The organism is Novosphingobium gossypii, assembly GCF_050433305.1.
GTDB classification, from domain to species: domain Bacteria; phylum Pseudomonadota; class Alphaproteobacteria; order Sphingomonadales; family Sphingomonadaceae; genus Novosphingobium; species Novosphingobium gossypii.
Map to the genome: position 1 here is coordinate 115,344 of NZ_JBNPXM010000002.1, position 56,200 is coordinate 171,543.

Genomic DNA, 56,200 nt, shown 5'->3' on the forward strand with positions numbered 1-56,200 from the left:
GAGCACGCCCCAGTCGTTCGAGCTGCTGCGCGACAACGGCTTGAAGGTGCGTCGTCCCGTCACCCAGCTTGCCGTGCCCGACCACGCGGTGCCGACATCGGAACGCGGCGGGCAGATCCGGGGTGAACTGGCGCGCAGGCAGGTGGCGCTGCTGGAAGCCAATTGCGCGGCTTTCGGGATCGAGTATCTGGCGCTCGAGGGCGATCGGCAGGGCATCGTCCACGTCATCTCGCCCGAGCAGGGCTTCACGATGCCGGGCATCTCGCTGGTATGCGGAGACAGCCATACCGCGACGCACGGTGCATTCGGTGCACTTGCTTTCGGCATCGGGGCCAGCGAGTGCGGCACGGTCATGGCCACGCAGACGCTGTGGCAGGCGCGCAACCGGAACCTGCGCGTTCACTATTCCGGGCAGTTGCAGTCCCATGTCACCACCAAGGACATGATCCTGGCCCTGATCGGCACGATCGGCGCGGGCGGCGGCATCGGCCACGCGATCGAGTTCACCGGGGAGGCGGTGCGCTCCGCATCGATGGAAGCGCGCATGACGCTGTGCAACATGGGCATAGAGGCCGGATCGCGCGTGGCACTGGTCGCCCCTGATGATACCACCTTCGCCTGGCTGAAAGGTCGCCCCCGTGCGCCGCAGGGCGCGATGTGGGACCGTGCCGTGGCGTATTGGCGCACTCTGCGCTCCGATGACGACGCGGTGTTCGACCGCACGGTGGAGATCGACGCCGCCGCCATCGCGCCGCAGGTCACCTTCGGCACGTCGCCGGATCAGGTCATGGCGGTGGACGGGCTGGTCCCGCAGGCACCTGCGCGGGCGCTCGATTACATGGGGCTCGAAGCCGGGCGTCCGATCGCCGGGCTAGACGTCGATTATGCCTTCATCGGCAGTTGCACCAACAGCCGCATAGAAGACCTGCGCGCCGCCGCGCAGGTGATCCGGGGCCGCCATGTGGCGCAGGGGGTGACCGCGATGGTCGTGCCCGGCTCGACCGCCACCAAGCGGCAGGCTGAGGCCGAGGGGCTGGACCGGGTGTTCGAACAGGCCGGGTTTGCCTGGCACCATGCAGGGTGCTCCCTGTGCGTGGCGATGAACGGCGATTTCGTACCCGAGGGCAAGCGCGCCATCTCCACTTCCAACCGCAATTTCGAAGGCCGTCAGGGCGCCGGAGCCCGCACGCACCTCGCCAGCCCGGCGATGGTGGCGGCCGCAGCGATTGCCGGGCATATCGTCGATGTGCGCAAGGATCTGCAGGGGGAGTACGCCTGATGCCCGGCTTCACGCCTTTCACAGCACCCGCCTTCGTGCTGGATGAGGACGACGTTGATACCGACATCATCTTCCCCGCCCGCTTCCTGCTTCATACCGAGCGCAAGGGGCTGGCGCGTTTCGCCTTTCACGACCGGCCCGCGCTGCTCAACGCCTATGCCAGTGCAGGCAGCCCGCCGATCCTGCTGGCCGGCGCGAACTTCGGCTGCGGGTCCAGCCGCGAACACGCCGTGTGGTCGCTGGACGGCATGGGGCTGACCGCGATCTTCGCGCCTTCGTTCGGCGAGATCTTCCGCGGCAACTGCGCGAACAACGGCATCGTCGCCGGTGCGATTGCGCCCGAAGCGCTGACCGCCTTGCAAGGTCTGGTCGCCGACGGACATGCCCTGTCCGTCGATCTCGCCGCGCAGAGCGTGACGTGCGACGGACAGGATTTCGCCTTCACCGTTCCCGACAGCGACCGCGAGATGCTGCTCGCCGGATGGAACACCACCACCCGTATCCTGGCCCTGCACGGGCAGGACATCGATGCATTCGAAAAGGCCCAGCGCGACAGCGCCCCGTGGCTCTGGACAGAGGAAGACGAAGCATGAGCGCAAATGTTCTGAAGACCAAGCTGGCCGAGGGCAAGTTCTTCACGGTCCCCGGCGTGCACGACATGATCGCCGCCCTGATGGCCGAGCGTGCCGGCTTCGACGTCGTCTACGGCAGCGGCTACTGGACGACCGCCTCGGCCTATGGCCTGCCCGACACCGGCATCGTCAGCTATACCCAGATGCTAGACCGGATGGCGACGATCAAGCGCACCATCGGATCGGCGCTGATCGCCGATGCCGACACTGGTTTCGGCGGGCTGCTGAATGTCCACCACACCGTCAAGGGCTATGAACAGGCGGGCATTTCCGCGATCCAGCTTGAGGACCAGGAGTTCCCCAAGAAGTGCGGCCATACCCCCGGCAAGCGCGTGGTGGCGACGGAGGAGATGGTCGATAAGATCAAGGTCGCGGTCGAGGCGCGCGAGGACATGCTGATCATCGCCCGCACCGACGCCTACCAGAGCTTCGGCCTGGACGAGACGCTGCGCCGCCTCGAAGCCTACGACAAGGCCGGCGCCGACATCCTCTTCCCCGAAGCGGTGACCTCGGACGAGGAGATGCGCAAGGTCTGCGAGACGTTCGGCAAGCCGGTGCTGGTCAACATCGCCAACGGCGGCGTGACCCCGCCGCATAACGCGGATGTGCTGGCCGAACTCGGCTTCGCCTTCGCGATCTATCCGTCGCTGACCAGCCTGGTTTCGGCGCGGGCGATGGAGCTGGCGCTGAACCAGCTGCGCGACAACGGCGTGGGTGAGCCGACCGATCCGGGCCTGTTCGACTTCAGGGAGTTCTGCTCGCTCGTCGGCTTCGAGGAAGTCTGGGCCTTCGACAAGAAGTGGGCGCGGTAATGAACGGAAAGACCCGCGCCGCCGTGCTGGCCCAGTCGGGCGGGCATGCGAAACCCTACGCCGCCAACGCCCCGCTGCGCTTTGCCGAGCTTGACCTCGACGCACCGGGGCAGGGCGAAGTCCGCGTGGCGATCGACGCGGCAGGGCTGTGCCATTCCGACCTGTCGGTGGTGAACGGCGACCGCGTGCGCCCGATGCCGATGGCGCTGGGCCACGAAGGGACCGGCATCGTCGAGGCACTCGGCCCCGGCGTCACCGGGCTGGAAGTGGGCGACCGCGTGGTGCTGGTGTTCCTGCCGTCATGCGGGCGCTGCACCCCCTGCCTCTCGGGCGAGGGATACCTGTGCGAGGCGGGCGCAGCGGCGAACGGCCGTGGCGAGCTGATCGGCGGCGGCTTCCGCCTGCACGAATGCGGCACGGACGTGCACCATCACCTGGGCGTGTCGTGCTTTGCGACGCATGTGGTGGTTGACCAGCGTTCGGCCGTGAAGGTCGACCGTGACATTCCCGCCGAAGTCGCCGCCGTGTTCGGCTGCGCGGTGCTGACGGGCGTTGGCGCCGCGATCAACAGCGCCGCGATCCGGGCTGGCGAGACGGTGGTGGTCTTCGGTCTCGGCGGCGTGGGGCTTGCCGCGTTGATGGGCGCGGTGGCAAGCGGTGCGGCGACGGTGATCGGTGTGGATCTGGCGCCGAACAAGGTCGCGCTGGCGGGTGAACTTGGCGCCATCGGCACCACCCCGGACCAGCTGGACGCGGTGATGGCGCAGCATCTGGGCGGCAAGGCCGATGTCGTGATCGAGACCGTAGGGAATGCCAGGGTGCTGGCCGGCGCCTACACTGCCGCGCGCCGTGGCGGCCGTGTGGTCACCGTGGGCCTGCCCGCGCCCGAGGCGCGGCTCGACCTGCAGGCGCTGTCGCTGGTGGCCGAGGGCAAGACGCTGATCGGCTCCTACATGGGATCCGCCATCCCGGCGCGCGACATTCCCCGCTATGTGGCGATGTGGCGGGCGGGGCGCCTGCCGGTGGATCGCCTGATCAGCTCCACTCACAGGCTGGACGACCTGAACGAGATGCTCGACGCGATGGATCGCGGCGAGGCCATCCGGCAGATCATCCGTTTCTGATTTCGGCCCGGAGGGTGTTCGTGGCACCCTCCGGGCTGACCAACTGGCGATCAAATCCCTGTTGCACCTCAAGAGAAACGCGATTCTGGATCATGCTCCTCTCGGCCAGCAAGGCAGAGGGAATGACAGGGATGACACAGAACAGCCGGGACACCGGCGAATTGACGATAATCCGGCTGAACGTCGAACCGGCGAGCGCTGAGGCGCTTGCGCCGTTCGGCGCGATCATCGGGCGAGAGGCGCCGGTCCAGCCGGTGTCGGTGGACTTCTACAAGGGCGCGGTGAAGATGAGCTATCCGGCGCGCTTCCTGTGCGAGCACCCGGTGGAGATCACCCTTGCACAGATGGATCGCCGCCCCGGCGAAGTGCGCTACATGGAGCGGCATTTCCAGCACACGCAGGCATTCCTGCCGCTGGGGGGCAAGCCCTTCATCGCCGTCATGGCGCCGCCCGGCGAAGGCGATCTGCCCGACCTGTCGCAAGTGCGCGCCTTTCGGTTCGATGGCAGCGCCGGCTTTGCGATGCATCTGGGGACGTGGCACGAATTTCCCTTTGCGGAAGAGGACGGCACCGATCTTGTGGTGATCCTGTCCAGCCAGACCGGCTACGACCTCAAGGGCAAGGACGCGCAGACCGAGGAGGCCCATGGGCCGGACCTCGACAAGAAGGACATCGTGGCCCGCACCGGCCACGTCTTCCGTTTCGACACCGGAGTGAACTGACGATGGCAGAGCGCATCAATCTGGACCGCAAGGCCCATTCCAAGGGCAGCCAGCCGGTCATCTTTGAAAGCGAGACGATCGACGCGCTGGCCGGCATGGTGCTGGCCCTGCTGGGCGAAGTGGTGGTGCTGAAGGACCGGCTCGACGCGAACGAGCGGCTTCTGGCGGCAGCGGGCTTGCATGGCCCGGCCGACATAGACACCTTCGCACCCGACGCACAGACCAAGGCGGAACGCAGCGCCTATCGTCAGGCGATCTACGACCGCGTGCTCGGCTCCGCCCGCGACAAGCTGATGCCCGAAGCGCTGGCGCAGCAGAACGACTACGAAGGCGTGCTCGACGCCGTGACCCGCGACTGAAACGCGAGGAGGATATTATGGAACAGTACCGTCAGGAACACTTCGGCCACGCGGTGATGCCGCAGGCCACGCATGACGAGCAGGCGATGGAGGATCACTTCCTTGCCATGCGCGCCTGGACCAACCGCAACATGGACCCGCTCGACCGGCGGCTGCTGGACGAAGTGGTCGTCCCCGCGATCGAGAAGAAGACCGGCGCGAAGCCCACTTCCAGCACGCAGGTACGCCAGGCACTGGAAGCGCATCCTTTGCACAAGTACTGGCTGACGCTGTCGCTGACCTATCAGGATCGTATCTGGCAGACCCTGGACGGTTCGATCGACCGCCAGTACGACGAACTGGCCGCAAGGGTGAAGGAGCAGGTTGCGCAGCCCGCAGGATCGTTGCGCCTGAATCCCGACCTTGTGATTCCGCGCTATATCTCGGCCTTCGACCATCACCGGATGCCGGGCAGCTACGTGGTCGATACCGCGCAGGACGATTTCCGCGCCGGCGCGCTCTACGACCGGTTCGCATCGACTTACTTGCGCAACCTCAACGGCGGTTGGAAGAACGACGGGCGCGGGCACAGTCTGGCCAGCCATGTGCAGGATTTCTATCCCGGCTTCGCGCCGAAGCGGATTCTGGACCTCGGCTGTTCGGTGGGCCACTCCACGGTGGCCATCGCGCAGGCTTTCCCGGGTGCGGAAGTCTTTGCGCTCGATGTCGGCGCGCCGATGCTGCGGTACGGCCATGCTCGCGCCGAGGCGATGGGCGTGCCGATCCACTTCAGCCAGCAGAACGCCGAAGAGACCGACTTCGCCGACGGCAGCTTCGATCTCGTCTGCTCCTCGGCGGTAATGCACGAAACATCGGCCAAGGGGATGCGCGCCATCTTCAGGGAATGCCACCGCCTGCTGCGTGATGGAGGCGTGATGTGTCACGTCGATGTGCCGCCGCGCCATGAACACCTGTCGCTCTGGGACCAGATGCGCTGCGATTTCGAGAGCCACTACAACAACGAGCCGTTCATGACGTCGCTGGCGCGGATCGATTGGCACAAGGTGGCGGTGGATGCCGGATTCGACGGGGATCAGGTGCTGGTCGGCTACCGCAAGGGCACGTCGTACCTGAAGCCGGACCGGGAGGACTTCTTCACCGAAGGCCACCCGCAAGGCCATTCGATGATCGGCAGCTGGTACGCCTGTTCTGCCGTGAAGTGACAAGGAAGAAGGGGGAGCGTTCGTCACGCTCCCCCCGATTGCTTCAGCCCAGCTTCGTCGGCGCCGCGGGCGGCTGCGGCGGGGTCCAGCCTGCCGGCACCGGCGCCGGCTTCTGTTCGCGCGCGTAGTTCTCAAGGCTCGACAGCGAAGGGCCGTAGTCCTCGGTTGGCGCATGCAGCCACTTTTCGTCCATCGCCCGCGCGGCGGCAACCAGATCCTGCGGCAGTTCGGCAATGCCGCCCGGCAGCGTCTGGAACGTGGTGAAGTACGTGATGTGGCCGGGTGCCTGGCCCATCAGCATCCACGGCAGCCACGGCGTCATCCGGGTCCATGCGCCGATGTGCGGGATGTGTGTCAGGTTGGGGTTCTCCACGTCGGCGCGCTTCACGGTATAGATGAAGTGCTCCGAAACACGGTTCATCACGCCCGAAGATTCGCGCGGCCACTTGTCGGGCTGCAGCGCGTTCGGGTAGATCATGTCGATATCGGTGTTGACGATCAGGGTGCCTTCGGGCCCCTCCATCCAGTCCATCAGGAACGGCTTGGGCGCAGCCGTCGTTTTCTGCAGGCCGCCGTAGCTTGGAAGGTCGGGCACGCGGTCGCTGATGGTGAAGTTGAACGGGTCGTTGGCGATCGGCACGACCTTGACCTTCTCGCCGGTATAGGGATTGTCCCAAGTTTCCAGCAGCTTGCCGGTTTCGACGTCGCGATAGAACACGATTTCGCGCAGCATGCGGCGCCAGCTGCCGTCTTCCAGCCGCTTCAGGCGCGTGAAGCTGAACCCTTCGGCGATGAACAGCGGGCGGATCTTTTCGTTGTCGCGGACGCCGAAGGCCTTCCCGCGGAGCCAGCCACACTTTTCCCTGGTCGGATCGACGTCGCCGTCGATCCGGGCGTAGGTGTCGCGGTTCCAGACGGGATCCTTGAAATCCACTTTGGTGCGGAAATCGAGGCGCGAGGCGGCGCTCTGCTTCGATGCGGCAACGGCGGCTGCGGGAAGCGCCGCCACGCCTGCGGCGATCGCCGCCAGGCCAAGACCTTCGCGGCGGGTTAGCTTGATATTCGACATGGGCTGGTCACTCCAGTTTTCGGCAAGACGCCCGAAGGGCCTTGTGCGGTCATCGGGATGGATGATGTGCCGGTCCGCGTCGATCAGTTCGGCACGAATGATCGCCAGACAGATATGACGGATCGGCGATCACATTTGTTGATCATGCTGGTCTTCACGGCGCGCTAGTTGCATCGCGATTGCGCAAGGGTTCGAAAGCGGATTGGGCAAGGATCGCGCGCAGAGCGGCGCAGGCGCTCGTCTCGAAATTCTCCGCCATGCTGACGAAGCCGAACGGGGCGGCGGTCACTTCCGTGCCCGGCAGCCTGCGCAAGGTTCCGTCCGCCAGTTCACCGGCGACACGCTCGTCCGCGATCAGGCCGATGAAGTCCCCGCTCAGCACCAGCAGGCGGATGACTTCCATCGACGCGGTACGCACGCTCTTGCGGGCGACATCGCGGCCTGCCGATGCCATGATCGAAATGATGTCGTTGCTGCCGGGAAAGGCGCCGACGATTGCGGTGTCGAACTCCACCCAGCGATAGGCCGGGATCGGGTCGCCCGCTGCGATCGCATCGAACACCGGATGCCCTGCTGCAGCGACCACCGAGTAATTGAGGGTGCCGACCGGCTCTGTCACCAGAGTGCCGCCGTGATCGTCATCGGCGGGAAGTGCGCAGCATGCGAAATCGACTTCGCCTTGCTGCAGGCGAGTGAGCAGCTGGGAGCTGTATCCTTCCAGGACGCGCAGTGTCGTGGTGGGATAGCGTTCGGAAAACTCGGCCAGGCAACGGGCGAAGGCATCGGTCAGCAGGATCGAATGGACGCCCAGGTTGATCGTCTGGTTGTGCGCGCTGTCCGCCACTTCGTCCAGGATGCGCTCCTGTTCGCGGAAGATCAGGCGGGCGCGGCGGACAAGGCGGTCGCACAGCGGCGTCGGGCGGATGCCGCGCGGGCCCCGCTCGAACAGGCGGCCGTTCAGCGTCTCTTCCAGCTGGTGCATGCTCCATGTCAGCGCCGGCTGGGAAATGCCCAGATCCCGCGCCGCCTGCCGGAAGCTGCCCGCTTCGTAGATCGCCACCATGCGTTGCAGTTTGACCAGGTCCATGTGCACCATCAGCTTTCGATATGCCACCAGCGGCGCGGCCCGTGTTCGGGACCCCGCCGCTGTCGATGCGCTCAGTTCTGCGGCGCGCCGGTGTCTTCGAAATTGCGCCAGTCGCGCGTCACGAGTCTTTCGTCGATCAGTGTACGCTGGTAGCATTCGCCATCGCGGAACCACTGCCAGGTGCGGGCGCGCTTGGTGAAATCCTCGTTCACCTGGATCATCTCGTAGAGGTAGATCCCCGGCTCGTCGTGACGAGTCCAGTTCAGGCAGGTGGAGCGGTTGAAGTCGTCCGGCTGCATCGCGGCGGCCCAGCCCTTGATCAGGTCGTTGTCCCAGCGGATGCGACCGTCTTCGTACCACGCGGGGAAGTCACGCACATCGACGCGGCCGTCTTCCCAGAAGTAGTGGTTGGTCTGGTGGTATTCCTCGTGACCCGGTTCGCCGGTCAGGCGGCAGAACAGGCGAGAGCGGTGCTGGTCGGTCAGTTCACCGGTATGCGCATCGTAATAGCGATACCAGCCTTCCCACACGCCTTCGTTATTGCACAGCAAAGGCATGGCTTCCCGAATGCCGGGTTGCGAGACCTTGTTCACCATCGACGCCACTCCAAAAGATGTTTGAGGGTTTTACGGGAAGACTTCCTCCCGTTGATCGGCCCATGGGTAATTGCGACGCCCGGCGACGCGAGTCCTTTGGCCGGGATTGATCGCAGTTCGGTCAGATTGATCGCTGCGCTGCCCGTCAGATCACCGCCGTGGCATCGATGACGGCATTGTTGATCAAGACCAGGCAAATCGAGGAGTCCCCACGCCATGACTATCGACAGGCGCAGCTTCACTCTTGGCATGGCGGGTGCCGGTCTCGCGTCCCTGCTGCCGTTGAAGGCCTTGGCTGCGACACCCGCCAGCAAGGCGAAGCCGCTGGATGTTCTGGTGCTGGGCGCGGGCGTTTCCGGCCTTCAGGCGGCGTGGATGCTGGAGGAACAGGGTCTGAAGGTTGCCGTCCTGGAAGGGCGGCAGCGGGTCGGCGGTCGAGTGATGACCCTGCTTGACGAACCGGGCTATCCCGAAATGGGCTTCAATTCGATGGGCGAGGGGTATGGTCGCGGCATCGACGCCGCCCAGCGGGCGGGACTGACGCTGGAGGACGTGGGCAGCCGTTACCGTGCCGGCAAGCCGCCGCTGCTGTGGATGGATGGCAAGCCACTGACCAGAGAGGAATGGGCGCGCCATCCCGGCAACCCGTTCCCGGATTCGCTGAAATCGGTTCTGCCTGGCGAACTGGTCAACCGGCTGATCGCCGAACGCAATCCGCTGAAGGACTGGAACGCGTGGATCGATCCCGCCAGCGCGCCGCTCGATGTGCCGTTGCACGACTTCCTGCGCGCGCAAGGGCTGTCCGATCCGGCCATTCGCCTCGCGAACGATGTGTCGCCTTATTACGGCACGAGTTCATGGGACGTCTCTGCGCTCATGCTGGAGTTCAACGATGGCTTCGTGAAGGCGCAGATCGAAGCAGGCCCCAAATCGTTCGCTGTGAAGGGCGGCAACCTGCACCTGCCGATGGGTATGGCGAAGCTGCTGAAAGGCGACGTCATCTTTGGCAAGGAAATCGTCGCGATCGAGACGACCGACAGCGGCGCGACGGTGTATTGCCGCGATGGTTCCAGCTTCACCGCAGGACGGGTGATCTGCTCGCTGCCGTTCTCCACGCTGCGGCATGTGAAGATCATGCCGGGGCTTGCGGGCGTGCAGGCAGAGGCCGTGTCGCAGATCGCATATCAACCGCTGTCCATCGCGTTCCTGACGGCGACGGCGCCGTTCTGGGAAGAGGACGAGCTGTCCGCTGCAATGTGGACCGATGGTCTGGCGGGAACCGTCATTCCGCAGCATTTCGGTTCCACACCCGAGGAGGTGACCGGCCTGCTGGTGCAGGCGCGCGGCAGCCTTGCCAACTACTGGGACCGGCTGGGACGGGATCGGGCGCTGGCGATGATCGTGTCGCAGATCGAAGCGATGCGGCCCGCCGCCAAGGGCAAGCTGGCCGCGCGCAGCTATTTCAGCTGGTCGCAGGAAACCTTCAACGCGGGCGACTGGGCGTACTTCGGGCCGGGGCAGGTTTCCCGGCTCGTGCCGGACATGGCCAAGCCGGCCGGTCGCCTGCACTTCTGCGGAGAGCATACCGCCACCGGCGCCCGCGGTCTGGAAGGGGCGCTGGAATCGGCAGAGCGCGTGGCGCTGGAAGTTCTGGAGGCGTAACGTCACCCACTGCCGGTCCACGAGCCTGTCGAGGACCGGCAGATGACTTGTCAGTGATCGGCTTGCGCGGGCAGATTCGGTGTCCCCGCCTCGACATAGGCGGCGAGCAACTGCGCGAAGCGTTCGGGCACTTCAAGCGGCGGATAATGGCCGACGTCGGGCATGATCACGCGTGAGATCTGCGTGCTCTTCAGGTAGCGTGCGATCGCATTGGCAGCGGACTCGGGCAGCAGGTGATCGGCGCCGCCCCAGATCAGGAACGTGGGCTGGCGCACCTTGGCCATCTCGACAGACGCCTGCTTGCCATCACCGATCCGCGCGACGAGGGCAACAAGGTTCTTTTCAGGGACGCGGCGATAGAAATCGTAGTATTCGCGCCGCGTCTGCTGCGATATGCGGGTTGCGTCGCCTGCGAAGTAGCTGAGGAACTCGTTCCAGAACGCCTGGTCGCGAAAGCCGGTCTGCTTCGATCGATCAACCGCGTCGGTAAAGGATTTGGGCATCACCAGATGGCTGGTGTCCACCGGGTCCGACGGCGTGTTCGACAGGATCAGCCGCTCCACCAGATCGGGCCGCCGCGCGGCCAGGTACATACCCATGGTGCCGCCGCTGGACACGCCTACGAACGTCACCTTGCTTACGCCGAGGCGGGTCAGCAGCTGGACGGGAATGTCTGTGGGTTGCAGGGCTTTGACAGCCGCGTCCGTCGCCCCGTCCGAAAGGCCGTACCCCGGAATGTCGTAGCGCACGATGCGATAGCGTTTCTTCAGCGCCAGCGCGATGCGGTCCCAGGTGCGCAGGCTGCTTTCGGAACCGTGGACCATGAACAGCACGGGCGCGTTGCGGGGGCCTTCGTCCTTGTAATGGATCTTCAGCCCGCCGATCTCGGCATAGCGGCTTTGCGCGTCGGCATACTTGCGGCGCAGTTCCTCAATCGTGAGGTAGGGGTGGGCCGCGGTCGCCTGCGAGGAAGCCGGGTTCCGGGCGGCGTCCTGGGCCATCGCAACCGGCGAAACGCTTGCCGCAAGGATCGCGGCGGGAATGGCGAGCAGGCGAATGCGTGGCAGGGTCATATCCTCACCTTCGTTATCAGGGTTCCATGGACTTTATCGACCCCCGGCCCAAAGTCCGCCGGATCGCGGCCGTTATCCGACTGGTGGGCGATCCGGACGCAGAAAACCCTGGCGAACGAGTTATCCGCCGGGGCTTCATGCTGCGTGAAGATGGGTCAGGCTATCGCTGCCGCCTTCTCCAGACTGCGGAACATCGCCTGCTGCACGATGTATTCGTGGCGCAGGTCGGCGTCTGCCTCAAGCTTCGCCAGATGCGCCTCTCGGGCGTCCACCTTGTCTTCGACTGCTGCCTTGTTGGCGATGGTCTGGGCCTGCACGAAATCGCGCGTGACCGTGCGGCGCTGGCGATCGTAAAGTGAAAGCTGCGCGTCGGCATCCGCGCCGTCCAGTATGACGCGGCTCAGTTTCTCGACCAGGTTAATCGCGTCATGAATGCCCGAATTCATGCCGAAGCCGCCCAGCGGGTTGTTGAGATGCGCTGAATCGCCTGCCAGCATGATGCGTCCCTGCCGGAAGCTGTTCGCCACCCGCTGGTGAACGCGATAGCAGGTCCGGTGCTCCGTCTGAACGAGCGTGTTGACGCCCAGCAGTTCGGCGAAGACAGCATCCTTGGCGGCATCACTGGTGACCTCGGCTGTCGTCGCGCCCGACTTCTGCGGCACCAGCACGCGCCACAGGCCCGGGACCTTCAGAAGGACGCACCAGAACGGATCGCCGCTGACGTAATTGACCTCCTTCACCCAGGGAAGATGCTCTTCGATGGGGTAGGCGGTCGACAGCGTCAGGAAAGTCTCGTCGTAAGTGAACCCGTCGAAGCCGATGCCCATCCACTTGCGCACGGTTGAGTTGCCGCCGTCCGCGCCGATCAGATAATCGGCGTGGAACAGCTTGATGTCGAAAGGCGTCTCCACCGACACCTGAACCCCGTTGGCGCCCTGCACGCAGTTGGCGACCTGGTGGGAGAACAGCACTTCGGCGTTCGGCATCTCGGCCAGCTTGGCGGCGATCAGCCGGGTCAGCTTCCACTGTTCGCACTGGAGGCGGTAAGGGTACGGCGTGACATCGCCGATCTCGCCCATGTCCAGCGAATAGGAGCGCCCGCTGTTGCGGTTGCTGTACTGGTACAACGGGGCGCGAAGGCCCTGCTCCTCCAGCGTGGCGCGAAGGCCCAGCGTCTCCATCATCTCCAGCGTCGGCGGATGGAAGGTGGAGGCGCGCATGTCTTCAAGGCATGTCGGCGCGCTTTCGAGCACGCGGACGGAAATCCCCTGCAGGGCCAGAGCGTAAGCGGCCACCATGCCCACCGGGCCGCCACCGGCGACCAGTACCTGCGAGCGTGAATTGTCTAGTGGAAGCAGCAAGGCATCCCCCCGATGAGTAAATACATGCCAGGTGAGGTCGCCAGACGCGGCCGCGGCATGCGCGACTGCGAGAAGACCGTCCCCCAGTGAACTGAAAAACGACGTGTCGGACGGTGCATCGTCACCCGGAAACTGCCCCTTGGTTCTTGCGAACACCCGGCTCCGGACGGCGTGCGGTCCGCATTCGGCATAGGCGAGTTTCCCGGCGGGCGATCCGGCGATCGCGCCTGTGTTCGCGCTGCGATCACTCGGCCTTGATCGCGCCTTTCGGATGGGGGCATGTGGCACAAAGCACGACAGGGAACCTTGGCCGCCTTTCGGCCGCAATAAGTGGAATGATGATGTTACTTGCACCCAAGCCCCAGAGTTCCGCCGTTTCCGCGTTGCTTGACGCACCGAAGGCCGCCCGGATGCTGATCGGCGGGCAGTGGGTGGATTCGGCGGATGGCGCCGTCGTCGAGACGCTCGACCCGGCAAGCGGAAAGATCATCGGTACGATTCCGGATGCATCCGCTGCCGATGTCGATGCGGCAGTGGCCGCCGCGCGCGCCGCGCAGGCCGGCTGGGCGGCGACGCCGCCGGCAGAGCGCGCACGCATCCTGTGGAAGATCGCCGACCTCATCGAAGCCAACATCGACGAACTGTCTGAGCTGGAAGCGCTGGATCAGGGCAAGCCGCTTTACGTCGCGCGCTGGGCGGAGATTCCCGGCGCCGTCGGCCAGTTCCGGTTCTTCGCCGGGCAGGCGATGGCGATCGAGGGGCAGACCATCACCCCGTCGATCACCTATCAGCCGAAGGGTAAGGAAATGCGCGCCTGGACCGTGCGCGAAGCGGTAGGCGTGGTCGCGGCGATCGTGCCATGGAATTCGCCCATCGTGCTGACTGCCATGAAGCTCGCACCAGCCTTCGCCGCCGGCTGTGCCGTCGTGCTCAAGCCTGCCGAGGATACTTCACTCTCCGCGATTCGCCTGGGTGAACTGATCCAGGAAGCTGGTCTGCCGGACGGCGTATTCAACGTCATCACCGGACGCGGCGCCGTGTCCGGCGCGGCGCTGGCGGCGCATCCTGACGTCGACAAGGTGGCCTTCACCGGCAGCACGGCGACGGGCCGCGCGATTCTCGATGCGTCGAAGGGGAACCTCAAGCGCGTCAGCCTTGAACTGGGCGGCAAGTCGCCGGTGGTGATCATGGGCGATGCCGACCTCGATCTGGCCATTCCTGGCGCCGCCAACGCGATCTTCTTCAATGCGGGGCAGGTCTGCGTTGCGGGATCGCGGGCTTATGTCCATGCGTCTGTCTACGACCGCGTGGTGGAAGGACTGGCCGCCTATGCGGGCGGGCTACAGCTGGGGCATGGCCTTGATCCGGCGACGCAGATGGGCCCGCTGGTCAACGCCCGGCAGGCGGAGCGCGTCAGCGGCTTCATCGCCGGCGCGCGCGAAGAAGGCGCAGCGATCGTTGCCGGCGGTGAGCGGCTAGGGCCGGCGGGCACGTTCATCAGCCCGACGGTGGTAGCGAACGTCACCCCCGCCATGGAGATCGTGCGCGAGGAAGTCTTTGGCCCGGTACTGGCGCTTCAGAAGTTCGATGACGTTGACGAAGTCGTCGCCATGGCGAATGACAGCGTCTACGGCCTTGCAGCCAGCGTATGGACCGAATCGCTGTCGCACGCGCACCGCCTGTCCTCGCGGATCAAGGCAGGTACGGTCTGGATCAACTGCCACTCCATGTACGATGCCAGCCTCCCGATCGGCGGCGTCAAGCAGTCCGGCTATGGCCGCGACAGCGGGCGAGAGGCGCTGGAGAACTACCTCGAAACCAAGACGATCTGCGCCGTGGTGTAATCCGGCATCGGCTTGGCATTTCTTCGATCCGATCACGCAAAAAGGCCCGGCAGGAGAAATCCCGCCGGGCCTTCAAGTCTGAGGGTGGTCCGGGCACCGTTGCCGGTGCCCGTTCCGGTAAAGATCAGAAGCTGTAGCGCGCGGTCGCCAGCACGGTGCGCGGGTCGGTCATGAAGCGCGGGTTGATGACGGAGAAGCCGAAGCCCGTCTGCCAGTTGATCTGGTTGAACAGGTTCTTGCCCGCCACCTGGAACTGCCACGGCCCGACATCGTATCCAACGTAGGCATTGACGATCTGGGTGGACGTGACCGCGCCGATGGGGGCATTGTCCGCAGTCGAGAAATAGGCGTCGCGGAAGTTCGCATCTGCGCCGAACTTGAACCGGCCCGACCCGAGATCGAAGTTGTAGTCGAAGCCGATGGTCGCCTGATAGTCCGGCAGGAACGGCGGCGTGTTGCCTGCAAGCGAGGCGGATGCCGGGACGTTGCGGTACTTGCCGTCGTTGAGGGCGCCGTTGCCCCAGATCTGGAGGCCGGTGACCGGCTTCCACGCGATCTCCGCTTCCAGACCCTTCACCGTCATGTTGTAGTTTTCGATGATGAAGCCGCCGTCGCCCAGGCTGATCGATTCCTGCCGATCCTTGATCTTGTTGACGAAGCCCGACAGCGCGACGCGCAGGGTGCTGCCAAGGTCCGCCTTGATGCCCACCTCGTAAGCATCGGTCGTCTGCGGGCGGAACGCGGCGGCAAGCTGCGCGGCGGTGGAAGCCAGGCCGTTGTACCCCCCCGACTTGAAGCCGACGCTGTACGATCCGTAAAGCAGCACGTCCTGGCTTGGCTTGAAGTTGATGCCCAGCTTGGGCGTGAACTTCTTGTAGTGATCGCGGCTGATCGCCGGAACGCCCGCGATGTCGGCGTTGAGCGACTTGTCCTCCAGCGTGTACCGTCCGCCTGCGATCAGCGCCAGTTGATCGGTGACGTTGAAGGTCAGCTGGCCATAGCCGGCCCAGGCGTCGGTCCTGGCGTAGAAGTTCGTGGTGGACGGCGCGAAGAACACGGTCGAGGTCATCACCTGCCGCCCGGTTTCATGGAAATAGTACAGCCCGGCAACGTAGTCGATGAGGCCATCGGCCAGCGAACCTGCGGCGTTCGTCTCCTGACTGAACTGCCACTGGCTGGAGTCGCTGTCGCGTATGAACAGGGCGACGGGCGTGGTGCCGGGCGCGCCGATCATCTCGGGATATACACCGCCCGAGAAATCCTGGATCCAGAAGTCGTCCATCTCGGAATAGCCGGTGATGGAAGTGAGCGTACCGCCGGGGTAATCGGCGGTCAGGTGCAGCGATCCGCCCTTCTGCTTGACCCGCGTGTCCGATGGAACCGGCGAAAGCACCGTGCGGTAGGAGCCGGAAAGCGGCACGATCTTGCCCTGACCGTTGGTGACGGTGTTGACCGACCACTGACCGTCGGAATTGAGATCCAGATAGTAGAGGTTCAGCCGGCCGGTGACCGCATCGCCCTTGTAGGCAAGGTCGAACTGGCCGCCGCCGAACCGTTCCTTGCCGACCTTGCGGTCCAGCGTGGCATTGTACTGGCGGCCACCGTCACGGGCGCGGACGATGCCGTTGAAGGATGCGGCCCACTTGCCGTCCTTGCTCAGCGGGACCGAGATGTAGCCCTTCAGGCGGCGCTCGTTCCAGGTGCCGTAGCCGGCCTGGACGTTGCCCGTGAAGTGATCGGCAGGCTGCTTGGTGATGATGTTGATCGCACCGGCCGACGCATTGCGGCCATAAAGCACGCCTTGCGGGCCGCGCAGCACTTCGATCCGCTCGATCTCGGCGAAGTCCATCAGCGCCCCCTGCATACGGGCGTTGTAGATGTCGTTCACGTAGAGCGCGACTTCGGCTTCGGACATGACGTAGCCGCCGTCGGTACCGCCACCGCCGCGGATATAGGCCTTGAGGCCGGCGGAGCCGCCGGTCACACCGTCCAGCTTGAGGTTGGGGACAAGGCGGGCGACGTCGGTTGGCGCCAGAACCTGCCGGGTTTGAATTTCCTCCGAGGTGATCGCCGTGACGCTGATCGGCACGTCCTGCAGGCGCTGGTCGGTGCGCTGGGCGGAGACGATGATGTCGCCAAAGCCGTTGGCCTCGTCGTCTGCGCTGCGCGCCGCGTCCTGTGCGGCCGCCACCGTCGGCAGGCAGGCGATCGCGGTGGCAAGCAGCAGACCCTTGGAAAATACCGTGTTCATGATGTGAAACGACCCTCGTGCATGATTTGCTCTGACCCTGATCCGACTTGCTGCCCGTCGTTTAACGATGCTGTCGCATTTGCCGGATAAGGGGAAGCTGTCGGCGATCAGATCGCCCTGCAATGCTGCGCCGCAAAATGTCCGCAGAACGATAACTTCCCGTCATCGGCCTATAAGCCTTGGACTTCCACAAGGCGGACCACGCCAGCGGCGTAGGGAACCGGGGGGCACTTGCTTTGTCCGAACAGTGGAGATTCCACTTTCGCGGATGCATCATCGCTACCGGGGCTTATAGTCTGGGCTGATACGTCTTCAGGCACAGCGCTTCAGGGATAGCCACATGCTCAACACCTTTCAGCAGCAGCTTCATGCGATGTTGCCCACCCCAACCTCGGAAGAGGCATCGCGTCAGGAATTTGCGAAAAGCCTGAAGCACTTCATCCAGCAGGGCCTGCTGCCGGGCCTCCATCCGATCTACACGGGCCGTGCATCCGCGCGGTTCGAGAAGGAAGCGGGCCGTGCTCCGGTGGATCGCCACGATATTCGCAAGGCGATGGTGCCGGACAACTACTTTCGCCATTACGCGGCCGTGAACCGCATCAGCCAGGAACTGCTGTGGGACAGCGTGATCGATTCGATCGAGCGCGAGGAAGAGAGCCTGAAGGCCGCCGCTGCGGCGAATTCGGCGCGCAACAAGGGTGAACTGCGCATCCCCGAAGGCTTCGAGGTGCCGCGCTATGTCTCCTCGCTCGACATTCACTGCATGCCGGGCGGCTATGCGGGCGGCCCGGAAGATGCGGAGGAGGTGTCTCTCGGCGTCCTCTACGATCGCGGCGTCTACCTCTATTCGATGGGCTACACCGGGCCATTTAACGACGACATGGGCCGCTCGGTGGTGAACTACCTCAAGCGCAACATGCCGGACTTCAAGCCCAAGCGTATCCTCGACCTGGGCTGCACGGTGGGCCATTCCACCCTACCGTACAAGGAACTGTTCCCCGAAGCCGAGATCTGGGGCGTGGATGTCGGCGGACCGATGGTGCGCTATGCCCATGCCCGCGCCGGTGCGATGGGGCTGGACGTCAACTTCGCACAGATGAACGCGGAAAGAACCGAGTTCGAGGATGCGTCCTTCGACCTCGTCGTCAGCCACATCCTGCTGCACGAAACCAGCGGCAAGGCGATGCCCCGCGTGTTCGAGGAATGCTTTCGCGTGCTGAAGCCGGGCGGCCTGATGATCCATGCCGATCTCCCCCCGTTCGACCTGATGGACCCGTTCACGCAGTTCATCCTCGACAACGAGACGTACTACAACAACGAGCCGTTCTGGGGCGCCATGCGCGACATGGACCAGGTGCAACTGGCGACCAGGGCGGGCTTCGATCCGGCCAGCATCCGTTTCGACACCGCGCCGATGGCCGTGATGGAATATGCGGGCGCCGGGTACACCGAAGAATCCGCCGCCGACGTCGCCGAGCGTGAATTCACCGCGGGCGAGTTCGCACCCGGCGGTGGCTGGGAAGTCCTGATCGCCCAAAAGCCGGCTGCCTGACCCCTTAGGAACGAGAGACAGACATGAAGCGCGATTCACGGGGCAAGCGGCCCCAGTTCTATCAGGATCCTGCCCTCGACCAGATGATGGGCATGATCATGGTCCTTGCCGGCGAAGTGTCGGTACTGGCCGACCAGCTCGACTCCACACAGCGCGTGCTGGCCAACCACAATATCGACGCGCGGGCCGAAGTCGACGCGCTGGTCCTCGACGACGCGGCGCTGGAAGCCCGCGAGGCACGCCGCCAGGCGATGCTTGAGCGGATGTTCTACCTCGTGCGCAAGGAGGCGTCCGAGGCGGCGGGCAAGGAAACCACGGAGGGGTATATCGCCACTCTCGGCGCGATCGCGGAAGGGTAAGCGATACGATGAGCGTGAACGCGAGCGCGCTGGCGAACATCGTCGGCGCGGACAACCTTGTCACCGATCCGGCGAAGGTCGCCTACTTCGCCACCGACGTCTACCGCGCGCAGGCCTTGCCGGGCGCAGTGGCCCGGCCGGGCACGGTGGAGGAACTGCAGGCCGTGGTGCGGCAGGCGGCTGCGGCGCAGGTGCCGTTCACGGTGCGGGGCGGCGGGGCGTCCTACACCGATGGCTACAACGCGGCGGATGCATCGCATCTGCTCATCGACCTCAGCCGCCTGAACCGCATTGTCGAGATCGACGCGTTCAACGGTTACGTCACCGTCGAGGCGGGCGTGACGTGGCTGCAGTTGTCGGACGCTCTGGCAGCACAGGGACTGCGCACGCCGTTTCGCGGCCCGTTTTCTGGCATTGCGGCAACGATCGGCGGCTCCATGTCGCAGAACTCGATCAGCCACGGTTCGGGGGCATGGGGCATTTCGGCGGAATCGGCGCTGGCGTTCGACGTGGTTCTGGCGGACGGAAGCCTGCTGCGCACAGGCACCGGCGCGCTGGGCGAGAAGCCGTTCGGTCGTCATGCCGGGCCGGACCTGACCGGACTGTTCACCGGCGACTGCGGGGTGTTCGGCCTGAAGGCGCGGATCACGCTGCCCCTGCTGCGGCACAAGCCTGCGCACCGTGTGCTGTCGTTCGCCTTCGCCGAGTTCGGGCAGATGCACGAGTCGATGCGGCGGATCGCGATGGAGCGGGTCGAAGATTCGCACTTCGCCCTCGACGCCGCGCTGTCGCAGGGCCAGATTGCCAAGCAGGAACGCGCGGGCGGTCAGTTGGCGATGGCCATGTCGATCGTGAAAAGCTCGCCCTCGGTCTTTGCGGGCGTGAAGCAGGTCGTGGCGGCGGGCATTCTGGCGCGTCGGCAGATTTCGGCATCGAACTTCATGACGCACTACATCGTCGAGGGGTTCGACGATGCCGAGTGCCGCGCCAGGCTGCAGCGACTGCGCGACCTGACGGCCGGCCTCGGCCGGGAGATCGTTGCGACGGTGCCTTCGGTGGTGCGCGGCATGCCCTTTGCGCCGCTGTTCAACACGCTGGGGCCCGGTGGAGAGCGCTGGGTGCCGCTGCATGGCGTCATGGCGCACGACCGCGTTCAGGGCTTCCACGATGCGCTCCAGCGCTTCTATGCCGAGCGCGCCGCCGACATGAAGCAGCACGGCGTGTGGGGCGGCGGCATGTACTCCACCGTGGGGTCCAGCGGCTTCCTCTACGAGATCGCGTTGTACTGGCCTGACGAACAGACTGCCTATCATGCGGAATCGGTGCCTGCCGACTATCTGGCCAGCCTGCCGAAGTTTCCGGCGAACCCCGCGGCCCGTGAGTATGTCCACCGTCTCAAGGGCGAGCTGGTCGATCTCTACGACGCGCATGGGGCGCTGCATTTCCAGCTGGGCCGCGCATACCCCTATGCCGCACGTCTGGAGGCTGAGCCCAAGGCACTGGTCGCCGCGATCAAGGCGGCGCTCGACCCGCAGCGCCTGATCGGACCGGGCGTTCTGGGCCTGTGACCCGCAGCACCGTCCGCAAGTCCTACGTGGACCTTGCGGACGGCCAGTTGCATGTACGCGAGGTTGCCGGCAGCGAGCCCGCGATAGTGTTCCTGCATCAAACCGCGTGTTCGGCGCAAAGCTACGATCCGCTGCTGGCGGAACTGGATGTGCCTAACCGGCTGGTTGCAATCGACACGCCGGGGTTCGGGGGCAGCTTCGACCCTTCGGGCTGGCCAAGTCTGGCGAACTATGCAGCGTGGATTCTGGAAGGGATCGACGCGCTGGGCACCCGGCAGTTCCACGTCTTCGGGCACCATACGGGCTCCAGTCTGGCTGTATATCTGGCGGCGCATCATCCGCAGCGCGTCCTGTCGATCATGCTGGCGGGCGCCGAATTGCTGACGCCCGAGGAGCGTCGCCAATTCCGCGAAAGCCATGGCGAGCCGATTGCCCCGCAGCGCGACGGATCGCATCTGCAGGTCAACTGGAACTATGCGGCGGGCTACAACGAAGGCGTTCCGGCAGAGATCATCCATGACGAAGTCGTGTCCATGCTGCGCGCCTGGAAGGCCCGGCCCCAGGCCTACCGCGCCGTAGCGGCGTCCGATACGCCTGCACTTGCCGCCGGGTTGACGGTGCCCGTGCTGCTGTTGACGTCGCCGGACGATTATTTCCACGCTGAACTGGACCGGGCGAAAGCCACCTTTCCCGGTGCCGCTATCGCCACGACCGGCGGGGCCAACTTTCAGCCGACCGCCGACCCCGAGGGCGTGGCGCGGGCCGTGGAGGCGTTTCTGGCGGCGTTACCTCAGGCATAGTCCAGCTCGGGGCGGGTGCGTTCCTGCTGCGCTGGGTCGGTTTCGACAAGGTTGATCAGCACGCCGTCGCAATCGCGGATACACACTTCCAGCTGCGAACGGTGCTCCATCGCGAAGACCTGCGGTTCGGGTGCCCAGGTGGCGCCCAATGCCCGCAGCCGCTCCATCGTTCCGTCCATGTCGGTAACGTAGAAGACCAGCGCCACCTCGCCGATCCGGGCGGGTCCGGTGGCAACGGGGATCGCCTCTTCGGTCGTCCCGTCTGCCAGCTTGAACAGCCCGATCATGCCGTAGTTGGGTCCGGCCCGTTTCACGATGCGGATCTCGAAGGGGCGGGGGTCGTCGAAGCCCAGTATGGCCGTGGCGGAAGGGTGGCTCAGGCAGCCTTCGAAGTACGTCTCGGTCAGGCCGATGGCGCGATAGAAGGCGCTCGCCCGGTCAAGGTCGCGCACGAATATGGTGGCACGCACCAGGGCGGAGGAGGGGTACGCGTTCATCGGCCTGCCTTTGCTCTATGTGGGCCGATAGTTCCCGCAATCGCCCCCGGCGGCGAGGCCGGGCCGTTCAATGGTCGTCAGGTGGAGACTGCGCCGGGTGCCGCCTTGCGGAAGGTCCGGTTCGGGCGCGATGAATGACGCCAAGCCAGCCTTCGATCGCAAGCGCGATTCCGCCGGGAAGGGGTCGCGGGGCCCCCCGGCTCTTGTGGGATACAGCCAATGACGGATTCTCTCGGTTACCGCATGAAGTTCGCGGTGGTCGCGCCTTCGACCAACACCAGCGTCGAGCCGGAATATGCGGACATGCGCCCGCGCGGCGTCACCAACCATTTCTCGCGCATCGCCATTCCCGACACCCGGGTTACCGACGACGATAGCTTCATGGTGATGCTGGAGAACATTCGCAGCGCCACGTTCGACGCGGTAGACGTTTCCATGTCGATGGAGCCGGGCTGCGTCATCATGGGCATGTCGGCGGAAACCTTCTGGGATGGCGCCGAGGGTGCCGAGCGCCTGCACCAGCGCATGCTGGAGCGGACCGGCGGTGTCCCGGTGATCATGGGTTCCACCGCGGTGGATGCCGCCATCAAGGCTTATGAAAAGGCGGACGGCAAGCCGATCCGCAACATCGGCATCCTGACCCCTTACGCCCCGGTGGGCGACGCCAACGTAAAGAAGTTCTTCGAGGACCAAGGCTACGAAGTGGTCCACATCAGGGGTCTGAAAAGCCCGTCGCCGATGCTGATCGCGCATGAAAGCAAGCAGACGTTGAAGCGCACCGCGATCGAGGTGAGCGAAGGAGTGGATGCGATCATTCAGGCCGGCACCAACCTCGCTTTCGCCGAAGTGGCCGCCGTCGCCGAGTTCTGGCTGGAGAAGCCCGTGATCGCGATCAACACGGCGACCTACTGGCACGCGCTCCGTTCGATGGGGTTCCCCGACCAGAAGGAAGGCTTTGGCCGCCTGCTTGCAGAATTCTGAGCACCCCGTTGCTTTTTGTGATGGTGGCCGGCGGGGCATGGGCAGCCTAAAGCCCTGTTCGGGCTGAGAGATTGGAATACGGAGTAGATGATGGAATACGATTACGTCCCGATGCCGCAGCGCAAGCCGCTTCAATGGCCGGACGGCAAGCGCGTGGCGCTGCTGATCACGTTCAATCTCGAAACCTGGGATCTGACAAAGGACACCGACAAGCCCTATTATGCGGGCGGCCCGGCTATCCTGCCCGATATCCTTCCTGGCAACACGCCCGATTTCCCGAACTACACCTGGCGCGAATATGGCCAGCGGGTGGGCATCTGGCGTCTGTTCGACCTGTTCGACGAACTGGGCGTCAAGGCCAGCTGCACGACCAACGCCGTCACGTTCGAGCGCCGCAAGGCGATGACCGACGCCGTGCTGGAGCGGGGCTGGGAACTGCTCACGCACAACTGGGAGCAGGGTGAACTGCTGACCAACTTCGCGCATGAGCCGGAGAAGGAGCGCGACATCATTCTGCGCTCGCTCGAACAGTTCGAGAAGTATACCGGCCGCAAGTCGAAGGGCTGGCTATCCTCGTCGCTGCGCGGCACGATGCAGACCGCGGACATTCTCGCTGCGGAGGGCTGCACGTTCTACTGCGACATCATGAACGACGATCAACCTTATCTGCTGCGGACGCCGAACGGCCCTATCGTGTCCGTTCCCTATTCCAACGAAATCAACGATTTCACCTTCATCACGCGCAAGAACTTCACCACCGACCAGTTCCGCGATGCGCTGATCGAGGAGCTTGACGTGCTCTATGCCGAAGGCGCGAAGACCGGGCGCATCATGAACATCGGCCTGCACCCCCACGTCGCGGGCCGCGCTCACCGCGTGCGTGCCGTGCGCGAGTTCATCGAACACGCCAAGTCGCTCGACGGCGTGTGGTGGGCCACGCGCGAGGAAATCGCGGAGTGGTATCTCCAGAACCACGAAAGCCACATTCCCGGACAGCTGGGCTGATGGACCACGCAAAAGTCCTGATCGCGGGCGGCGGGATCGGCGGACTGACCGCTGCCATCGCTTTGCTACGCAAGGGGTTCGACGTCGAAGTCTTCGAAGGCGCGCGCAACTTCGGCGAAGTGGGGGCGGGGGTCACACTGGCCCCCAACGCCATGGCGGGCTTCCAGTATCTGGGCCTCGGCGCGAAGATCGAAGCGTCCGGCACGGAACCGGTGCGACAGGTCGTGCGGCACTGGCAGGACGGTCGCGTGCTCAAGACGCTGGAGCGCGGCACCGAGATGCGCGACAGGTATGGCGCGCCCTACCTCTACATGCACCGCGCCGATTTGCACGCAATCCTCGTGGAATCCGCGCAGGAACTGGGCGGCAGGCTGCATCTCGCCGCGCGCGTGGCAGAGGCGGGGCACGAGGGGCCGCAGGCATGGCTCCGGTTGGAAGATGGCGCGGTCCATCACGGCGATCTGGTCGTCGGCGCCGATGGTCTGAAAAGCGCCGTGCGTCGCAACTTCGAGGAAATCTCGGCGCATTTCACCGGGCATGTCGCATGGCGCGGCGTGGTGCCAGTGGATGACGAATTGCGCGATCTGGCGCAGAACCCCGGCAACTTCATCGGTGAAGAACGCATGGCGGTATGGTATCCGCTGCGCGGCGGTACCCAGATCAACCTGGTCTTCTTCGCGCGGGAGCAGGGCTGGACGGACGATGGCTGGACCATCCCGGCCACCCGTGACGAACTGCGCACCGTCTTCGACGGCTGGTGCCAGCCGGTGCGCTACATGATCGAGCATCTGGAGGAAGACCGCCTGTTCAAGTGGGCGATCAACGCCCGCTCGGCGCTGTCGACGTGGAACCAGGGCGGTTGCGTCACTCTGCTGGGCGACGCGGCGCATGCCATGACGCCGTTCCTGGGGCAGGGTGCGTCCTGCGCGATTGAGGACGCCGTCGTCCTGTCGCGCGCGATGGAGGCCAGCGCGACCGTGGCCGAGGCGATAGCCCGCTACGAAAAGGCCCGGATTGAGCATGCGACGTTCATTCAGGCGGAATCGAACGCCAACGCGGAACGTCTGCAGAGCAAGGATGCGGACAACTTCGGCAAGAAGGAAATCCGCAACGAGGAAACGCTGGGCCTGTTCGCCTACGATGCCGGCAAGGTGGAAGTATAAGATGACGCTGACCCCCTCCGACCTGCCCGTCGAACTGTCCGCCGCCACCTGGGGCGTGCTGCGCGGTGATTTCCCGTTGCTGATCGACGGGCGATTTGTCCCCGCTGCCAGCGGCGCGGCGCAGACCGCGCATGATCCGGCGACAGGGAAGGGACTTGCCACTTTCGCGATGGGCGATGCCGCCGATATCGACCTTGCCGCGAGGGCTGCGGCAAAGGCGTTCGCGGGTCCGTGGTCCCGCCTGTCGCACTTCGAACGCGCACGGCTGCTGCGCAAGCTGGCCGATCTGCTGGAGGCCAATGCTCAGCTACTGGGCGAACTGGAGGTGCTCGACAACGGCATGCCGATCTGGCTTGCCGGCATGACGGCGCGAAACAACGCCGAATTGTTCCACTATTATGCAGGCTGGGCCGAGCGGATCGAAGGCACCACCACAACCCCGCCGGCCCATGTTCTGGCCGCCGGGGAGGCGCTGACGTACACCCTGCGTGAGCCGGTGGGGGTCGTCGGCCAGATCGTGCCGTGGAACGTGCCCTTGGCGATGGCCTGCCTGAAGCTGGCGCCCGCGCTGGCGGCAGGCTGCACCGTCGTCCTCAAGCCTGCCGAAGAGACCCCGCTGACCGCCGTGGTTCTGGGGCGGCTGATCATGGAGGCAGGTTTTCCGGAAGGCGTCGTCAACATCGTCAACGGCGATGGCGCCACGGCGGGCGCGGCGCTGGTCAAGCATCCGCTTGTCTCGAAGATCTCGTTCACCGGGTCGACCGAAGTGGGCAAGCTGATCGTGCGGGAGTGCGCGGACGACCTCAAGAAGGTCAGCCTCGAACTGGGCGGAAAGTCGCCCGTCATCGTGTTTCCCGATGCCGACATGGAAAAGACCGTGCCGGGCGTGGCGATGGCCACCTTCTTCCTGCAGGGCCAGAACTGCATGGCGGGGACGCGCATCTTCGCCCATGCCGACATCTACGACGAGCTGCTTGAAGGCATGGCGGCGTTCACGTCATCGATGAAGATCGGCCACGGCCTGTCGCCCGACACGATGATCGGCCCGCTGATCTCGGCCACGCAGAAGGCGCGCGTGATGGACTTCGTCGACGAGGCGAAGGCCGGTCCGGCGCGCATCGTCACCGGCGGCAATGCCCTGGATGTGCCGGGCCATTTCGTGGAGCCGACGATCATCGCGGACACAACGCCCGACATGCGCGTCGTCCGCGAGGAAATCTTCGGCCCGGTGATGGCGGTCCAGCGCTTCGAAGGCGACGATCTGGACGCCATTGCTGCCCGTGCGAACGACAGCGACTTCGGGCTTTCGGGCAGCGTCTGGACGCAGAACCTGTCCACCGCGCATCGCATGGTGGCGCGTGTGCGATCAGGCCATATTTCGGTCAACACGCATGGCGCGGTCGGTTCCAACATCCCCTTCGGCGGGTTCAAGCAGTCGGGCTGGGGGCGTGAGTTCGGGCGCGAAGGCATGGATCTCTACCTTGAGACCAAAGCGGTCACGATCGCGCTCTGATGGCGTATCTGCGGCGGCACGCGGGGCGCATCGTCTATCATCACGCCGATGGGCCGCAGGGGGTGGAAGACTTTGGCATCGACGTGCGGGCCGATGGCCGCACGTTCCGCGCCTATTGCGAGATGGCCGAAGGTGCCTTGACCCGCGACGCTTCGTGGAGCCTCGATGCTGACTTGCGCCCGCTGGAAGGGCAAGTCCGTGTGGTCCAGCATGGGCACCTGATCGGCAGTTCGTGGTATCACTTCACGGATCAGGGGGTGCGTTGCGAGTCAGTGTCGGCCAGCCTTGGTCCCACCAGCAAGATCGTGGCTGGGCGGTTTGCATACCTTGGTCTTCATCCGCTGGTAGGTGATGGTGCAATCGCCCTTGCACGTGGAACCGATGTGCCAGGAATGGAGCGCACGATCCCGTCCATCACCTGCTCGTACGACGTGAACGGCGAAACCGAACTTGTGGCTTTGCCGATAGAGATAGGCGTCACGTATCTGGGGAAAGAGGACCTTGCGGTTCCCGCAGGGGTTTTTGCCGCTGACGCATACGAACTGAGCTGGCAGCCCCAGTGGCCATCAGCCCGATTATGGGTGCATGGCCAAGACGCCGTGTTTCTTCGCCTGACATGGGATCTTACAGGGCTCGATTGCCAGCTGGAGCATTATCGCGAGGCTACGGAGAGCACGAGCGCGTGGTTTGCGGGCGGCAGCCATGCTCACCGTTGAGTATGCTGTGGAGCATGCCCGCTCCACCACGCAGAACGGCATTGCAATCGGTTCGATGCCAAGCGGGCCGTCCGCGTAACGCGGACGATTGCATATTCCTCGCAATAGCGTTAGTCGCCCGCGTATGGGGGCCAACTCTGCCGTACTTGCCAGCCTTATCATAGCCGAGCGCGATGCTTTGCTGCGCCGGGTGGAGCGGCTTGTCGACAATCCTGCCGATGCGGAGGAAGTCGTTCAGTCCATGTGGCTGAAGGTGCAGAGCGTGGACGATGCGCGACCGATCCTCTCCAAACGGGCCTATCTGTTCCGGCTGGCGCGCAATCTTGCGCTCGATTTCAGACGGTCGCAGCAGCGGCGTGGTCGGCTGGTTGACGAAGTGCAGAATATCCTCACCGAAAGCGACGACGCGCCAGGTCAGGACCGCATCGTCGATTCAACACAAGTGCTGGAGCGTGTGCGCGCTGCTGCTCTGGCTTTGCCGGAACCGACCCGCACAATCTTCCGGCTCAACCGGTTCGAGGGGGAAAGCCAGCAGGCCATCGCCGTACGGCTGAAGGTCAGCACTACGACGGTCGAGAACCATATGCGGCGTGCTCTTGCTGCGTTGGCAGCGGCACGAGACGGGCGCGACCCGGAATCCTGAACGCGTAAAGGCGGGTATTCATAATTGACAGGTTGGGTGCCATCGCATCCCGCGCGTCTAAATACTAACATGGGCAGAGCGATCAGGATCAACATGGGGATGCAGGGAGGCCATACGGGAGACACGCGCGGCGAACAGGCCCGTGCATGGGTGGTACGGCTTGCATCCGGGGCGATGTCGGACACGGATATGCGTGCTCTCGATCGTTGGACCTCTGCCGACCCGCGCAACCGGGCTGCATTCCTGCAGGAGCGGCAGACGTGGCAGGACCTTGCGGTGCTTGAAAGCGCCTTTGCCGATACCGGACACCCGCCTCGGCCCAAGGGTCGCCGTTGGCCCTATCGCCTGCTTCCCGTGGCGGCTGCAGCGGCGTTCGTGTGGTTCGTTGGCCCGACCGCCTGGATCTGGGCGCGTGCGGACGCAACAAGTGTGGCGGGCCAGATCCGCGAGGTCGCTCTGGCCGATGGCTCCCGCGCGGTACTGGACAGCGATAGCGCGATTGCGATCGACTATGCCCAGGATCGCCGCACGATCCGGTTGCTGAAGGGTCGCGCATGGTTCGCGGTGCGCCATGGCGACCGGCGCCCGTTCCGTGTCGAAGCGGCTGACGGCGTGGTCCGGGATGTCGCCACGGCCTTCGAAGTGGACGATACTGGATCGCAGACACTCGTGAGCGTCACGCAAGGCGCTGTCGAACTCGAAACCGGTGGGCACTTTGTGCTGCATCAGGGCGAGCGGGCGGCTTTCGGTCCAAATGGCGCTGCTCTGCCGATGGGGGCGCTTGCGCTCGACCAGATCGGAAGCTGGCGGCATGGCGAATTGCTGCTGCGCGAGGTGCCGTTGGAAGCTGCCATTCGTGCCGTTGCCCGTTACCGCAAGGCGCCGGTGATTGTCGTGGGCAACCTATCTGCGGAAAAGCCGATCAGCGGCAGCTTCCGTACGGATCGTCCCGACGAAGTGCTAAATACGCTGGCCGCCATGCGCGGGTTGGAACAGGCAAGTCTGCCCGGCGGGATCGTGCTGCTGCGCCCCGGTCGGCGCTGAATTCGCATTCCATCCAGTTTTTTCGTCGCTTGGGTTTGGGTGTTGCCTTCACCCGAGCGTCAACCCCGTGAACCAATATTGCGAACACCTTGCAATATCACCCACCGCCGAGGCGGGCGCGGTAGTTCGGACGACGGGGGTATATATGAATTGGACTTCGACACGCCTTGCCATGAGGCTGCTGGCCAGCGCCGCTCTTCCGCTCGCGGCGGGCCTGCCGCAGGCTGCGTGGGCGCAGGGCGCCAGCGAGCGTACTTACAACATTCCCGCGCAGTCGCTGGAAGGCGCGCTGCTGGCGTGGATGCGGCAATCGGGCATGCAGGTCGGTTATGAACCGGGCGACGTTGCCGGGCGCAAATCCGCAGCGATTTCGGGTCCGCGAGTGTCGGACGAGGCGCTGGCGGGCCTGCTGGCCGGCACCGGCCTCAGCTATCAGTCGACCGGCGCTGGATCAGTGCGCCTGACGCGCGCTCCGCAAGCGGAGGGTGCGACGGCGGGCGGTGGAACCGTGCTCGGCCCGGTGAGGGTGCAGGGCGAGGGTGCGAGTCGGGGCCGCAGTGGAGAAATCGAGACGGCAACCGGCCCCGTCCCCGGCTACCGCGCCACCTTGAGCGCCACCGCGACGCGGACCGACACCGCCATCCGCGACGTTCCGCAATCCATCCAGATCGTTCCGCGCACGGTGATCGAGGATCAGGCCGCCGTCCGCCTGACGGACATCGTCCAGAACGTGTCCAGCGTTCAGTTGAACGGCACGGCGGGCAACCGGGCGGAAACCTACTCCATTCGTGGCTTCGTATCCGGACGCTATGCGATCAACGGCTTTCCGCTGACCAGTGCGATGGAGCGTCCCGAAGGCTTCTTCGACCTTGCCAACGTTGAGCGCGTCGAAGTGCTCAAAGGCCCCGCGTCGGTAATGATGGGGCTAAGCGAGCCGGGCGGCGTGATCAACATCGTCACGCGCGCGCCCAGCAGGCAGTTCCACTTCGACGGTGCGCTGCAAGGTGGCAGCTTCGATTTCTATCGTGGTGAAATGTCCGTGACCGGGCCGCTCAACGAGTCCGGCACCCTGACCGCGCGCGCCACCGGAGCAATCCAGACGAACGGTGGTTTCCGCCGCGAGGCTCGCAAGAGCGAGCGGGTCTATGGCGCGGCAGCGGTACGCTGGCAGCCCGATGCATTGACGCAAGTGGATCTGACGGCGGATTATGCGGACCAGAAAGTGCCCTTCGATCGCGGGTTGATCGCGGATGAAGATGGCAATTACGTCCACGATGCGCGCACATATTACGGCGAGCGCTGGTCGAACACGGCGACGGAAAAGCTGGTGCTGGGCCTTGCCGCGCAGCGGCAGGTCATGCCGTGGCTGATGCTGCGTTTCACCGGGCGCTACACCGATGCGCTGGTGCAGGATCACAACGCGGTCGATCTTCAGGGGCATTCCAACGGCGTGGTCCGTCGGCGCATCACCAACCGTACAGAGGACTCCAACGACCTGTCGATGCGCTTCGATGCGATCGCGGACGCCTATACCGGCCCGCTGGAGCATCGCATCATGGCGGGGGTTGAGCGCACTGATGGCGAAATGTCGTTCTGGTCTGCCCGTGCCAACATCGGCTCGGTGGCGGCGGTCAACCCGGTATACGGGATGACGCCTGTTCCGGTGGCCACGGTGAACAACGTCTACGACTATGACATCGACACCTGGGGCTTCTATCTGCAGGACCAGATTGGGCTGGGCGAACACGTCAAGGCGCTGGCGGGGATGCGGTATGACCGCACGAAGTCCCACCAGTGGGACTATCTGGAAGACGCCGCGATCCGCACCAAGGACGATGCGCTGACCTTCCGCGCCGGTCTGGTCTATCAGCCGACCGCTTCGGTATCGCTGTACACCAGTTATACGCAGAGCTTCCAGCCCCAGCAGGGCCAGCTGGTGGATGGCACACCGCTCGATCCCGAAAAGGGCGAGCAGTTCGAAGCGGGGGTGAAGTTCGATCTGCTGGATCGCCTGTCGGTCACGGCGGCGGCGTTTCAGATCACCAAGCAGAACGTATCGACCGAAGATCTGGACAACCCGGATTTCTCGGTCCTTACCGGCGAGCAGCGCGTGCGCGGTCTGGAAATCGACATTACCGGAGAGATCCTGCCGGGCTGGAACATCATCGCCAACGCCAGTCATCTCGACGCTGAGATCACGCAGGACAATACCTTTGCGGTGGGCAATCGCCTGAACGGGGTTCCCAGCTTCAGCGGTCGGATATGGACAAGCTACAGCGTCTCTTCGGGCGCACTTTCCGGCCTGTCGCTGGGGGGCGGCGTGCGGGTTGTCGGCAAGCGGGAGGTCGATCTGGACAACCGCTTCACGATTGCCGGATACGAGACGTTCGACGCCTCCATACGCTATGCCCTGAACCCGCATTGGGAAGTTTCCGTCAATGCCGAGAACCTGACGGACCGTTTCTTTGTGGAGGCGGTGCAGGGCGACAACAACCTCTATCCTGGAACGCCGCGCCGCATAGTCGGCACCTTGCGCGCGCGGTACTGACACCATGCTGATGTGCACCCGGAGCAGGGAGGGAGGCCGCGAGGTTGCTATTGTACCCGCGGGCTATCGGCCCGAACGGCAGCGGGGGTTCGCCCTGCTTCTGACGGTGCTGATGTTCTGCCTGCCCCTGGTGCTCCTCGCGCTGTTGAGCTGGCGCACGGTGGTGGCTCATGCGCCAGTTGCTCCTCACGTTGCCGCCTTCGACGTGACCGATCCGGCACCGGTAAAGGATGAGCCTGTGCCTGAGGAAGTGGAACCGGAAAGCGAGCCGCAGCCGGTGGCCGTGGCGCAGCCAACGGCTGTCATTCCTCCGCCGGCCGTGATCACCCAGCACGGTCGGGCGCATCCGGTGCCTGACACGCCCGCGCAAGTCGCGCCAGTGCCGGTCGCGGCTCCCCCCGCGCCACCGGTGACAAAGCCGCGCACCAGCGGCGGCCAGCAGGGACCGGACACCTGGCACGCGCGCGTGCTGGCGCGGCTCAATGCCGTGAAGACTTACCCCGGCTCGGCGCGCGCCAGGCGTCAGCAAGGCACTGTCATGGTGCGCTTCACGGTGGATCGCAAGGGGCAGGTGCTTGGCGTGGCGCTGCACAGGACATCCGGCTTCGCCCTACTGGACCGGGAGGCCTTGGCGCTGCCGAAACGGGCATCCCCGCTGCCCGCGCCGCCGGATGACGTGCCAAGCAACAGCATCGAATTGATCGTGCCGGTTGAGTTCTATCTCTAAGGCTGCCCTTCTGCTTCACCCGTGCACTTGACCTGGACGAAGCTGGAATTTCATGCTTGCCCAGTCGGGCCCATGAACGACCATGAACTGCAACAATCACCGGCATCCGTCAGTTTCAGACTGACTGCCACGGCACGCCGCTCCCCGCCTGCCCTATGGGGGCCCTGCCGGTTTAACTCCCCTCCGGGATGCGGGCTATCACCTTGATCTCGAAGTCGAAGCCGGCCAGCCAGTTGACCCCCAGCGCCGTCCAGGCGGGATAGGGCGCGGTATGGAAAATCTCTTCCTTTATCGCCATGATCGTGCCGAACTGGCTTTCGGGATCGGTGTGAAAGCTCGTGACGTCGATGATGTCTTCGAAGCCGCAGCCGGCAGCAACGAGAACGGCTTCCAGATTGGCGAACGCCAGTCGTACCTGAGCTTCGAAATCCGGCTCTGGAGAGCCGTCCAGGTGGCTGCCGACCTGTCCGGAAACGAACAGGAGATTGTCCGATCGTACAGCGGGAGAGTACCCGTGTGCTTGGTAGAGAGCATGCGGAGCGGCAGGAAACACTGCTTTGCGCGAGGCCATGTCATTGTCCTTTCCTGAAAAATAAGTGGATGCGCCCGATCGACCCGGCTGGACATTTCAACCATTGCTGGCCATCTGGCATACGCTGCGTATGTTAAATCATGGATAATGCTCCGTGTCAAATCCATATACGCTACGTATGCGAAAGGATCTGCCTTGCCTGTGAAACGCCGTGCCGAAACGATGGAAGAAAACCGCGCCAAGCTGATCGGCGCAGCGCGCAAGGCGTTCGCGGAGTCGGGTTTCGCCGGTGCATCAATGGACGATCTGACTGCATCGGTCGGCCTTACCCGAGGTGCCCTTTATCATGGCTTTGGCGACAAGAAGGGTCTGCTGGCGGCCGTGGTCGCTCAGGTGGATGGAGAGATGGCTGCGCGCGCGCAGCAGGCTGGTGCCAAATCCGCGAATGACTGGGACGCGCTGCTGGCGGAAGGGGCGGCCTATATAGAGATGGCATTGGACCCGGAGGTCCAGCGGATCGTCCTTCTGGACGGACCCGCTTTCTTGGGCGATCCATCGGGGTGGCCAAGCCAGAATGCCTGCTTAAGCATCACGAAGCAGGCGGTCGGGAAGTTGATCGCCGAAGATGTCATGAAGCCGGTCGACATCGAGGCTGCATCACGGCTCCTGAGCGGTGCGGCGTTCAATGCAGCCCTGTGGGTAGCGGCCAGCGCGCAGCCCCACCTTGCCCTGCCCAAGGCGATCGAGGCCTTTACAATCATGGCAGAAGGTTTCTTGGCACACCCCAACTGACGACCGGCATTGCATCTTGTTCCGGCTGATTTTTCTCAAGAGCAGGTCCGGCATCTCCCGAATTGTCGCCAGACGATCCGTCGTTCAATTCGGTCCTGGCTCCTGCGGCTTTGCCAATGTTTCCATTACCTGCGCGCGGTTTTGCGTGCCCCACTCGCAGAGTGGCAGCAAGGCCTTGACCAGCGTTCGGCCGAACGGGGTCAGCGCATAATCGACCATCGGTGGCACACGCTGGTGATCATGCCGGACTAGGACGTTCATCGCCACCAATTCGCGCAATTGCTGGATTAGCACCTTTTCACTGATGCCGCCGATACGTTGTCTCACTTGTGAGAACCGGGTCGGCCCGTCTTGAACGTGATAAAGGATGAGAGGCTTCCATTTCCCGCTGATGACCTTCAGCGAAACATCCAGTCCGCAGGTGTCGTCCATGAAATCCTTGTACCAATCTAAGCTTACCTTTTGGTAGGTTCTACCCTCCGGGTAATCCTCTGTCTATCTGGGGAATATGGTCGCCGCTCTGACGGACGGTGACGCGGATAAGCGCGTTAGGACGCATTCTCATGACAGACGATATACAGACTATAAAAGACCTTTATGCTGGGGCCGAAGGCAACAGCCTCGACCTTGCCGGCTTTCTCTCGTGCTTCTCGGATGACGGCTACGTGCGCAATGTCCCGGCGCAGATCGACTTTCGAGGGCGGGATATCGCGCTGGTCGCAAGTGGCATGGCGGATGCCTTTCCCGACATTCACCGCGAAATCTTCAGCATCAGCGCGACGCAGGATCTCATCGTCGTGGAGTTGGCTATCCGCGGCACCCATGAGGGTACGTTGATGATGCCGACCGGCCCGGTGCCCGCCACCGGCAAGCGGATCGACGTTCCTTGTTGCGACGTTTTCCGCATGAAGGATGGAAAAGTCGCATCCTTCCATTGCTACAACGCCGCCAACATCATGCAAGAGCAGTTGTCGTGAACAAAACGCGCGGAGCGGCCTGTTTGTCGCCGAGCGGGCAATCCGGTTCGGGTTCAGAATGCCTGTGTGATATCAATCAAAGATAAAGCCTTCTGACCTGCTCGTAACGCTTGAAATTTCGCCTCCACAACCTACCATGATACAATGTCACATATCACTCCGCACTCGCCGCCCAATCCCGCTAACACGCCGAGTTCCCGCTTCTTTGGCAACATCGGTATCGGTGCCGGTATGCGGATCCTTGATGTCGGTTGTGGAAATGGCGACCTTAGCCGACTTGTCGCCAGCCTCACCGGACCGAGCGGCGAAGTCGTTGCCATCGACCGAAGTCAGCAGGCAATAGCGATGGCGCAGCGCATGGACGCAAATCCGCTCGCTGCGCACATCCACTACTGCACCGTAGATTTGGCAAGTGAACTGCCTGACCTGGGCCAATTCGATGCGATCGTTGGCCGCCGCGTGCTGATGTATCTGCCCGATGCAGTCGCAACGTTGGAACGACTTGCCGCACTGGCGCGGCCGGGCGCGACCCTTGCCTTTCAAGAACACGCGCGCACGAGCCTTCCGGCCGGACTTGGAGACATCCCGCTGCATCGACAACTTTATGACTGGACATGGAGAACAGTCGCGGCCGAAGGTGGCGATGTCGCACTGGCCTTCCGTCTTGCCAAGATAATGCAGGCTTTGGGCCTCACGGTAGAGGACGCCCGCAGCGAGGCGATACTGCTGCATTCCAGCGAACCCTCGTTCCTGCCCACGCTGGCCGAAGTGATGTTACCCCGCGCTGTCGAGTGCGGCATCGCTCGCACTGAAGAACTAGATGTGGCGACGTTGGACCAGCGTATCGAGGAAGAGGCGCGCAGCGTCGATGGCGCGATCGTTTGGGATCTCGCGTTTCTGATTTCCGCACGGAAAGAATCAGCAACCGGTTGAAAGAACGGTGCTTTGGATCGCGGCGAATAATGTTCGATGCCCAAGTCGATTCCGGACGACAAAGGCGCAGCACACCGCTCGTCTGTCCGTTTTCCTCCACCTTCCAACGGTCGAATTCAGGCAAAGGCGATTGATAACAGATTTTAGAGTAATCAGCGCCCCGGTGGGACAGCGCTGGTCGCGCTATCCTTTTGAGCTTTCCTGATGGAAAAGCCGGTTTGCCAGCAAAAGAGCCGCGAACTGTGCTGAACTTGGCGTTCCGACCTTACCAGTACCTCCCGCGATGCGAACCGCGCCGCTTTGGCTACTACCGCCCAACCTACGGCATTCATGTCCCCCGCTGCAAACGTCTGGATCCAACGGATAAGCGACATTGATGGTCTAGCCTGGCATCAAACATCCGCCACGACCGACAGGTTGACGCTTTCAAACGATCCATTTATATCCATCTGGTCAGATATAAATGGATCGTTTCGATGGGTCGTAAGAAAAGTATCGATCAGAACCGCATCCTCGATGCGGCCGAAGCTGTCGTCGCGAGGGTCGGGGCTGCGAAACTCACGCTTGACGGCGTTGCTCAGGAGGCATGCATCAGCAAGGGTAGTGTGGTGTACGATTACGGCACCAAGCAGGCCCTGATCGAAGCTATGGTCGAGCGCGCCGTCCTGCGCGACAATGCGTTCAACCAGGCGGCCGCTGATACCTTCGAGGGGAGCGACAATGCGACATTGAAGGGCCGGATTCTAGCCGCCAGTCAGCCATTCCCTGACGAATTTCGCGCGGTGGCCCTCAATATTTGCGCGGCACTTGCGCAGGACCGTTCGCTTCGTTCCGCCATCCAAAAAAACCAGACTGCAGTGATCGGACGCATACGAGACGAAGCGGGCGAGGCGAAAGGCCCCATGTTAGCGTATCTCGCGCTTGAAGGTCTCAAGCTGCTGGAGACCCTCGATTATCACCAATGGTCCGATAGCGAGCGCGAAGCGCTGCTCGACGATATCCGCTGGCTTGCCTCCGTATCTCGGGAGTGACCGTGCCGGGGCAATGTTTCTAATCTAGAAAGCAGAACTTCCATGAATGATTATAGAGCAGTCGGAGGCGATTTTGCTTCTGACGCCGAACTGCTGTCTCCGCTATTCCTGACCGGCGGGAGCGGCTACCTCGGGCGCAATCTGATCCGCCATTTCGTTGCCAAGAGCTTCGAGGTCATTGCTCCAGTTCGTTCGCAAACGGCTGCAGATACCGTCCGTGCGCTTGGGGCGAGACCGATCATCGGCCAACTTGCAAGTCCGGTTGTCGGTGACGCTATGAAAGGGTGTCGCGCGCTCGTCCATGCTGCGGCCCACACCAGCCACGGCCCCGAGACCCCCGAGCATGTCGCCGTCAACGTCGAGGGTACACGCGCCATTTTCACTGCTGCCAGGCAGGCGGGTATCCGCGCCGTGCATGTCAGCACGGATTCGGTGCTTCTCGATGGGCAGGCGCTTGTCGATGTAGACGAGCGCCGCGCTATGCCCGCCCGCTTTCCCGGTGCCTATTCCCGTACCAAGGCGGAAGCGGAGCGGATCGTGCGGATGCTGTGCGGCGAGGGTCTTGAAGTCGCGATCGTACGTCCGCGCTTCGTTTGGGGCCGCGACGACACTACGGCTTTGCCGATCCTGACACACGCGGCCCGATCCGGGCAGATGGCCTGGATCGATGGCGGCGAGTATCTCACATCTGCCACGCATGTCGCCAATGCCTGCCATGGCATCGAACTGGCGCTGTTGAGAGGCCGGACAGGCGAAGCCTACTTCATCACCGATGGCGAGCCGTTGCCTTTCCGTCATTTCGTGTCCCGGCTGCTGGAAACGCAAGGCATCGCTCCTCCGGAAAAGAAAGTGCCCTCCTGGCTTGTTCGCACCGTTGCCTGCGCGGGCGAGGCGGCGGCGCGTCTTTCCGGCGGGAGGATCAAGCCCCCTGTCACGCTTCAGGATTTGGCGACAATGGCTGTGGAAGTGACGCTCGACATCACCAAGGCCCGGCGAGAACTCGGATACGAACCGGTTGTCTCAGTCGAGGAAGGCATGGCCGAACTGAAGCGCCTCGCTTCCTCGGGCGCAGGTCAGCAGAAGTAGGCGTCGGGGGCAGGACCGGGCTGGCCTGCTTCCACCCACTCCAGTTTGCCTTTGAGGAAAGTCAGCGCGGCATCAAGTTCGCGCTGGCGTTCTTCAAGGCGGGCGATCTGTTTCTTCAGGACTTCGCCGGTTCGCTCCGGTGATCCGGAGCCGCGACGGTATTCCTCGGCGAGCGCGCCGATCTCAGCGAGCGAGTATCCGAGCGACTGCTGCAAACGGATCATCCGCGCGGCGGTGACGTCGTCGGCGCTGAATACCTGATAGGGATTGGATCCGCCCTTTCTTGCACTGCGCGCGGGCTTCAGCAGGCCCCTGGCAATGTAGAATCGCACCGTATCGACCGAAAGGCCTGCGGTTTTGGCGAATTGCGAAATCAGCATGAAATCCCCTTGACCATGGAGCATACTCCACACTTATAGGACCTGCCAGTCAACATCTGGAGTCTGCAATGACCGGCATCAAACCTCTTCCACAGATCGCGCTCGGCAACGGCGGTCCGGCCATCGGTGTTCAAGGTTTTGGCTGCATGGGGATGAGCGAATTCTACGGCACCACCGATGAAGCGGAAGCCCGAGCCACGCTGGAGAGGGCTCTGGAGCTCGGCGTCACCATGTTCGATACGGCGGACGTCTATGGTATGGGCGAAAACGAGCGCTTTCTCGCACCTTTCGTTCGGGCGCACCGCGACACGGCGGTGATCGCCACCAAGTTCGGTTATGCCCGGACCCCCGAGAACCCCAACGACTGGAGCCTCGACAACCGCCCGGAATTCATCCGCGCCGCGGCGGAAAACTCGCTTCAGCGTCTCGGGATCGAGGTCATCGATCTGTACTACATGCATCGCCGCAGTAGCGACGTGCCGCTTGAGGAATCGATCGGAGCAATGGCGGATCTGGTGGCAGAGGGCATAGTCCGGGCGCTGGGCCTCTCGGCGGTCAGCGCGCAGGAACTGCGCGATGCCCACGCCGTGCATCCGATCGCGGCCCTTCAATCCGAATGGTCGATCTTTACGCGCGAAATCGAAGCGGAAGTCGTGCCAGCAGCAGTCGAGCTGGGCGTGACGATTGTGCCCTATTCGCCGCTGGGGCGCGGAATGCTGACGGGCAGGGCTTTTGCGCAGACGCTGGGCATAGGCGACGCCCGCTCCCACTTTCCGCGCTTCTCTCCCGAAAATCTGGCGGCGAACATGCGCCTGGTGGCCAGGATCGAGGAAATCGCCGCTGAGCAGGACGCCACCCCGGCGCAGATCGCGATCGCCTGGCTTTACGCAAAAGCGGGCCAACTTGGCGCTGCCGTCTCGCCCATTCCTGGCACTCGCAACCGGGTTCGACTGGAAGAGAACGTGGCGGCGTCGTCGCTTACGCTTGAGGAGGCGGCGATGGTTGCATTGGAGCCTCTCGCTCGCGAAGTCATGGGCATTGCCATTTGACGCGACTGGCGAGTTGTTCTTTCGGGAGCAACTCGCCGTTGAGCCTCGGACATGGCTGGTGAAGGCGTGTTCTGACGGCCCTCAGGACGAAGTGCGTTCATACTTGTCTACGGCGGCTTCGCGATAGACGGTTGCTCCATACGGACGGAAACCGAGGCGATCCGCGAGTTTGATAGATGCCGTGTTGGCTACGTCGATTATGCAGACCGTGCGCTGCGGCCCATATTCGCGTTCGAACCAGTCCAGAAGAACCGTCATTGCCTCGGCAGCATAGCCTCGGCCGTGCGAACCGCCGGTAAAGAGCCAGGCTGCCTCAGGAGTGCCATCGAAATCCGGGCCAAGTCCACGTTGAAAATCGGCCAGGCCGACCTCGCCGATGAAGTCGCCGCTGCTGCGTTCGAATACGGCCAACATGCCATAGCCAAGCAGGCTCCAATGCCCTGCATAACGGAGAAGCCGGTGCCAGGCCTCTTCACGAGAAGTAGGAAGCCCTCGAATGAACGCGTGGACTGCCGGATCGTTAGCCAACTGGAGAACATGATCGAGATCGCCAATCGTATGGGGGCGTAAGACCAGTCGTTCGGTAAAGAGCATTGTTGAATCCGCTGGAGTTGGCTTGCTTGGAATGAGGCTGGATTTCTAACCGGCGCCCCTACTGCGAACGAGACGGGACAGCCAAAGGTTGTTCGTGGAGTCGAGGCGGCGATGGTCTGCCGTCGCCGCCCCGACATTGCAACGGGATCAGTCGCGCAGGACCGCAATTTCCGGGAAACGGCATCAAGCCACCAGACCGGATCTGCGGTTCCTTCGCGGATTGATCCGTCGCGGCAGACAAAGTGGCGCACGTCGCCGGCCGGGCTCCGCAAGATCGCCGGACATTGCGCGTTCCAGCCATTCCCCTCCGAAGCGGATTATCTCGGCGGCTACTCCGCCAAGGCGGTGGTACTCATCTTCATAGACACGCAATTCCTTCGGTGCCTTGATGCGTTCGAAACTGGTAATCGCTTCCTCAAGGCGGGTGAGTTCGTCGAACTCGCCGATCCCGACAAGTACCGGGCACTCGATCTGGGCAACGAGGTCGCCCAGAGGCATCTTCCGAGCGATCTCCCGGTCGAAATCGTCCTCGTTCGTGTAACTCGACATGTACATGTAGTTATTCTTGGAACTGGGCTGAGCGCGCTCGAAGATCGTCGCGAAGTCGCCTGTGACGCCTTCGAAGCTGGCGAAGGCCTTGATGCGGCGATCCGATACAGCGGCGCGGTGTCCCCAATAGCCGCTCATGCTGATACCAAACATTCCGATCTTGTCGCTATTGATGGTCGTTTCCATCAGCGATCTCGGGGCCGCGCGCCATCAGGAACGCAGCAACCATATTGCCCAATCGATGAGCAATAACCTTGCGAACGTGGATCCCGACACCATTCGCCAATCGGCCGAGATAGTCGTGCAAAAGACCAAGCTATACGATACGCCATAACGAAGAAAATACCGCACGGCAGGAGTGACTGGTGTTCCCGTACAAATATATCAGTCAAGCCAAAAACGACTGACTTGTCTGAATCAAAGCGTTGCGTGCTTGGCGAAGGTGACCCTCTTCGGAGATCGTCTCAACATAACTGCCGTTTCGATCTCGATGGTTCCGTCTCATTTCCGGTTCGTGGCCCTTTTCAAAGCAGCGCGCAGCTGAGACGGCGAACTGGGCTTCGGACATATCTGGGCATCTGGATAGCGTGAACGCAGCGCGGCCTCGTTGGCATGGCCGGAGTGGAAGATGAGGGGGACCTTCATCTCATGCATCCTGTCGGCAGCGGGGAAAACCTCGCCGTCCGGCAGCCGGACATCAAGGATGGCGGCTACCGGCTTATGGCGATCAATCGCGCGCATGGTCGCAGCCACGGTTCCACAATGCGCAGAGACAGCGAAGCCTTCTTCGGCGATCAGGTCTTCCAGATCGAGGACGACGAAAAGCTCGTCCTCGACGATCAGCACCGTGTCGGTCATCGTGCTATCACGCCGTCGGGCAGCTTGAGATGCAACGAAAAGCGTCCATCCTGCAATTCGTGGGAAATCTGAGCCGCAAGCTGTCGGACGGACGTCATGACGAGCAAGGTTCCGAAGCCCGAACCCTCGGTCGCATCAATCGTGTCCTCACCGTTTTCATCCCAGAGCAAGTCGATCCCGTTGGGCGATAAACGCCAATCGATCGTAAGGGTTCCCGCCCGAGGGCCCAACACCCCGTATTTGGCGGCGTTGGTGGTCCATTCATGCAGGATCAGCGCTAGAGGAGACAGGCAGTTACGGTCGATGACGACCTCGGGACCGGCGATTTGAAGTTCCGAACGGCCTGCATATGCCGCCGTGGTCGTCTCGATGAGCGTTCGCAGTGAAAACGCCTGCCGTTCTTCTCCCGAAGGTGATGCCAGCGAGTGGGCCTGGCCAAGTGCGGCGATACGCTCACGCAAATCGGCGCCGTAGCTGCGTACATCGTCATGAGAACGGCCCGCAACGGCAATCATGCCGCTGACCACCGCAAAGAGGTTCTTCACCCGGTGGTTCATCTCACGCAACATGAGGCCGCGGGTTTCGGCAACGGCGTATTCCGCAGTGACATCGATGGTCGCGCCGACAAGGCGGCGGGGGCTGGACCCGATAAGGCGGCCATAAGCCTTGAGCCTTCGGGAATCGTCATCCCGCTCTTCCACCCCGCGAACACGGAAGGCGACTTCCATGTCCCGGTCTTCGTACAGGGCATGGGCGATGCCGTCTTCGACGGCGGGGCGATCCTCGGGATGGACGCGCGCCAATACGTCGCCAAGGCGAATTTGCCCTTCCGATGGCAGCGCAAGTTGCGCTCTGCTGGTGAGGTCGAGAATGGCGTTGTCATCGTCGGGGCGAAGCTCCCATACGCCGATGCCGCCCGTCTTGACGGCAAGGTCCAGCCGCTCGCGCTCGGCTGCGAGATCGTCTTCCATCAGCAGAGCCACAGTGATGTCGGTCAGCACCAGCGTGGCGCCATCAATGGTGCCGTGCTGGGTGCGATAGGGCAGGACGCGCAGCGATAGGGTACGGGCGCCGTCGCGCGTGCGGACACGGCGATGGAGCGGCTCGCCGCTAGCCGCGACCCGTCGGGCATCGTCAAGGTACTTGCCATCGTCAAGCCGGGTCGCGACGTCTGCGAGCAGGCGCCCCCGATCAGTCTGCTGCAGCGGGAAGATTGTCGTCGCGGCCTCTGTGAAGCTGCGGATGCGCAACTGCCCGTCGAGCACGATCACCGCGAGTTCGGTTGATTCAAAGAAATTGCGCAAGTCCGAATTCGCGACGGTCAGCTGATCGACCTTGCTCTTCAGTTCGTCGTTGACGGTGGAAAGCTCCTCGTTGGTGGACTGGAGCTCCTCGTTCATCGACATCATTTCTTCGTTGGAACTCTTGAGCTCCTCGTTGGCGGTTTCCAGTTCCTCGACCGCAGTCCGCAGTTTGTGACGAGTGAGGCGCAGTTCCTCCTCAAGCGCTTCCATGTGGTCGTCGCCGCTTTCGATTTCGGCGAAGTCAGGGCCATCGAAGGGCAGAAAAGGGCCGCGATCGCGCAGCACCAGAAGCAGCGTGCCATCGGGGAGCGGTTCGCACACCGCTTCGACGGGCTGCACTCCATAATCCGAGCGAACTTCCACCTCGCGGGCGACGACCCGCTTTCGGGCATCGCGCGCCTGCCGCACCAGTGGGCCAAGCACGTCGCGAAGGCCGGGTTTGGCAAGCGAGATGGCATTGGCACCACCCGTGCGGGTCACCGGGAAATCGAAGTAGCGGCTCAGCTTGCCATATGCTGCCAGGACTGCGCCGTCCTGATTGAGCACCATTGCCGGCGGAGCATAGCGGTCCGCCAGACGCTGGATTGCGACGGCAGCTTCCGGCGGCTTGCGTCGGTTGTCGCGCTCTGCGGCGTCGTCGCACCGACGCGAGATTCCCCGCTCACCTCCAGGGAGATCTATGGGATAGCTTGGGCTTCCCGGGCCGCGCTCGAAGATGCGGGCATGATGGTCAAGCGCAGGGAAAAGGTGATCGAAGCGGCCGATGCTCTCGGAAGGGCCGAGAAACAGATAGCCGCCCGGCCGGATCGCATAATGCAGGATGGGCATGACCGACTGCTGGAGACGGTCGTCGAAATAGATCAGGAGATTGCGGCAGGACACCAGATCGATGCGTGAGAACGGGGGGTCCTTCACGACCGAATGATTCGAAAAGCGGATCAGATCCCGGATCTGGTTCGAAATGGCGAACTTCTCGCCGTGCGGGATCGTCCACCGCTCGCGCATGGGCGATGGGATGTCAGCCAGCGCAGAGGCGGGGTAGATGCCTTCCCGTGCGATCTGCAGCATCTGCTCGTCGATATCCGAGGCAAATATCTGCACAGGATTGGCAAGGTTCATCCGTCGCGCCGCTTCGGCGAACAGCATCGCGATGCTGTATGCTTCCTCTCCGCTGGAGCAGCCCGGTATCCAGACCCTTATCTCTTCGTCGCCCCCGCGCTCGCTCAGAAGCGGTTCGACCACCTTCTCCCGCAAAGCATCGAACATATCCGGATCGCGGAAAAACCGCGTGACGTTGATGAGGAGATCCCGGAACAGCGCCTCGCATTCCGCGGTGTCCGACTTGACGCGCTGAAGGTAGCCGCTGGCGGAATCGATGTTCAGCACATGCATGCGCCGTTCCACCCGCCGGACCAGCGTTGAACGCTTGTAGCCCGAGAAGTCGTGGCCAACTGCCTTGCGCAGCGTCGCGCACAAGTCATCCACGTGGTCGGCAACCAGTTCTGCCTCGCGTTCACGCGGCTCGCCCCGACGGCGCGCGAAGAACGCGCTCAGACAATCGAGGATTTCGGAAGGCTGCTTGACGTAGTCGACCAAACCGGTGCCTACCGCAGACACCGGCATACCGTCATATCGCGCAGTCTCGGGCGTCTGGACTACGCAGACGCCGCCGTGCTCCTTGATGGCGCGCAGACCTGTCGATCCATCTGCGCCGGTGCCGGACAGGATCACGCAGGCGGCATCCGTCTGTTTCTCGGCGGCCAGCGATATGAAAAAGTCATCGATCGGGCGGCGCAGTCCGCGTGGTTGCGCAAAATCCGTCAACTGCAGCTTGCCATCCTGAAGCGCAAGGCCGCGACCGGGAGGGATGATATATACCCGGTCGGGAAGCACTTCCTCCCCGCCCTCGCATTGAAGAACGTCTAGGGGGCTGGCCCGGTCAAGAAGTTGCGCCAGCATGCTTTCATAATTTGGGTCGAGGTGCTGGACCACCACGAATGCCATGTCTGTAGGGAGGCGCGCGGCAGAAAGCATTTCGCGCAGGGCTTCAAGCCCTCCTGCCGATGCGCCGATCCCAACGATCGGGACGCACGAAGCCTGGCCGGTCTTACTCACAGGATGGAACTGTCATCGAGGCTGGCCAGGGTAAGCTTTGCCTGCGCTATCGTGGTCGCCGAATTTGCGATCGTGGTCAGCGTTCCTTCGACGATGATCCCGCTTTCTGCAGCTACGGGGCTCAGCCGGGTCAGCGTTCGGCCAAGATCATCGTCATAAGCCCGCAGCTTGTCGGGCTGCGCGCGGCTCACGTCGAACTGCGAGGCGAAAATGAAGCGTGTCTCTCCGGACAGGGCACGCAGGCGAGACATGTAAAGCAGGTTCACGAAGGGGGAACCATCCTTGCGAAAATTGAGGATGGGCGTGCGCACGTTCGCAGCGGTATCGTTGCGCAGGAATGCGCGCAATTTGGCGCGGGCTTCGTGATCCTCTGCCGGTCCCTGAAGGATCCTGCAATTTTGACCCGCGAGATCTTTCTGCGAGAAACCGGTCAGATCTGCAAAGCGTCCGTTCATCATGATGAGGTGATTGTCGCCGCCGGGATCCCCCAGCGCCAGGGCCACTGGAGAATTCTCGAAGAAGGTGCGCAGTTCGGATGGCACACTCAGATCAGACACTTCGATACTCCTGGCCTTTGGGTATATGCCGTGATGTTGCCCATGTAGAAGGGCTGGGTGGGCGTTCCGCGTCCAGGTAACCGAAATCGCCGGCCGAGCAACTGACGGGGGCGAAATCTAACGGATCAGAGTTCGCCGGGTTCAGTGGTCAAACTGTCAGAGATAGTACCTGCAGCCCCGTTGGCGTCGGCAGCGAGGTCGCGTAATGCCTTCGCCGTGTCCTGCAACAGCGTATCACTGATGGGGCGCTCGCCATTGATGAACCGGCGAATGGCCCGCTCATCTATCCTGAGGCGACGCGCAAATGCCGTGGTTCCACCGAACAGCTGAACACAGTAGGCGAAGTGATCCTGTCTATCTTGCATGCACGGAACATAGCCTTTCATGTGCAGGAAGCAACTTATGAGGCCGCGGAGGGAATGGCGAGATGATCACCGGGAAGGTGTGATGCGCCATACGGTGTTCGACAGGTCATCGGCGATCAGCAGCGCCCGTCGTACGGGATCGTAAGTCGTGCCCACCGGGCGACCGCGGGCCTTGCCATCCGGTCCGATGAAACCTGTCACGAAGTCGCGGGGTTTGCCGGATGGCCGACCGTTGGTGAAGGGTATCCATACGACCTTGTAGCCTGCAAGCTGGCGCCGGTTCCAACTGCCGTGCTCACCCACGAACGCGCCATCTGCATAGTTCCCACCGAAGCCGCCGCCGGTCAGGAACGTCAGGCCAAGCGCCGCAACATGCGATCCAAGGGCATAATCCGGCGCGATTGCCTTTCGGACCATATCGGGCTTCTGGGGATGGACGCGCGGATCAACGTGACCGCCATAGTAGCTGTAAGGCCAGCCATAAAACGCCCCCGGTTTCACCGAGGTCAGGTAATCCGGAACGAGGTCCGCACCCAGTTCGTCGCGTTCGTTGACGACGGCCCACAGCGCCTGCGTCGCGGGATTGATCGCAAGTGCCGTCGGGTTGCGGATGCCCGAGGCAAAAGTACGGTGCGCCCCGGTTTCGCGGTCGATTTCCCAAACGACCGCGCGCTCTTCCTCCACGGCCATGCCGCGCTCACCCACGTTACTGTTCGAGCCGATACCGACGTAAAGGCGCGAGCCATCGGCGCTGGCGGTCAGCGACTTGGTCCAGTGATGGTTCGGATTGGCAGGCAGCGTGGTAACCACTTCGCCCGGAGCATCGATGCGCGTCGATCCATCCCGATAGGGGAAGCGCAACAAGGCGTCCTGATCGGCTATGTAGAGGTCAGAGCCCACGAGCGCCATGCCATAAGGTGCGTTCAGCCTATCGATCAGGACGGTCTGGAATTCATACCTCCCATCGCCGTCACGATCTCGCAGCAGGCTGACACGGTCGCCGCCTTTCGTGCCGCTTTTGCCAAGGCTCTTTATATAGCCTGCAATGACGTCCTTGGGACGCAATTTGGGCGCGCTTCCGCCAAGGCCCTCGGACACCAGAATATCGCCATTGGGTAGCACGAGCATCTGTCGCGGAACCTTGAGCCCGGTAGCGATGGCTGCAATGGTGAAGCCTTTTGGTACGGTGGGAGTTGCCCGGTTCCAGCCCGCAGGGCTGGCGATCTTCATCGGGGGAAGCAGCGTCTCGTTCTGATCGGGCAGCGCTGGACGGGGTCCGGTCTGATCGAGGTCGGGCGCCTTTTCGCAGGCGGTCAGCGCAAGCGGTGCGGCAAGGGCCAGGGCGGACAAGACAAGGCGGTTCATGGCTGCACCTCCCGGGAAACGCCATAGCCGATCCACCCTGCCGCCAGCGCCAGAACCGTGGAGATGACAGACAGAGCAAGACCGGTCGTGCCGACCGAGCTCCACCCGTCATGGCTATGTTGGAACGCGTTGACGAGGCCGATGACAAACACCAGCGCCAGGATCGCGCAGAGCCACCTTCTTCCCCCACGGCTTACAAGCATGCCTATCAGCGCCCAGGCCATGGCAAGGCCGGTGAACACCAGCGCCCCCGCGATCAGCCAGGCTGCAAAGTTCGACCATTGCATCTCCGAACTGTTCAGGTACGCGATGTCAGCCAGCAGCGCGGCGGGAAAGAGCGCCACCGGAAAGGCGAGCAGGATCGCGTGAAACGGGTGCAGCGCGACCGGCGTGGCGTTGGAAGGGGCTTTGGGCAAGTCGAATTCCTTCAATGCCTTGTCAGACAGGCATGAACAGCAAATGCGCCGAGCGGCGAAGGGTTGCCGATGCGTCCGGTTGATGCGTCAGGGCCCCACCTCGCCACCGCTGCCGGGCGGTCGGTGGCTTGTTCCTGCCGCGAAGCCCCGTGCGATTTCCACCAATGGGGATCAAAGGAGATGATTGGTCCACCATCTTCGCCGGACACGACAGCGTCATAGGCGGCGGCTTGAACCTGCTGTCCCGCCAGATGGCAATCAGGCGGCGGGTGTGCTTGCGATACCTGTTCCGCTGATCGTGGCTTGCGCCATGCCGGCGTCGTGGGACGCGTGTCTGATCAACGCCAGCATTCTGCTGCGCGCCTCTTCCGGATCGCCGCGAACCAGTGCGTCGAAGACGGCGTCGTGATCGGGCATGGGGTCGCGGAGGACTTCACGTTCGTCGCGCGCAAAGCGGGTGGTCCAGGCGACTACCGCAGTCACCGAGGTCGAGAGCGAGATCAGCGATTCGTTGCGCGTCGCCAGCAGAATGAGCCGATGAAAGCTCTGGTCCGCAGCCCGGCCAGCCGTGGTAGTGAGGCCATGCCTGCGCATTTCCTCCAGCGCGTGGCCTATCCGGGCAATATCCTGATGATTGCGGCGCATGGCGGCGAACTGTGCCGCCGCCGGCTCCACCACGGTGCGCAGTTCGAAGATGTCGCGCAGGAAGTCGAGGGTGGGGCCAGCCTCGAACATCCAGGCGAGCACGTCCAGATCCAGCATGTTCCAGCGCAGGCGTTCATTGATCCGGGTGCCGCTCTTGGTGCGGCTGAACACGAGGCCCTTGGCGGACAGCACCCGCACCGCCTCACGATAGGCGGTGCGCGAGACACCCTGCTCTGCGCTGTAGCGCTCTTCGCCCGGCAGCGCGTCTCCGGGCTGGTAGCTTCCGCCGACGATCGCCACGCCCAGGTCGTGTGCGATCCGGTCATGGATGGCGCGTGGAACTGTTGGTTCCTCACGTGCCAGAGGGTGATCGTTTGACGAGTCCATGACGTCTCGTCCCCCTTCCGCGCCCCCGCGTCAAGCACTTGCGCGCATCTAGTATGGGTAATCAGGATGCTGAAACGCCATGTATAGGCGCACGCTCCCATAAATGGCTTGCGGCAGTCGTTTCTCTATGCAATCTAGTATGAGAAATAAAAAGACAGGGGATGTGAAATGGCCTCGGGTTCAAACCTTTTGAGGATGTCGGCGTTCGCTTTTGCTGTGGCTCAGACCCCGTTGGCGTGGGCGCAGGTTGATCCGGCCGCCGGTATCGGCCAGGGTCCGGCGACAGTCCCGGCGCAAGCGGCGGAGGCTTCTGGCGAGGAGGTCCCGACCGGCGAGATCGTGGTGACGGGTGTGCGTGCCAGTCTGTCATCGGCGCAGAGCATCAAGCGCAATTCCCAGCAGCTCGTCGACTCGGTCGTGGCGGAGGACATCGGAAAGCTGCCCGACAACAACGTGGTCGAGGCGCTCCAGCGCGTGCCGGGTATCCAGGTGTCGCCGCGCGCTCGGGGAGAGTCCGCCACGGTGCTGATCCGAGGGCTGCCCGACGTCGTCACGCTGGTGAATGGCCGCAATATCTTCAGCACCACTGCGCGCTCACTCTCACTGGCCGACGTGCCGGCGGACCTTGTCGCGGGCGTGGATGTCTACAAGTCGCGCTCCGCCGAGCAGATCGAGGGCGGTATAGCCGGGCTGATCGACGTGCGCACGCGCCGCCCCTTCGACTTCGACGGGTTCGAATTCGCGATAGCCGACCGGCAGGTCTACAGCGAGCAGCCGGACAGGATCGATCCATACGCCAGTTTGCTGATCAGCGATCGCTGGTCGACCGGCATCGGCGAGATCGGGGCGCTGGTCAGCTTGTCCTACCACCGCACCCGCTACCGCGACTTCACGATCTACTCGGGCGGTTATTTCGGGTACAATCTCGACAACTCGCGCGCGCCTTATACGCCGGGTGTGCAACTGGACCCGCGGGGGACCAATCCGGGCGACCCGCGCGTATTCCGTACCGACGTGATCGGCGCTTTCGACCGGATCGGCAAGCGCGAGCGGCCGGCGATAAACGGCACCCTGCAATGGGCGCCCGACGAACGCCTGACGATCCACGCCGACGGCCTGTTCTACGGGTACCGTGAGACCGGGAACGGCAACCAGAACTTCACCTCGATGAACGGCACGCTCGCTGCGCCGCTGAACTTCGTCGATGACACCAAGCTGGTGGAATCGCTCAGCATCCTCAACAACCGCGTGGCGAACTTCGGCACCGCCTACCGCAACAAGGCGAACCGCTGGCAAGGGGCCCTCGGCGCAGACTGGAAGAGCGATCGCTGGAAAGTGGAGGCGGATGTGTCCTACACACGCTCCACCGCGACGGACGTGGCCAATCAGACCGATGTCGATTTCATCGCATCGCGTACCGACGCGGTGTTCAACGATGGTTCGGGCACCCCTTACTTTACCTTGCCAGCCGACGACCTGGCCGACGCCTCGCGCTATTCGCTGGCACGCCTCGTCAGCAACCGCACCGAGGGCGAAGGCTCTGAATGGGCAGGGCGGCTGGACGTTTCGTTCCGCCAGCCGTTCCTGATCTTCTCCGGTATCGACGCCGGTGTGCGGCTCAGCCGCCGCAAGGCGCAGTCCGACGCCTTCAACCAGTCGATCAACTGCGGCGCAGCGGGCGCGGTGGCCTGCAACAGCTTTCGCGGCGTGAACCTGCCGGGGTTCATGACCCTGACCCCGGGCGAATTCTTCCAGGGAGCGCGGCCTTACGTGCGCCAGTGGGCCACGCCGAGCACGGATTACCTGCTGAACAACTTCGGCACCCTGCGCCGCCTGTTCGGCCAGCCCGAGGACGACCCGGCGTTCCAGGACACGCAGCACTTCGACATCGTCGAAAAGAACTACGCCGGTTATGGGCAGGCGAACGTCGAGGTAGGCCGTCTCGACGGGCAGATCGGCGTGCGCGTGATCCAGACGGACATCACCTCCAACGCCTTCCTGGTGTTGCGCGGCGCCACGGCGCCGGTCACGATCCGCAACAAGAGCACCGACGTGCTGCCCAGCCTCGCCTTGCGCTACAAGCTGACCGACAAGCTGTTCGTTCGCGTCGCGGCCAGCAAGACGATCACGCGGCCCAGCTTCGCCCAGCTCAACCCGGCGCTGACGCTTACCCCGGCGATCCCCGGCCAGCAGCCATTCGGTCGCGGCACCAGCGGCAATGCCGACCTGAAGCCCATCAGGTCGAACAATTACGATCTCTCGCTCGAGTGGTATCTCGACAGCACGAGTTCGATCACCGCCACCATCTTCCGGCGTGACATCAGCGGCTTCATCCAGTCAGTGACGAGCAACTTCGACATCGACTATCTGGGAGGGGACAACGGCGTGTACCAGATCACCCGCCCGGAGAACTCCGGATCGGGCAAGCTGCAAGGCATCGAGGGCGGCTTTACGTTCTTCCCCAAGGGGCTGCCCAACTGGCTGGACGGCCTGGGCGTAAGCGCCAACGGCACGTACATCGATGGCAAGAACAAGGCGCTTTCGCCGTTGCCCGGCGTCACCGGCTTCCTGACGATCCCGTTCCAGAACGTGTCCAAGTATTCGGCCACAGGCACGCTCATCTACGAAAAGGACGGTTTCAGCGGCCGTGTCTCTTACGTCTGGCGCGACAAGTTCAACGGCGGCCTGCATTTTACCGGCGTGAACCCGAACTTCATCACCAATGGGCAGGTCAGCAATCTCGACATTTCGCTGGCCTACGACGTGAACCCGAACTTCACTGTCGTATTCGACGCGACCAACGTGCTGAAGAACATCTACACCACGTCTTTCGACGATCCGACGTTGTTCCCCCGCGACACCGTGCAATACACCCGCATGTTCGCGCTGGGTTTCCGCGCCCGCCTCTGACCGTTCGACTGTGATTACGCATCTTTGGAAGGACACGCTCATGACGATTACCAGGCTCCTTGCCGCCGCATCGCTGCTCGCCTGCTCGGCCGGAGCGCTCGCGCAGTCGCAGGAGACGCGGCCGGTGACGATCACCGTCGATGCCGCGCGCACCGATGGCAAGCTGCCGCCCGTATGGCGCTTCTTCGGGGCTGACGAGCCGAACTACGCCACCATGAAGGATGGTCGCAAGCTCCTGACCGACCTTGGCGAACTGCGCCGGGGGGACGTCTATTTCCGCGCGCACAACCTGATGAGCACGGGCGACGGCACCTCCGCGTTCAAGTGGGGCAGCACCAACATCTACACCGAAACCAGGGACGGCAAGCCGGTCTACAACTGGGCCATCGCGGACGGCATCATCGACACGTACCTGGCGCGGGGGATCCGGCCTTACCTGCAACTCGGTTTCATGCCCGAAGCGCTCGCCAAGGTGCCCGAAGGCATGCAGTACCAGCACAGCTGGCGTCCCGGCTTCGACTACAAGCTGATCGCCACAGGCTGGTCCTACCCGCCCAAGGACTACGGCAAGTGGGAAGAACTGGTCTATCAGTGGACCCGCCACAACGTGGAACGCTATGGCCGGGCCGAAGTGGAGCGCTGGTACTTCGAGGTCTGGAACGAGGCCAACTTCCCGACATACTGGAACGGCACGCCCGAAGAGTTCTACAAGCTGCACGACCATGCGATTGCCGGTGTGCGCCGCGCGCTGCCGAATGCGCGCGTGGGCGGGCCGGACGTGGCGGGGCCGGGCGGCACATTCATGGATGGCTTCCTAAAGCACGTGTCCTCCGGCAAGAACTACGCCACGGGGCAGACAGGCACGCCCACGGACTTCCTCTCGTTCCACGCCAAGGGCAAGCCGACGTTCGTGGACGGCCATGTCCGTATGGGCATCGCCACCCACTTGCGCGAGGTGGACGGCGGCTTCACCAAGGTTCTTTCGATCCAGTCGCTTGCGGCCAAGCCGGTGGTGATCGGCGAGAGCGATCCCGAAGGCTGCGCCGCCTGCCCCGGACCGCAGAACGCGTATCGCAACGGCACCATGTACTCCAGCTACACCGCCGCGAGCTTCGCACGCATCTGGGAGCTTGCCGCCAAGCGCAGGGTCAACCTTGAGGGTGTCGTCTCCTGGTCTTTTGAATTCGAGGATCAGCCTTGGTTTGCCGGTTATCGCCAGCTTTCGACCAACGGCGTCGACTTGCCGGTGCTCAACGTGTTCCGCCTCTTCGCAAAGTTGGGCGAGGACAAGCTGGCGGTGCGCAACACCGCGCAGGTGCCCTTGGAGACGCTGATGTCGTCCGGCGTGCAGGGACAGGCCGACGTCGGCTCGATCGCCACGCGCACGGCGGATGGCAAGGTTGCGGTGCTGCTGTGGCACTACCACGACGATGACGTGGCCGGGCCGGACGCCCAGGTCCGTCTGGCGCTCGATGGGCTGCGCGGCGTGCCAGCGGCCGCCACGGTCTGGCGGGTCGATGGCGAGCATGCGAATGCCTTCACCGCCTGGAAAAAGATGGGCTCGCCGCAATCGCCCAATCAGGACCAGTACAAGCAGCTTGAAGCAGCCTCGCAGATGAAGTCCGAGGCCGTGGCGGTGACCCGCGCCGCCGGTGGAGCGGGCCTTGACTTGCGCGTGCCGCGACAGGGCGTTGCCCTCGTCGTGCTTGACGCGCGCTGAGGCCGGACATGACGCAGGGCAGGGGCATGCAGCGGCCTTGGGCCATCGCGGCGATGATCGCCGTGGCGATCGCGATCAGCTATCTCGACCGTCAGACGCTGCCCTGGGCGATCAAGTACATCGAAGCCGACATCCCGATCGGCAACCAGACCAAGGCCGCGCTCGACAGCGCATTTCTGGCCACATACGGCCTGATGTACCTGGGCGGCGGCTGGCTGCTGGACAAGGTGGGCACCCGCCGCGGGTTCCTGTTCATCATGGTGTTCTGGTCGCTTGCCTGCGCCAGCCACGGTCTGGCCGGTGGCGTCGCCGCGCTGGTCGTCAGCCGGCTGCTGCTGGGCGTGGGCGAGGGGGGCGGCTTTCCCGCCGCGACCCGCGCCGTGGCCGAGTGGTTCCCTCCGGAACGGCGCGCGGCGGCGATCGGACTGGTCAACGCCGGTACGGCCGTCGGTGCGGTGCTGGCGCCGCCGCTGATCGCGGGCATCCTCGCCTATGGAACCTGGTTCGACCTTGCCAGCTGGCGCTGGGTGTTCTTCATCACCGGCCTGTTCGGGCTGCTCTGGGCGGGCTGGTGGTATGCCAGTTACCGCGTCCCTGCGGGCGCCGCCATGATCGCCGAAGCGGAGGCGACCGGCCCGCCGCTCAGCATAGGGCAACTCCTTGCCCGGCGCGAGGTGCGCGGCGTCGTCCTCGCCAAGCTGCTGAGCGACGGCGCATGGTACTTCTATCTCTTCTGGCTGCCCAAGTACCTGTTCGAAGCCCATGCCTTCGATCTTAGGCAGGCCGCCACCATCGGCTGGATTCCCTACGCAGCTTCGGGGGTCGGCAGCCTGGCGGGAGGCTGGCTTTCAAGCAGCCTGCTGTCCTCGGGCCGTTCGGTGGATGCTGCCCGTAAGATCGCGCTGGGCCTGAGCGCCGCCTGCATGCCCTGGGTCATGCTGGCGCCCTATAGCGGCTCGGTCGCGGCCGTGATCGCGCTCTTCAGCCTTGCCTTCTTCGGTCAGCAGAGCTGGTCCACGCTGGTTATGACGCTGCCCACCGACCTTGTGCCGCGTGCCGCGCTTGGCCGCTTGGCCGGGCTCGTCGGGCTTGGCGGGGCCTTCGGCGGCATCCTTACCGGCCAGGCCGCCGGCTGGGCACTGGACGCGGGGCTTGGCTACACGCCGGTGCTTACCGTGGCCGCCACGCTCCACATCATCGCCTTCGGGCTGATCTGGTTCACCATCCCGCGCATTGCGCAAATCGATTTCACGCGAAAGGCCGTCCCTTGAAGATCACCGAGATCCGTACCCGTGTCGTCCAGTGGGAAGGCGAGACCGTCACGCTGCCCCCGCACTTCTGCACCAACCCCATGGACCTCGTCTCGCCCCGGCTCAGCCCCGAGACGATGGGCACCTTCACGTTTCACGGCTGGCTGGTGGTGGAGATATTCACCGACGACGGCCTTGTCGGCATCGGCAATGCCGCGCTGGCGCCGCTCGTCACCAAGCAGCTTATCGACCAGTATCTGGCGCCGCTGCTGATCGGCGAGAACCCTTGGGACGTCGAATTCCTGTGGCAGCACATGTATCGCAAGACCATGGCTTTCGGCCGCAAGGGCGTGGCGCTGGTCGCCATCTCCGCGCTGGACATCGCGTTGTGGGATCTGATGGGCAAGTCGGCGAAACAGCCGGTGTTCCGCCTGCTGGGCGGGCGTACCAAGGCGAAGATCCCGGTATACGCCAGCCGCCTGTACTCGATCCCGCTGGACGAACTCGCGTCCGAGGCCGCTCGCTACAAGGCGGAAGGCTACACCGCGATGAAGCTGCGGTTCGGCTGGGGGCCGATCGACGGCGCCGAGGGCATGGCGCGCAACGTGGAACTCATCCGCACCGTGCGCGAGACGGTGGGCGACGAGATCGACATCATGGCCGATGCCTACATGGGCTGGAGCCTGGACTACGCCAAGCGCATGATGCGGCTGATCGAGCCGTTCAATCTGCGCTGGCTGGAAGAAGCGATCATCCCGGACGACATCAACGGCTACCACGAGCTGCGCCGGTTCGGGACCACGCCGATCGCCGCAGGCGAGCATGAATTCACCAGCTACGGCTTTCGCCAGATGATCGAAGCGCGCGCGCTCGACTACTTCCAGTTCGACACGAACCGGGTGGGCGGCATCACCGCCGCGCGCAAGATTCAGGCTCTGGCCGAAGCATACTCGATCCCGGTTGTTCCGCACGCCGGGCAGATGCACAACTACCATGTCGTCATGGCCAGCCTGAATTCGCCCATTGCCGAATACTTCCCGATGGTGGACGTAGAGGTTGGCAACGAGCTGTTCTGGTACATCTTCAAGGGCGAGCCGCAGGCGCAGGGCGGCTTCGTCGATCTCGATGATGACTTGCCCGGCCTTGGGCTTGAGATAGACGAAGAGGCTCTTTCCCGTTTCAAGGTGATCGCATGACCAAGATGAAAGTGGCGGTTCTCGGCCTGGGCATCATGGGCTCGGGCATGGCGCGCAGGGTTCTGGCCGCCGGGCATGAACTGACCGTATGGAACCGCAGCCGTGCCAGGGCCGAGCCGCTGGGCGAAGCCGGAGCGCGGATTGCCGACACCCCGGCACAGGCGGCACAAGACGCTGACGTGGTCGTCGCCATGCTGGCCGACGATGCGGGCTCGCGCATGGTCTGGACGGGAGAGGACGGCGCGCTTGCGGCGATGCGCGGGGGCGCAGTCGCCGTCGAGTGCAGCACGCTGACCAGCGAATGGGTGGGCCAGCTCGCACAGGCCGCGACGGGGCGCGGCATCGGCTTCCTCGACGCGCCCGTAACCGGCAGCAGGCGGCAGGCCAACGACGGCGCGTTGCGTTTCATGGCCGGCGGCGACGCAGCCGTGCTGGAGCAGGCCCGGCCCGTGTTCGAGGCGATGGGCAGCGAAGTCATCCACCTTGGGCCGACCGGCAGCGGCGCGACGCTCAAGCTGGTGAACAACTTCCTTTGCGGCGTGCAGGTCGCCAGCATCGCGGAGGCGCTCGTCATGCTCGAGCGTAGCGGGCTGGACGTGCAGCGCGCATTCGACCTGCTCTGCACCGGCGCTCCCGGCAGCCCGATCCTCAAGATGCTAGGCCAGCGTATGCTGGACGGCGCGTTCGAACCGCAGTTCCTGGTGCCGCTGATGGCCAAGGATCTGAGCTATGCCGAGGCCGAGTTCGCGCGGCAGGGGATCACCCTTGAAAGCGCCGCAGCGGCCCGCGCGCGCTTCGACGCGGCGGCGAAGGCCGGGTTTGCCGATCGCGACATGTCGGCGGTGGTGGAGGCCGTGCGGTCATGATCGCCCGGATGCTCGCCCCGCTGGCCCTGCTTCTCGCCGTCCCCGTAGCGGCGCAGCAGGCGCCTGAAGCTCCCGCCCCGACCGCGACGGTCACGGTGCATGGGGACCGTCCGGCGGCCCGGTTCGACAAGCGC

Annotated in this window: 54 protein-coding genes (2 of these 54 only partly in view); 35 read left to right on the forward strand and 19 right to left on the reverse strand. The window is 63.7% G+C overall.

Annotated elements, in window-relative coordinates:
• The 7 genes from leuC to GGR40_RS06165 form a co-directional block, all read left to right on the forward strand.
• On the forward strand, positions 1–1,279 hold the 3' portion of the coding sequence (leuC, locus tag GGR40_RS06135) for a 3-isopropylmalate dehydratase large subunit (protein ID WP_429275328.1). It extends 119 nt beyond the left edge of the window; the window shows 1,279 of its 1,398 coding nt (coding positions 120–1,398); its start codon lies off the left edge, out of view; the stop codon is at positions 1,277–1,279.
• The gene (locus GGR40_RS06140; protein WP_429275329.1) at positions 1,279–1,872 is read left to right on the forward strand and encodes a 3-isopropylmalate dehydratase small subunit; all 594 of its coding nucleotides are present in this window, start codon (positions 1,279–1,281) and stop codon (positions 1,870–1,872) included. The genes leuC and GGR40_RS06140 overlap by 1 nt, the downstream gene beginning before the upstream one ends.
• Positions 1,869–2,723, forward strand: a complete 855-nt coding sequence (locus GGR40_RS06145; protein WP_429275330.1) for an isocitrate lyase/PEP mutase family protein — start codon at positions 1,869–1,871, stop codon at positions 2,721–2,723. The genes GGR40_RS06140 and GGR40_RS06145 overlap by 4 nt, the downstream gene beginning before the upstream one ends.
• The gene (locus GGR40_RS06150) at positions 2,723–3,847 is read left to right on the forward strand and encodes a zinc-binding dehydrogenase (protein ID WP_429275331.1); all 1,125 of its coding nucleotides are present in this window, start codon (positions 2,723–2,725) and stop codon (positions 3,845–3,847) included. Before GGR40_RS06145 ends, GGR40_RS06150 begins: the two co-directional genes overlap by 1 nt.
• Positions 3,848–3,978: 131 nt before the next feature.
• Positions 3,979–4,569: an ureidoglycolate lyase gene (locus GGR40_RS06155; RefSeq protein WP_429275332.1), complete on the forward strand. Its 591-nt coding sequence runs from the start codon at positions 3,979–3,981 to the stop codon at positions 4,567–4,569.
• A 2-nt stretch (positions 4,570–4,571) separates the two neighbouring features.
• Positions 4,572–4,928 (forward strand): hypothetical protein, encoded by a 357-nt coding sequence (locus GGR40_RS06160; RefSeq protein WP_429275333.1) that lies wholly within the window; start codon positions 4,572–4,574, stop codon positions 4,926–4,928.
• Between the two features lie 17 nt (positions 4,929–4,945).
• Positions 4,946–6,130: a class I SAM-dependent methyltransferase gene (locus tag GGR40_RS06165; RefSeq protein ID WP_429275334.1), complete on the forward strand. Its 1,185-nt coding sequence runs from the start codon at positions 4,946–4,948 to the stop codon at positions 6,128–6,130.
• Between the two features lie 43 nt (positions 6,131–6,173).
• Here GGR40_RS06165 and GGR40_RS06170 read toward each other — a convergent pair whose 3' ends face one another.
• The 3 genes from GGR40_RS06170 to GGR40_RS06180 form a co-directional block, all read right to left on the reverse strand.
• Positions 6,174–7,199 carry a DUF1838 family protein gene (locus tag GGR40_RS06170; RefSeq protein WP_429275335.1) on the reverse strand — a complete coding sequence of 342 codons (1,026 nt, stop codon included), beginning with the start codon at positions 7,197–7,199 and terminating at the stop codon, positions 6,174–6,176.
• Positions 7,200–7,353: 154 nt separating this feature from the next.
• The gene (locus tag GGR40_RS06175; protein WP_429275336.1) at positions 7,354–8,286 is read right to left on the reverse strand and encodes a LysR family transcriptional regulator; all 933 of its coding nucleotides are present in this window, start codon (positions 8,284–8,286) and stop codon (positions 7,354–7,356) included.
• 71 nt (positions 8,287–8,357) lie between these two features.
• The gene (locus tag GGR40_RS06180) at positions 8,358–8,882 is read right to left on the reverse strand and encodes a DUF3598 domain-containing protein (protein WP_429275337.1); all 525 of its coding nucleotides are present in this window, start codon (positions 8,880–8,882) and stop codon (positions 8,358–8,360) included.
• Between the two features lie 216 nt (positions 8,883–9,098).
• Here GGR40_RS06180 and GGR40_RS06185 point away from each other — a divergent pair, with 216 nt between their 5' ends.
• Complete coding sequence (locus GGR40_RS06185) at positions 9,099–10,544, forward strand: flavin monoamine oxidase family protein (protein WP_429275338.1); 1,446 nt, start codon at positions 9,099–9,101, stop codon at positions 10,542–10,544.
• A 50-nt stretch (positions 10,545–10,594) separates the two neighbouring features.
• On the opposite strand, the gene GGR40_RS06190 is transcribed toward GGR40_RS06185, so the two are convergent.
• Positions 10,595–11,617, reverse strand: a complete 1,023-nt coding sequence (locus GGR40_RS06190) for an alpha/beta fold hydrolase (protein WP_429275339.1) — start codon at positions 11,615–11,617, stop codon at positions 10,595–10,597.
• A 155-nt stretch (positions 11,618–11,772) separates the two neighbouring features.
• A complete protein-coding gene (locus GGR40_RS06195) occupies positions 11,773–12,978 on the reverse strand; it encodes an FAD-dependent oxidoreductase (protein WP_429275340.1) in 1,206 nt (401 codons plus the stop codon).
• 410 nt (positions 12,979–13,388) lie between these two features.
• Between GGR40_RS06195 and GGR40_RS06200 the strand changes: the two genes are divergently transcribed.
• Positions 13,389–14,822, forward strand: a complete 1,434-nt coding sequence (locus GGR40_RS06200) for an aldehyde dehydrogenase family protein (RefSeq protein ID WP_429275600.1) — start codon at positions 13,389–13,391, stop codon at positions 14,820–14,822.
• 124 nt (positions 14,823–14,946) lie between these two features.
• On the opposite strand, the gene GGR40_RS06205 is transcribed toward GGR40_RS06200, so the two are convergent.
• Complete coding sequence (locus GGR40_RS06205) at positions 14,947–17,073, reverse strand: TonB-dependent receptor (RefSeq protein ID WP_429275341.1); 2,127 nt, start codon at positions 17,071–17,073, stop codon at positions 14,947–14,949.
• Between the two features lie 340 nt (positions 17,074–17,413).
• On the opposite strand from GGR40_RS06205, the gene GGR40_RS06210 reads away from it, so the two are divergent.
• The 4 genes from GGR40_RS06210 to GGR40_RS06225 are packed head-to-tail and all read left to right on the forward strand — an operon-like array spanning position 17,414 to position 21,352.
• Complete coding sequence (locus tag GGR40_RS06210) at positions 17,414–18,625, forward strand: class I SAM-dependent methyltransferase (protein ID WP_429275342.1); 1,212 nt, start codon at positions 17,414–17,416, stop codon at positions 18,623–18,625.
• 23 nt (positions 18,626–18,648) lie between these two features.
• Complete coding sequence (locus tag GGR40_RS06215; RefSeq protein ID WP_429275343.1) at positions 18,649–18,984, forward strand: hypothetical protein; 336 nt, start codon at positions 18,649–18,651, stop codon at positions 18,982–18,984.
• Between the two features lie 8 nt (positions 18,985–18,992).
• Positions 18,993–20,552 (forward strand): FAD-binding oxidoreductase, encoded by a 1,560-nt coding sequence (locus GGR40_RS06220; protein WP_429275344.1) that lies wholly within the window; start codon positions 18,993–18,995, stop codon positions 20,550–20,552.
• Positions 20,549–21,352 (forward strand): alpha/beta fold hydrolase, encoded by an 804-nt coding sequence (locus tag GGR40_RS06225; RefSeq protein WP_429275345.1) that lies wholly within the window; start codon positions 20,549–20,551, stop codon positions 21,350–21,352. Before GGR40_RS06220 ends, GGR40_RS06225 begins: the two co-directional genes overlap by 4 nt.
• Here GGR40_RS06225 and GGR40_RS06230 read toward each other — a convergent pair.
• Entirely contained in the window at positions 21,343–21,849 is a 507-nt protein-coding gene (locus GGR40_RS06230) for a VOC family protein (protein WP_429275346.1), read from the reverse strand. The genes GGR40_RS06225 and GGR40_RS06230 overlap by 10 nt on opposite strands.
• Positions 21,850–22,068: 219 nt before the next feature.
• Here GGR40_RS06230 and GGR40_RS06235 point away from each other — a divergent pair, with 219 nt between their 5' ends.
• The 9 genes from GGR40_RS06235 (at position 22,069) to GGR40_RS06275 (ending at position 32,189) form a co-directional block, all read left to right on the forward strand.
• The gene (locus GGR40_RS06235; RefSeq protein ID WP_429275347.1) at positions 22,069–22,830 is read left to right on the forward strand and encodes a maleate cis-trans isomerase family protein; all 762 of its coding nucleotides are present in this window, start codon (positions 22,069–22,071) and stop codon (positions 22,828–22,830) included.
• An 87-nt stretch (positions 22,831–22,917) separates the two neighbouring features.
• On the forward strand, positions 22,918–23,835 hold the full coding sequence (locus GGR40_RS06240) for a polysaccharide deacetylase family protein (protein WP_429275348.1): 918 nt from the start codon (positions 22,918–22,920) through the stop codon (positions 23,833–23,835).
• Positions 23,835–24,998, forward strand: coding sequence for an FAD-dependent monooxygenase (locus GGR40_RS06245; protein WP_429275349.1), 1,164 nt, complete (start codon positions 23,835–23,837; stop codon positions 24,996–24,998). The genes GGR40_RS06240 and GGR40_RS06245 overlap by 1 nt, the downstream gene beginning before the upstream one ends.
• Position 24,999: 1 nt before the next feature.
• Positions 25,000–26,511, forward strand: a complete 1,512-nt coding sequence (locus GGR40_RS06250) for an aldehyde dehydrogenase family protein (RefSeq protein WP_429275350.1) — start codon at positions 25,000–25,002, stop codon at positions 26,509–26,511.
• Complete coding sequence (locus GGR40_RS06255; protein WP_429275351.1) at positions 26,511–27,227, forward strand: hypothetical protein; 717 nt, start codon at positions 26,511–26,513, stop codon at positions 27,225–27,227. The genes GGR40_RS06250 and GGR40_RS06255 overlap by 1 nt, the downstream gene beginning before the upstream one ends.
• A gap of 124 nt (positions 27,228–27,351) precedes the next feature.
• The gene (locus GGR40_RS06260; RefSeq protein ID WP_429275352.1) at positions 27,352–27,870 is read left to right on the forward strand and encodes an RNA polymerase sigma factor; all 519 of its coding nucleotides are present in this window, start codon (positions 27,352–27,354) and stop codon (positions 27,868–27,870) included.
• A 93-nt stretch (positions 27,871–27,963) separates the two neighbouring features.
• Positions 27,964–28,914 carry a FecR family protein gene (locus tag GGR40_RS06265; protein WP_429275353.1) on the forward strand — a complete coding sequence of 317 codons (951 nt, stop codon included), beginning with the start codon at positions 27,964–27,966 and terminating at the stop codon, positions 28,912–28,914.
• A 145-nt stretch (positions 28,915–29,059) separates the two neighbouring features.
• Positions 29,060–31,462 carry a TonB-dependent siderophore receptor gene (locus GGR40_RS06270; RefSeq protein ID WP_429275354.1) on the forward strand — a complete coding sequence of 801 codons (2,403 nt, stop codon included), beginning with the start codon at positions 29,060–29,062 and terminating at the stop codon, positions 31,460–31,462.
• Positions 31,463–31,466: 4 nt separating this feature from the next.
• Complete coding sequence (locus GGR40_RS06275; protein ID WP_429275355.1) at positions 31,467–32,189, forward strand: energy transducer TonB; 723 nt, start codon at positions 31,467–31,469, stop codon at positions 32,187–32,189.
• 172 nt (positions 32,190–32,361) lie between these two features.
• Here the strand turns inward: GGR40_RS06275 and GGR40_RS06280 are convergent, their stop codons facing one another.
• Entirely contained in the window at positions 32,362–32,760 is a 399-nt protein-coding gene (locus tag GGR40_RS06280) for a RidA family protein (protein ID WP_429275356.1), read from the reverse strand.
• 162 nt (positions 32,761–32,922) lie between these two features.
• Here GGR40_RS06280 and GGR40_RS06285 point away from each other — a divergent pair, with 162 nt between their 5' ends.
• Positions 32,923–33,513: a TetR/AcrR family transcriptional regulator gene (locus GGR40_RS06285; RefSeq protein ID WP_429275357.1), complete on the forward strand. Its 591-nt coding sequence runs from the start codon at positions 32,923–32,925 to the stop codon at positions 33,511–33,513.
• 84 nt (positions 33,514–33,597) lie between these two features.
• Here GGR40_RS06285 and GGR40_RS06290 read toward each other — a convergent pair whose 3' ends face one another.
• Positions 33,598–33,945: a winged helix-turn-helix transcriptional regulator gene (locus GGR40_RS06290; RefSeq protein ID WP_429275358.1), complete on the reverse strand. Its 348-nt coding sequence runs from the start codon at positions 33,943–33,945 to the stop codon at positions 33,598–33,600.
• Positions 33,946–34,076: 131 nt separating this feature from the next.
• Between GGR40_RS06290 and GGR40_RS06295 the strand changes: the two genes are divergently transcribed.
• The 4 genes from GGR40_RS06295 to GGR40_RS06310 all read left to right on the forward strand — a co-directional run bounded on the left by GGR40_RS06295 (position 34,077) and on the right by GGR40_RS06310 (position 37,540).
• The gene (locus tag GGR40_RS06295) at positions 34,077–34,490 is read left to right on the forward strand and encodes an ester cyclase (RefSeq protein WP_429275359.1); all 414 of its coding nucleotides are present in this window, start codon (positions 34,077–34,079) and stop codon (positions 34,488–34,490) included.
• A 144-nt stretch (positions 34,491–34,634) separates the two neighbouring features.
• Positions 34,635–35,423 carry a class I SAM-dependent methyltransferase gene (locus GGR40_RS06300; protein ID WP_429275360.1) on the forward strand — a complete coding sequence of 263 codons (789 nt, stop codon included), beginning with the start codon at positions 34,635–34,637 and terminating at the stop codon, positions 35,421–35,423.
• Between the two features lie 476 nt (positions 35,424–35,899).
• Positions 35,900–36,454 carry a TetR/AcrR family transcriptional regulator gene (locus GGR40_RS06305; protein WP_429275361.1) on the forward strand — a complete coding sequence of 185 codons (555 nt, stop codon included), beginning with the start codon at positions 35,900–35,902 and terminating at the stop codon, positions 36,452–36,454.
• A gap of 42 nt (positions 36,455–36,496) precedes the next feature.
• The gene (locus tag GGR40_RS06310) at positions 36,497–37,540 is read left to right on the forward strand and encodes an NAD-dependent epimerase/dehydratase family protein (RefSeq protein ID WP_429275362.1); all 1,044 of its coding nucleotides are present in this window, start codon (positions 36,497–36,499) and stop codon (positions 37,538–37,540) included.
• Here the strand turns inward: GGR40_RS06310 and GGR40_RS06315 are convergent.
• On the reverse strand, positions 37,528–37,920 hold the full coding sequence (locus GGR40_RS06315) for a MerR family transcriptional regulator (protein ID WP_429275363.1): 393 nt from the start codon (positions 37,918–37,920) through the stop codon (positions 37,528–37,530). The two genes, GGR40_RS06310 and GGR40_RS06315, sit on opposite strands and share 13 nt — an antisense overlap.
• 68 nt (positions 37,921–37,988) lie before the next feature.
• Here GGR40_RS06315 and GGR40_RS06320 point away from each other — a divergent pair, with 68 nt between their 5' ends.
• A complete protein-coding gene (locus GGR40_RS06320) occupies positions 37,989–38,969 on the forward strand; it encodes an aldo/keto reductase (protein ID WP_429275364.1) in 981 nt (326 codons plus the stop codon).
• An 81-nt stretch (positions 38,970–39,050) separates the two neighbouring features.
• On the opposite strand, the gene GGR40_RS06325 is transcribed toward GGR40_RS06320, so the two are convergent.
• On the reverse strand, positions 39,051–39,563 hold the full coding sequence (locus GGR40_RS06325) for a GNAT family N-acetyltransferase (protein ID WP_429275365.1): 513 nt from the start codon (positions 39,561–39,563) through the stop codon (positions 39,051–39,053).
• Positions 39,564–39,746: 183 nt separating this feature from the next.
• Positions 39,747–40,298 (reverse strand): alpha/beta hydrolase family protein, encoded by a 552-nt coding sequence (locus GGR40_RS06330; protein WP_429275366.1) that lies wholly within the window; start codon positions 40,296–40,298, stop codon positions 39,747–39,749.
• On the opposite strand from GGR40_RS06330, the gene GGR40_RS06335 reads away from it, so the two are divergent.
• Positions 40,285–40,446 (forward strand): hypothetical protein, encoded by a 162-nt coding sequence (locus GGR40_RS06335; protein ID WP_429275367.1) that lies wholly within the window; start codon positions 40,285–40,287, stop codon positions 40,444–40,446. The two genes, GGR40_RS06330 and GGR40_RS06335, sit on opposite strands and share 14 nt — an antisense overlap.
• Positions 40,447–40,613: 167 nt before the next feature.
• On the opposite strand, the gene GGR40_RS06340 is transcribed toward GGR40_RS06335, so the two are convergent.
• The 7 genes from GGR40_RS06340 to GGR40_RS06370 form a co-directional block, all read right to left on the reverse strand.
• Complete coding sequence (locus GGR40_RS06340) at positions 40,614–40,970, reverse strand: response regulator (RefSeq protein ID WP_429275368.1); 357 nt, start codon at positions 40,968–40,970, stop codon at positions 40,614–40,616.
• Positions 40,967–44,308, reverse strand: coding sequence for a CheR family methyltransferase (locus tag GGR40_RS06345; RefSeq protein ID WP_429275601.1), 3,342 nt, complete (start codon positions 44,306–44,308; stop codon positions 40,967–40,969). The genes GGR40_RS06340 and GGR40_RS06345 overlap by 4 nt, the downstream gene beginning before the upstream one ends.
• A 77-nt stretch (positions 44,309–44,385) precedes the next feature.
• On the reverse strand, positions 44,386–44,946 hold the full coding sequence (locus GGR40_RS06350) for a PAS domain-containing protein (RefSeq protein ID WP_429275369.1): 561 nt from the start codon (positions 44,944–44,946) through the stop codon (positions 44,386–44,388).
• Positions 44,947–45,071: 125 nt separating this feature from the next.
• A complete protein-coding gene (locus GGR40_RS06355) occupies positions 45,072–45,311 on the reverse strand; it encodes a hypothetical protein (protein ID WP_429275370.1) in 240 nt (79 codons plus the stop codon).
• 66 nt (positions 45,312–45,377) lie between these two features.
• A complete protein-coding gene (locus tag GGR40_RS06360; RefSeq protein ID WP_429275371.1) occupies positions 45,378–46,676 on the reverse strand; it encodes a PQQ-dependent sugar dehydrogenase in 1,299 nt (432 codons plus the stop codon).
• On the reverse strand, positions 46,673–47,092 hold the full coding sequence (locus GGR40_RS06365; RefSeq protein ID WP_429275372.1) for a DUF2231 domain-containing protein: 420 nt from the start codon (positions 47,090–47,092) through the stop codon (positions 46,673–46,675). Before GGR40_RS06365 ends, GGR40_RS06360 begins: the two co-directional genes overlap by 4 nt.
• Before the next feature lie 258 nt (positions 47,093–47,350).
• Entirely contained in the window at positions 47,351–48,124 is a 774-nt protein-coding gene (locus GGR40_RS06370) for a FadR/GntR family transcriptional regulator (RefSeq protein ID WP_429275373.1), read from the reverse strand.
• A gap of 216 nt (positions 48,125–48,340) precedes the next feature.
• On the opposite strand from GGR40_RS06370, the gene GGR40_RS06375 reads away from it, so the two are divergent.
• The 6 genes in view from GGR40_RS06375 to GGR40_RS06400 are tightly spaced (at most 40 nt apart) and all read left to right on the forward strand, a layout consistent with a single transcriptional unit that may run on beyond the window.
• Complete coding sequence (locus GGR40_RS06375) at positions 48,341–51,034, forward strand: TonB-dependent receptor (RefSeq protein WP_429275374.1); 2,694 nt, start codon at positions 48,341–48,343, stop codon at positions 51,032–51,034.
• 40 nt (positions 51,035–51,074) lie between these two features.
• Positions 51,075–52,754: a GH39 family glycosyl hydrolase gene (locus GGR40_RS06380; protein ID WP_429275375.1), complete on the forward strand. Its 1,680-nt coding sequence runs from the start codon at positions 51,075–51,077 to the stop codon at positions 52,752–52,754.
• A gap of 26 nt (positions 52,755–52,780) precedes the next feature.
• Complete coding sequence (locus tag GGR40_RS06385) at positions 52,781–54,025, forward strand: MFS transporter (RefSeq protein ID WP_429275376.1); 1,245 nt, start codon at positions 52,781–52,783, stop codon at positions 54,023–54,025.
• The gene (locus tag GGR40_RS06390; RefSeq protein WP_429275377.1) at positions 54,022–55,200 is read left to right on the forward strand and encodes an L-rhamnonate dehydratase; all 1,179 of its coding nucleotides are present in this window, start codon (positions 54,022–54,024) and stop codon (positions 55,198–55,200) included. The genes GGR40_RS06385 and GGR40_RS06390 overlap by 4 nt, the downstream gene beginning before the upstream one ends.
• Positions 55,197–56,066: an NAD(P)-dependent oxidoreductase gene (locus GGR40_RS06395; RefSeq protein WP_429275378.1), complete on the forward strand. Its 870-nt coding sequence runs from the start codon at positions 55,197–55,199 to the stop codon at positions 56,064–56,066. The genes GGR40_RS06390 and GGR40_RS06395 overlap by 4 nt, the downstream gene beginning before the upstream one ends.
• A protein-coding gene (locus GGR40_RS06400; protein WP_429275379.1) for an alpha-N-arabinofuranosidase crosses the window boundary here: on the forward strand, positions 56,063–56,200 show its beginning. Its footprint extends 1,422 nt past the window's final position; only the first 138 of its 1,560 coding nucleotides appear in the window; it begins with the start codon at positions 56,063–56,065; its stop codon lies off the right edge, out of view. Before GGR40_RS06395 ends, GGR40_RS06400 begins: the two co-directional genes overlap by 4 nt.

What these genes read in the sequence shown, in the direction of transcription:
- GGR40_RS06180 (WP_429275337.1), bottom strand. Translation starts at nt 8,882, where the DNA reads ATGGTGAACAAGGTCTCGCAACCCGGCATTCGGGAAGCCATGCCTTTG.
- GGR40_RS06175 (WP_429275336.1), bottom strand. Translation starts at nt 8,286, where the DNA reads ATGGACCTGGTCAAACTGCAACGCATGGTGGCGATCTACGAAGCGGGC.
- GGR40_RS06155 (WP_429275332.1), top strand. Translation starts at nt 3,979, where the DNA reads ATGACACAGAACAGCCGGGACACCGGCGAATTGACGATAATCCGGCTG.
- GGR40_RS06150 (WP_429275331.1), top strand. Translation starts at nt 2,723, where the DNA reads ATGAACGGAAAGACCCGCGCCGCCGTGCTGGCCCAGTCGGGCGGGCAT.
- GGR40_RS06190 (WP_429275339.1), bottom strand. Translation starts at nt 11,617, where the DNA reads ATGACCCTGCCACGCATTCGCCTGCTCGCCATTCCCGCCGCGATCCTT.
- GGR40_RS06215 (WP_429275343.1), top strand. Translation starts at nt 18,649, where the DNA reads ATGAAGCGCGATTCACGGGGCAAGCGGCCCCAGTTCTATCAGGATCCT.
- GGR40_RS06165 (WP_429275334.1), top strand. Translation starts at nt 4,946, where the DNA reads ATGGAACAGTACCGTCAGGAACACTTCGGCCACGCGGTGATGCCGCAG.
- GGR40_RS06380 (WP_429275375.1), top strand. Translation starts at nt 51,075, where the DNA reads ATGACGATTACCAGGCTCCTTGCCGCCGCATCGCTGCTCGCCTGCTCG.
- GGR40_RS06255 (WP_429275351.1), top strand. Translation starts at nt 26,511, where the DNA reads ATGGCGTATCTGCGGCGGCACGCGGGGCGCATCGTCTATCATCACGCC.
- GGR40_RS06160 (WP_429275333.1), top strand. Translation starts at nt 4,572, where the DNA reads ATGGCAGAGCGCATCAATCTGGACCGCAAGGCCCATTCCAAGGGCAGC.
- GGR40_RS06355 (WP_429275370.1), bottom strand. Translation starts at nt 45,311, where the DNA reads ATGCAAGATAGACAGGATCACTTCGCCTACTGTGTTCAGCTGTTCGGT.
- GGR40_RS06235 (WP_429275347.1), top strand. Translation starts at nt 22,069, where the DNA reads ATGACGGATTCTCTCGGTTACCGCATGAAGTTCGCGGTGGTCGCGCCT.
- GGR40_RS06220 (WP_429275344.1), top strand. Translation starts at nt 18,993, where the DNA reads ATGAGCGTGAACGCGAGCGCGCTGGCGAACATCGTCGGCGCGGACAAC.
- GGR40_RS06275 (WP_429275355.1), top strand. Translation starts at nt 31,467, where the DNA reads ATGCTGATGTGCACCCGGAGCAGGGAGGGAGGCCGCGAGGTTGCTATT.
- GGR40_RS06185 (WP_429275338.1), top strand. Translation starts at nt 9,099, where the DNA reads ATGACTATCGACAGGCGCAGCTTCACTCTTGGCATGGCGGGTGCCGGT.
- GGR40_RS06280 (WP_429275356.1), bottom strand. Translation starts at nt 32,760, where the DNA reads ATGGCCTCGCGCAAAGCAGTGTTTCCTGCCGCTCCGCATGCTCTCTAC.
- GGR40_RS06360 (WP_429275371.1), bottom strand. Translation starts at nt 46,676, where the DNA reads ATGAACCGCCTTGTCTTGTCCGCCCTGGCCCTTGCCGCACCGCTTGCG.
- GGR40_RS06305 (WP_429275361.1), top strand. Translation starts at nt 35,900, where the DNA reads ATGGGTCGTAAGAAAAGTATCGATCAGAACCGCATCCTCGATGCGGCC.
- GGR40_RS06265 (WP_429275353.1), top strand. Translation starts at nt 27,964, where the DNA reads ATGGGGATGCAGGGAGGCCATACGGGAGACACGCGCGGCGAACAGGCC.
- GGR40_RS06290 (WP_429275358.1), bottom strand. Translation starts at nt 33,945, where the DNA reads ATGGACGACACCTGCGGACTGGATGTTTCGCTGAAGGTCATCAGCGGG.
- GGR40_RS06335 (WP_429275367.1), top strand. Translation starts at nt 40,285, where the DNA reads ATGGTCGTTTCCATCAGCGATCTCGGGGCCGCGCGCCATCAGGAACGC.
- GGR40_RS06340 (WP_429275368.1), bottom strand. Translation starts at nt 40,970, where the DNA reads ATGACCGACACGGTGCTGATCGTCGAGGACGAGCTTTTCGTCGTCCTC.
- GGR40_RS06205 (WP_429275341.1), bottom strand. Translation starts at nt 17,073, where the DNA reads ATGAACACGGTATTTTCCAAGGGTCTGCTGCTTGCCACCGCGATCGCC.
- GGR40_RS06385 (WP_429275376.1), top strand. Translation starts at nt 52,781, where the DNA reads ATGCAGCGGCCTTGGGCCATCGCGGCGATGATCGCCGTGGCGATCGCG.
- GGR40_RS06310 (WP_429275362.1), top strand. Translation starts at nt 36,497, where the DNA reads ATGAATGATTATAGAGCAGTCGGAGGCGATTTTGCTTCTGACGCCGAA.
- GGR40_RS06370 (WP_429275373.1), bottom strand. Translation starts at nt 48,124, where the DNA reads ATGGACTCGTCAAACGATCACCCTCTGGCACGTGAGGAACCAACAGTT.
- GGR40_RS06140 (WP_429275329.1), top strand. Translation starts at nt 1,279, where the DNA reads ATGCCCGGCTTCACGCCTTTCACAGCACCCGCCTTCGTGCTGGATGAG.
- GGR40_RS06325 (WP_429275365.1), bottom strand. Translation starts at nt 39,563, where the DNA reads ATGCTCTTTACCGAACGACTGGTCTTACGCCCCCATACGATTGGCGAT.
- GGR40_RS06330 (WP_429275366.1), bottom strand. Translation starts at nt 40,298, where the DNA reads ATGGAAACGACCATCAATAGCGACAAGATCGGAATGTTTGGTATCAGC.
- GGR40_RS06230 (WP_429275346.1), bottom strand. Translation starts at nt 21,849, where the DNA reads ATGAACGCGTACCCCTCCTCCGCCCTGGTGCGTGCCACCATATTCGTG.
- GGR40_RS06245 (WP_429275349.1), top strand. Translation starts at nt 23,835, where the DNA reads ATGGACCACGCAAAAGTCCTGATCGCGGGCGGCGGGATCGGCGGACTG.
- GGR40_RS06395 (WP_429275378.1), top strand. Translation starts at nt 55,197, where the DNA reads ATGACCAAGATGAAAGTGGCGGTTCTCGGCCTGGGCATCATGGGCTCG.
- GGR40_RS06170 (WP_429275335.1), bottom strand. Translation starts at nt 7,199, where the DNA reads ATGTCGAATATCAAGCTAACCCGCCGCGAAGGTCTTGGCCTGGCGGCG.
- GGR40_RS06315 (WP_429275363.1), bottom strand. Translation starts at nt 37,920, where the DNA reads ATGCTGATTTCGCAATTCGCCAAAACCGCAGGCCTTTCGGTCGATACG.
- GGR40_RS06240 (WP_429275348.1), top strand. Translation starts at nt 22,918, where the DNA reads ATGATGGAATACGATTACGTCCCGATGCCGCAGCGCAAGCCGCTTCAA.
- GGR40_RS06295 (WP_429275359.1), top strand. Translation starts at nt 34,077, where the DNA reads ATGACAGACGATATACAGACTATAAAAGACCTTTATGCTGGGGCCGAA.
- GGR40_RS06250 (WP_429275350.1), top strand. Translation starts at nt 25,000, where the DNA reads ATGACGCTGACCCCCTCCGACCTGCCCGTCGAACTGTCCGCCGCCACC.
- GGR40_RS06300 (WP_429275360.1), top strand. Translation starts at nt 34,635, where the DNA reads ATGTCACATATCACTCCGCACTCGCCGCCCAATCCCGCTAACACGCCG.
- GGR40_RS06210 (WP_429275342.1), top strand. Translation starts at nt 17,414, where the DNA reads ATGCTCAACACCTTTCAGCAGCAGCTTCATGCGATGTTGCCCACCCCA.
- GGR40_RS06270 (WP_429275354.1), top strand. Translation starts at nt 29,060, where the DNA reads ATGAATTGGACTTCGACACGCCTTGCCATGAGGCTGCTGGCCAGCGCC.
- GGR40_RS06200 (WP_429275600.1), top strand. Translation starts at nt 13,389, where the DNA reads ATGCTGATCGGCGGGCAGTGGGTGGATTCGGCGGATGGCGCCGTCGTC.
- GGR40_RS06260 (WP_429275352.1), top strand. Translation starts at nt 27,352, where the DNA reads ATGGGGGCCAACTCTGCCGTACTTGCCAGCCTTATCATAGCCGAGCGC.
- GGR40_RS06145 (WP_429275330.1), top strand. Translation starts at nt 1,869, where the DNA reads ATGAGCGCAAATGTTCTGAAGACCAAGCTGGCCGAGGGCAAGTTCTTC.
- GGR40_RS06345 (WP_429275601.1), bottom strand. Translation starts at nt 44,308, where the DNA reads ATGCTTTCTGCCGCGCGCCTCCCTACAGACATGGCATTCGTGGTGGTC.
- GGR40_RS06320 (WP_429275364.1), top strand. Translation starts at nt 37,989, where the DNA reads ATGACCGGCATCAAACCTCTTCCACAGATCGCGCTCGGCAACGGCGGT.